At 64.5% G+C, this 40,757-nt stretch carries 37 protein-coding genes and 2 pseudogenes (1 of these 39 only partly in view); 16 read left to right on the top strand and 23 right to left on the bottom strand.

Going from position 1 to position 40,757, the window contains the following annotated elements; translation table 11 throughout:
* The first annotated feature begins 172 nt into the window (after positions 1-172).
* Complete coding sequence (locus ACKLLE_RS09285) at positions 173-580, top strand: RidA family protein (protein ID WP_420057704.1); 408 nt, start codon at positions 173-175, stop codon at positions 578-580.
* 122 nt (positions 581-702) lie between these two features.
* Here the strand turns inward: ACKLLE_RS09285 and ACKLLE_RS09280 are convergent, their stop codons facing one another.
* From ACKLLE_RS09280 to ACKLLE_RS09265, 4 genes are read right to left on the bottom strand one after another with little or no spacing between them, the layout of a single operon-like run.
* Positions 703-1,560 (bottom strand): efflux RND transporter periplasmic adaptor subunit, encoded by an 858-nt coding sequence (locus ACKLLE_RS09280; protein WP_420057703.1) that lies wholly within the window; start codon positions 1,558-1,560, stop codon positions 703-705.
* Between the two features lie 10 nt (positions 1,561-1,570).
* Positions 1,571-1,771, bottom strand: coding sequence for a DUF1656 domain-containing protein (locus ACKLLE_RS09275; RefSeq protein ID WP_064302741.1), 201 nt, complete (start codon positions 1,769-1,771; stop codon positions 1,571-1,573).
* Entirely contained in the window at positions 1,761-3,947 is a 2,187-nt protein-coding gene (locus tag ACKLLE_RS09270; RefSeq protein ID WP_420057702.1) for an FUSC family protein, read from the bottom strand. The genes ACKLLE_RS09275 and ACKLLE_RS09270 overlap by 11 nt, the downstream gene beginning before the upstream one ends.
* On the bottom strand, positions 3,944-5,470 hold the full coding sequence (locus ACKLLE_RS09265) for an efflux transporter outer membrane subunit (protein ID WP_420057701.1): 1,527 nt from the start codon (positions 5,468-5,470) through the stop codon (positions 3,944-3,946). Before ACKLLE_RS09265 ends, ACKLLE_RS09270 begins: the two co-directional genes overlap by 4 nt.
* A gap of 185 nt (positions 5,471-5,655) precedes the next feature.
* Between ACKLLE_RS09265 and ACKLLE_RS09260 the strand changes: the two genes are divergently transcribed.
* Both ACKLLE_RS09260 and ACKLLE_RS09255 read left to right on the top strand, forming a co-directional pair.
* Complete coding sequence (locus ACKLLE_RS09260) at positions 5,656-6,603, top strand: LysR family transcriptional regulator (RefSeq protein ID WP_009404366.1); 948 nt, start codon at positions 5,656-5,658, stop codon at positions 6,601-6,603.
* A gap of 73 nt (positions 6,604-6,676) precedes the next feature.
* The gene (locus ACKLLE_RS09255) at positions 6,677-7,648 is read left to right on the top strand and encodes a 2-hydroxyacid dehydrogenase (protein ID WP_009404368.1); all 972 of its coding nucleotides are present in this window, start codon (positions 6,677-6,679) and stop codon (positions 7,646-7,648) included.
* Between the two features lie 90 nt (positions 7,649-7,738).
* On the opposite strand, the gene ACKLLE_RS09250 is transcribed toward ACKLLE_RS09255, so the two are convergent.
* Positions 7,739-8,641 carry a DMT family transporter gene (locus ACKLLE_RS09250; RefSeq protein WP_064302738.1) on the bottom strand — a complete coding sequence of 301 codons (903 nt, stop codon included), beginning with the start codon at positions 8,639-8,641 and terminating at the stop codon, positions 7,739-7,741.
* 134 nt (positions 8,642-8,775) lie between these two features.
* Between ACKLLE_RS09250 and ACKLLE_RS09245 the strand changes: the two genes are divergently transcribed.
* Positions 8,776-9,651: a helix-turn-helix transcriptional regulator gene (locus ACKLLE_RS09245; RefSeq protein WP_420057699.1), complete on the top strand. Its 876-nt coding sequence runs from the start codon at positions 8,776-8,778 to the stop codon at positions 9,649-9,651.
* A gap of 93 nt (positions 9,652-9,744) precedes the next feature.
* Here ACKLLE_RS09245 and ACKLLE_RS09240 read toward each other — a convergent pair whose 3' ends face one another.
* The 5 genes from ACKLLE_RS09240 to ACKLLE_RS09220 form a co-directional block, all read right to left on the bottom strand.
* Positions 9,745-12,132, bottom strand: coding sequence for a TonB-dependent siderophore receptor (locus ACKLLE_RS09240; RefSeq protein WP_420057698.1), 2,388 nt, complete (start codon positions 12,130-12,132; stop codon positions 9,745-9,747).
* A 105-nt stretch (positions 12,133-12,237) separates the two neighbouring features.
* Entirely contained in the window at positions 12,238-13,491 is a 1,254-nt protein-coding gene (locus ACKLLE_RS09235; RefSeq protein ID WP_420057697.1) for a sigma-70 family RNA polymerase sigma factor, read from the bottom strand.
* Positions 13,492-13,495: 4 nt separating this feature from the next.
* Positions 13,496-13,822 (bottom strand): DUF3325 domain-containing protein, encoded by a 327-nt coding sequence (locus ACKLLE_RS09230; protein WP_009404377.1) that lies wholly within the window; start codon positions 13,820-13,822, stop codon positions 13,496-13,498.
* Positions 13,822-15,390, bottom strand: a complete 1,569-nt coding sequence (locus ACKLLE_RS09225; RefSeq protein WP_420057696.1) for a PepSY-associated TM helix domain-containing protein — start codon at positions 15,388-15,390, stop codon at positions 13,822-13,824. The genes ACKLLE_RS09230 and ACKLLE_RS09225 overlap by 1 nt, the downstream gene beginning before the upstream one ends.
* Positions 15,387-15,692: a DUF3649 domain-containing protein gene (locus ACKLLE_RS09220; RefSeq protein ID WP_420057695.1), complete on the bottom strand. Its 306-nt coding sequence runs from the start codon at positions 15,690-15,692 to the stop codon at positions 15,387-15,389. Before ACKLLE_RS09220 ends, ACKLLE_RS09225 begins: the two co-directional genes overlap by 4 nt.
* 313 nt (positions 15,693-16,005) lie before the next feature.
* Here ACKLLE_RS09220 and ACKLLE_RS09215 point away from each other — a divergent pair, with 313 nt between their 5' ends.
* Positions 16,006-16,392: an HPF/RaiA family ribosome-associated protein gene (locus ACKLLE_RS09215; protein WP_009404383.1), complete on the top strand. Its 387-nt coding sequence runs from the start codon at positions 16,006-16,008 to the stop codon at positions 16,390-16,392.
* 187 nt (positions 16,393-16,579) lie between these two features.
* On the opposite strand, the gene ACKLLE_RS09210 is transcribed toward ACKLLE_RS09215, so the two are convergent.
* Both ACKLLE_RS09210 and ACKLLE_RS09205 read right to left on the bottom strand, forming a co-directional pair.
* Positions 16,580-16,945 (bottom strand): lysozyme inhibitor LprI family protein, encoded by a 366-nt coding sequence (locus ACKLLE_RS09210; RefSeq protein WP_081263150.1) that lies wholly within the window; start codon positions 16,943-16,945, stop codon positions 16,580-16,582.
* A gap of 14 nt (positions 16,946-16,959) precedes the next feature.
* Positions 16,960-17,880, bottom strand: a complete 921-nt coding sequence (locus tag ACKLLE_RS09205) for a LysR family transcriptional regulator (protein ID WP_420057694.1) — start codon at positions 17,878-17,880, stop codon at positions 16,960-16,962.
* A 95-nt stretch (positions 17,881-17,975) separates the two neighbouring features.
* On the opposite strand from ACKLLE_RS09205, the gene ACKLLE_RS09200 reads away from it, so the two are divergent.
* On the top strand, positions 17,976-18,455 hold the full coding sequence (locus ACKLLE_RS09200; RefSeq protein ID WP_064302782.1) for a DMT family transporter: 480 nt from the start codon (positions 17,976-17,978) through the stop codon (positions 18,453-18,455).
* 3 nt (positions 18,456-18,458) lie between these two features.
* Here the strand turns inward: ACKLLE_RS09200 and ACKLLE_RS09195 are convergent, their stop codons facing one another.
* From ACKLLE_RS09195 to hmpA, 9 genes are all read right to left on the bottom strand, one after another.
* Entirely contained in the window at positions 18,459-18,824 is a 366-nt protein-coding gene (locus ACKLLE_RS09195) for a YkgJ family cysteine cluster protein (RefSeq protein WP_420057692.1), read from the bottom strand.
* A gap of 174 nt (positions 18,825-18,998) precedes the next feature.
* Positions 18,999-20,231 carry an alanine transaminase gene (alaC, locus tag ACKLLE_RS09190; protein WP_420057691.1) on the bottom strand — a complete coding sequence of 411 codons (1,233 nt, stop codon included), beginning with the start codon at positions 20,229-20,231 and terminating at the stop codon, positions 18,999-19,001.
* 282 nt (positions 20,232-20,513) lie between these two features.
* Positions 20,514-21,401, bottom strand: a complete 888-nt coding sequence (gene cyoE, locus ACKLLE_RS09185) for a heme o synthase (RefSeq protein WP_009404394.1) — start codon at positions 21,399-21,401, stop codon at positions 20,514-20,516.
* An 11-nt stretch (positions 21,402-21,412) separates the two neighbouring features.
* The gene (gene cyoD, locus ACKLLE_RS09180) at positions 21,413-21,751 is read right to left on the bottom strand and encodes a cytochrome o ubiquinol oxidase subunit IV (RefSeq protein WP_009404395.1); all 339 of its coding nucleotides are present in this window, start codon (positions 21,749-21,751) and stop codon (positions 21,413-21,415) included.
* Positions 21,752-22,375, bottom strand: a complete 624-nt coding sequence (gene cyoC, locus ACKLLE_RS09175) for a cytochrome o ubiquinol oxidase subunit III (protein WP_037061693.1) — start codon at positions 22,373-22,375, stop codon at positions 21,752-21,754.
* A 3-nt stretch (positions 22,376-22,378) separates the two neighbouring features.
* Positions 22,379-24,397: a cytochrome o ubiquinol oxidase subunit I gene (gene cyoB, locus ACKLLE_RS09170; protein ID WP_009404397.1), complete on the bottom strand. Its 2,019-nt coding sequence runs from the start codon at positions 24,395-24,397 to the stop codon at positions 22,379-22,381.
* Positions 24,398-24,400: 3 nt separating this feature from the next.
* On the bottom strand, positions 24,401-25,357 hold the full coding sequence (gene cyoA / locus ACKLLE_RS09165) for a ubiquinol oxidase subunit II (protein ID WP_009404398.1): 957 nt from the start codon (positions 25,355-25,357) through the stop codon (positions 24,401-24,403).
* Between the two features lie 559 nt (positions 25,358-25,916).
* On the bottom strand, positions 25,917-26,423 hold the full coding sequence (locus tag ACKLLE_RS09160) for a disulfide bond formation protein B (RefSeq protein WP_009404399.1): 507 nt from the start codon (positions 26,421-26,423) through the stop codon (positions 25,917-25,919).
* Between the two features lie 260 nt (positions 26,424-26,683).
* Positions 26,684-27,865 (bottom strand): NO-inducible flavohemoprotein, encoded by a 1,182-nt coding sequence (gene hmpA / locus ACKLLE_RS09155; protein WP_420057689.1) that lies wholly within the window; start codon positions 27,863-27,865, stop codon positions 26,684-26,686.
* 159 nt (positions 27,866-28,024) lie between these two features.
* Here hmpA and norR point away from each other — a divergent pair, with 159 nt between their 5' ends.
* The 4 genes from norR to ACKLLE_RS09135 all read left to right on the top strand — a co-directional run bounded on the left by norR (position 28,025) and on the right by ACKLLE_RS09135 (position 31,766).
* A complete protein-coding gene (norR, locus tag ACKLLE_RS09150; RefSeq protein ID WP_420057688.1) occupies positions 28,025-29,551 on the top strand; it encodes a nitric oxide reductase transcriptional regulator NorR in 1,527 nt (508 codons plus the stop codon).
* 85 nt (positions 29,552-29,636) lie between these two features.
* Positions 29,637-30,536, top strand: a complete 900-nt coding sequence (locus tag ACKLLE_RS09145) for a chemotaxis protein (RefSeq protein WP_064302725.1) — start codon at positions 29,637-29,639, stop codon at positions 30,534-30,536.
* Between the two features lie 178 nt (positions 30,537-30,714).
* Entirely contained in the window at positions 30,715-31,017 is a 303-nt protein-coding gene (locus ACKLLE_RS09140; RefSeq protein WP_009404403.1) for a hypothetical protein, read from the top strand.
* Positions 30,996-31,766 carry a YkgJ family cysteine cluster protein gene (locus tag ACKLLE_RS09135; protein WP_420057686.1) on the top strand — a complete coding sequence of 257 codons (771 nt, stop codon included), beginning with the start codon at positions 30,996-30,998 and terminating at the stop codon, positions 31,764-31,766. The genes ACKLLE_RS09140 and ACKLLE_RS09135 overlap by 22 nt, the downstream gene beginning before the upstream one ends.
* A 7-nt stretch (positions 31,767-31,773) precedes the next feature.
* On the opposite strand, the pseudogene ACKLLE_RS09130 reads toward ACKLLE_RS09135, so the two are convergent.
* Positions 31,774-32,796 (bottom strand): annotated as a pseudogene (locus tag ACKLLE_RS09130) (methyl-accepting chemotaxis protein); the annotation flags it as partial.
* Positions 32,797-33,075: 279 nt separating this feature from the next.
* Positions 33,076-33,357, bottom strand: a pseudogene (locus tag ACKLLE_RS09125) (PAS domain-containing protein); the annotation flags it as partial.
* 232 nt (positions 33,358-33,589) lie between these two features.
* Here ACKLLE_RS09125 and ACKLLE_RS09120 point away from each other — a divergent pair.
* The 6 genes from ACKLLE_RS09120 to ACKLLE_RS09095 form a co-directional block, all read left to right on the top strand.
* Positions 33,590-34,765: an efflux RND transporter periplasmic adaptor subunit gene (locus ACKLLE_RS09120; protein WP_420057684.1), complete on the top strand. Its 1,176-nt coding sequence runs from the start codon at positions 33,590-33,592 to the stop codon at positions 34,763-34,765.
* On the top strand, positions 34,762-37,878 hold the full coding sequence (locus ACKLLE_RS09115; protein ID WP_420057682.1) for a multidrug efflux RND transporter permease subunit: 3,117 nt from the start codon (positions 34,762-34,764) through the stop codon (positions 37,876-37,878). The genes ACKLLE_RS09120 and ACKLLE_RS09115 overlap by 4 nt, the downstream gene beginning before the upstream one ends.
* A 9-nt stretch (positions 37,879-37,887) precedes the next feature.
* Positions 37,888-38,562, top strand: coding sequence for a heavy metal response regulator transcription factor (locus tag ACKLLE_RS09110; protein WP_009404408.1), 675 nt, complete (start codon positions 37,888-37,890; stop codon positions 38,560-38,562).
* The gene (locus ACKLLE_RS09105) at positions 38,537-39,919 is read left to right on the top strand and encodes a heavy metal sensor histidine kinase (protein ID WP_420057681.1); all 1,383 of its coding nucleotides are present in this window, start codon (positions 38,537-38,539) and stop codon (positions 39,917-39,919) included. The genes ACKLLE_RS09110 and ACKLLE_RS09105 overlap by 26 nt, the downstream gene beginning before the upstream one ends.
* A gap of 246 nt (positions 39,920-40,165) precedes the next feature.
* Positions 40,166-40,390 (top strand): hypothetical protein, encoded by a 225-nt coding sequence (locus tag ACKLLE_RS09100; protein WP_420057680.1) that lies wholly within the window; start codon positions 40,166-40,168, stop codon positions 40,388-40,390.
* A gap of 254 nt (positions 40,391-40,644) precedes the next feature.
* Positions 40,645-40,757 carry the start of an OprD family porin gene (locus tag ACKLLE_RS09095; protein WP_420057711.1) on the top strand. It continues 1,174 nt past the right edge of the window, so only the first 113 of its 1,287 coding nucleotides appear in the window; its start codon is at positions 40,645-40,647; its stop codon lies beyond the right edge, outside the window.

The raw sequence follows: 40,757 nt of genomic DNA, 5'->3' as shown, positions 1-40,757 counted from the left end.
GTATCCTGTGGGAGCGGGTTCACCCGCGATAGCTATAGTGACTTCACTACAGCAATCGCGGGTAAACACGCTCCCACAGGGGCCGCGGCGTTCTCTGGATTTTCCTGCTTGACCTCAACCTAACTAGAGGTCTGAAACTCCTCCGCTCTCTTTCTTCCTGTGGAGTTTCGCCATGACCACCCCTTTCCAGCTGTTCAACCCCGAAGGCCTCTACGACCCCAGCGCCAATGCCTATTCCCATGTCGCCGAGGTCAAGGCCGGGACGCGCTTGCTGTTTCTTGCCGGGCAAGGTGGCGAGGACCTGAGCGGCGCCCTGTCGCCGGTGTTCGCCGAGCAGGCGCGGCAGGCGCTGGAGAATGTGCGCACGGCACTGGCGGCCCGGGGGGCCGGGCTCGGGGATGTGTTCAAGCTGACGTTGTTGATCGTCGATCATTCGGCAGAGCGGCTGCGGGATTGGGTGCAGGTGGCGGATGAGGTGTGGGGGGAGAGGATGAAACCGGCTTGTACCTTGATTCCGGTGCCGAGGTTGGCGCTGGAGGGAATGCTGGTCGAGGTGGAGGCTGTGGCGGTCGGGCAGTAACACAGCTTCCGAGAGCACCACAATACTTGTGGGAGCGGGTTCACCCGCGATTACGGTGGTGAGCTCACTATCGCAATCGCGGGTGAACCCGCTCCCACAGGGGATTTGTAGTGTCTGTCAGATCACTTCCCAGGCCGCACGATCACCGTGCAGGTCGTCCCCGCCGCCAGCAGGAAGCCTTCCGGCACTTCATCGATATGAATCCGCACCGGCACGCGCTGGGCCAGCCGTACCCAGTTGAAGGTCGGGTTTACGTCGGCGATCAGCTCGCGGCTTTCGGGGTTGTCGCGGTCGTAGATGCCGCGTGAAATGCTCTCTACATGGCCCTGCAGCACTTCGCCGCTCATCATTTGCAATTCGGCGTGATCACCCACCCGCACATGGGGCAGCTTGGTTTCTTCGAAGAAGCCGTAGACCCAGAACGAGTCCTTGTCCACGACGGCCATCTTCGCTTCGCCGGTACGCGCGTAGTCGCCACGGTGGACGTTGAGGTTGGTCACGTAGCCATCCACCGTGGCGAGAATGGTGGTGCGCTTCAGGTCCAGTTGCGCGGCGGCCAGCTGTGCCTGCGCCTGCTGGTAATCGGCCAGCGCCGAGTTGGCGATATTGCTGGCGTCGTCGCGGTTCTCCTTGGAGATCACCAGGTTGTCCATGTCCGCCCGGCGGCTGGCGTTGACCTTGCGCATTTCCCAGGTGGCCTTGCGCGAGGCCACCAGCGCTTCGGCCTGGCGCACCGCTACCTCGTAGTGCTCGGGGTCGATGCGCATCAGCACGTCGCCCTTCTTCACCAGTTGGTTGTCCTTGACCGGCACGTCCACCACATACCCCGGCACGTCGGCGGCAACGTTGATGATGTCGGCGCGTACCCGGCCGTCACGGGTCCAGGGCGTGGTCATGTAGTTGATCCACAGCTGCCGGCCGATCGCCACGGCGGCGGCCAGCACGAGCAAGGTGGCGATCAGGCTGAAAAACTTCTTCATCGACGGGCTCTCAACGGTAGACGGTCAGCGCCATCGCGCCGAACAGGCAAAGGAACAGGCACAGGCGCAGCAAGGCCGGGTGCCAGAAAAAACGGTAGCCATCGACGCTGGCGATAAAGCGGTCCAGCCCCCAGGCCAGGCCCGCAGCGAACAGGAACATCAGGGTCACGGTGGGCATGTACAGGCCATGGAAGGCGATTTCACGAAGCATGCGGCGGTCCTTGCAGCGGGCCGAGTTCGGCCAGCGGCGATCGAGGGTCGAGCAGGGAAGTACGGATGAAGTGCAGGTAGCTTTGCACCCGGCGCAGCGCCGAGGTGTCGAAGTGGCGGGCGAAGGGCTCGTCGGTGGCCTGTACGCGGCTGATCGCATGTTCCACCGCCACCAGGGTGCGCTCGTGGTTGCTCGCCGACGGCTGCAGGAACAGCCGCGCCAGGGCCCGGCCCATGACCCGGATGGCCTGGCGCCACGGCTGGGATTCGGCATAGGACGGATGCACCGGGAGAATCGCCTGTTCCTTGCGCAACTCGATGATCGCGTGGCCGACTTCCAGCACCACGAACATCCAGCGCAGCAGGTGGCTTTGCACCAGCGGCTGGCCGACCGCCAGGCCGTAGGCCTGGTGCAGCAGGTCGCGGGTGCGGCTTTCGAAGCCCGAACCCAGCCCGCGCAGGCGCCCGCTGATGGCGAACAGCACCTGCTCGCGCAGGTCCTGCTCCAGCCGGCTCCACAGCCAGCGGCTGTTGGGCGGCAGGATGATCGCACCGGCGGCGGCACACACCAGCATGCCGATGACCATGCCGATGTAGTCGTTGATGTAGGTGTAGGGGTTGTAGACGGTCAGGTTGTTCGGCACCGAACCGATGGCGAAGAACACCAGCAGGCCCAGGCCATAGCCGGCATACGCCGGGCGCGAGGCGAGGAAGGCGCCGAGCACGAATACCGGCGCCAGCACCAGGCACAGCAGGGGGAAACCGTCGATCCAGGGGAACACGAAGAAGGTCTCGAAGAAACCGACGAAAGCGCCGAACAGCGTGCCGCAGGCCATCTGGAACGACATGCGCTTGGGGTTGGGCGAGGCCGCCGACAGGCCCACGGTGACCGTGGCGATCAAGGTCATCATGCCGCCGCTGGGCCAGTCGCTGAGCAGCCAGTAGCTGCCGAGCAACAGCAGCACCGCCGCCGCGCGCACGCCGGCTGCGGCCGACACCACCCAACTGGTCTGCGCCACATAGGGTTCGTCCCACTGCTCGCGCTCGTGGTTGTGCGCGGCGAGGGAGGCGTGGGTCTCGGCGTAGTTGTGCATGTCGTCGACGAAGCGGTACAGCAGTTCGTAGGCAGTGTGGAAATCCAGCAGGTCGGATTCGCTCGGCGCGGTTTCTTCGTAGGCCGAGCGCAGGGCACGGACCTGTGCCGGCAAGCCTGCCTTGTAGGCGGCCAGCTCCAGGGTCAGGCGCAGGGCGTCGGCATCGACCAGGGCCCGTCCGACATAAGGGTCGAGCAGTTCGGCCAGGGTCCTGAGGCCCGGCTCGATGGCGCTGACGATCTGCAACGGCCCGCGCGAACGCAGGCGCTCGAGCAACTGATGCAGGGCGTTGTAGCGCGTGGTGATGGCCATGAACTCGCTGTTCATGCGCATCAGCCGGCCGCTGCGCCGACGCATGTGCGGGTCTTCGAAGGTGGTGACGCTGCGCAGGCTCTCCAGCCCCACGGCCTCGGCGATAAAGCGTACGTTGCTGCTTTCCAGGCGGTCGCGCTGGCTGTCGCCACGCAGCCCTTCCACCACCACTCCGGCGAACACGCCAAAGCGCTGGTACAGGGCGTTGCGCATCGCCGCACTGGCCGACTGCGGAAGGATCGCGGCGCTGACCAGGGTCGAGACGAAGATCCCCAGGCCGATCTCCAGCACCCGCCATACCGCCGCCATGAAGGCCTCCTGCGGCTGATCGAGCACCGGCAGGCCGATCATCGCCGCCGTATAGCCGGCCAGAACGAAGCCATAGGCGCGGAAGGTGCGATAGCGCATCGCACCGGCTGAACACAGGCCGACCCACAGCGCCAGGCTGGGCAGGAACAGCTCGGTGTTCTGCGGAAAAATCGCGATCAGCGCCACCATCATCGCCGAGCCCGCCAGGGTGCCGAGCACCCGGTAGAAGCTTTTGGCGAACACATGTCCGCTTTGCGGTTGCATGACGATGAACACCGTGATCATCGCCGTGCGCGGTTGCGGCAGCTCCAGGCGCATGGCCAGCCACAGGGTGACGAAGGCGGCGGTAAGGACCTTGAAGATATAGACCCAGGTCACCCCGTCGGTGCGCGCCCACTCAAGGAAGCCGCGGCGCCACTCCAGGGAAGCGAGCCAGCGCAGCGGCAAGGCCAGTGCGTTCATTGGTGGTGGCCGGATTGGTCGAGGATCGCCAGGGTTTTCGGGGTGGGCGGTGCGGCCTCGCGCCCGGCGTCGGGCACATCGGCACCGGCGCCCAGGCCACCACCCAGCGCCGTGACCAGCCCGGCATGGGCGCTCAGGCGCGCGGCCTGGACCTGCTGCTCGATCATCTGCTGCTTGAACAACAGGGTCTGGGCGTTGAGCACGTTGAGGTAATCGGTAAGGCCACGCTGGAAGGCGATCATGGCGATGTCATAGGTCTTGCGTGCCGAAGCGACGGACTCGGCGGCGAAGTGCGCCTGCTCGTTCATCGACTCGCGGCGGATCAACTGGTCGGAAATGCCCTTGAGCGCCTCGACCACGGTCTGGTTGTAGCGCGCCACGGCGATGTCATAGCCGGCCGCAGCAACGCCCAGCTGCGAACGCAGGCGACCGCCATCGAAGATCGGCAGGCTGATGGCCGGGCCGACGTTGTAGTTGAATTTGCGCCCGGTGAGGAATTCCAGCGGGCCACCGCCGGTGGCCATGAAACCGAGGCCACCGACCAGATCGACGTTGGGGAAGAAACCGGCGTGGGCAACATCGATGCCCCGCGCCTGCGCCGCGACCTGCCAGCGACTGGCGACCACGTCCGGACGCTGGCCGACCAGATCCGCCGGGAGTGCCGACGGCAGCTTCAAGGGCGCCCCCAGGGCCAGCCGCGGACGCTGGATCTGCGCGCCCTCTCCCGGGCCCTTGCCGGCGAGCGCCGCCAACTGGTTACGGGCCAGGGCGATTTCCTCGTTGAGGGCGTCGAGCTGGCGGTGGGTTTCCGGCAGCGGGGTCTGCGCCTGGCTGACTTCGAAATGGGTGCCGATGCCGCCGGCCAGGCGCCGTTCGGCCAGGGCGAGGATCTGCTCCTGCTGGGCCAGCTCGGCCTTCACCACATCACGCTGGGCGAAGTGCAGCGACAACTGGATATACACGCGCACCAGGTTGTTCTGCAGTTCGAGCTGGGCCTGGCGGGCCTGGGCCGCGCTCATATGGGCCAGGTCCACGGCCTGTTCGCTGGCATTTTCTTCCCGTCCCCAGAGGTCGAGGGCGTAACGAAAGCCCAGGGCGGCGTTGTTGTCCCAGGTGTTGGCGCCAGACAGCGCACCCGGGCCATAGAACTGGTCTTCCGGCCAGTTGTGGCGTTTGAGGGTGGCGTCACCATTGACCTGGAGCTTCTCCGCCGACTCGACCACCCCGGCCATCGCCCGGGCCTCGCGTACCCGCGCCGCGGCCATGGCCAGGGTCGGGCTGCCGGCCAGGGCCAGCGCCATCCAGTGGTCCAGCTGCGGATCGCCATAGGCCCGCCACCACTGCTGCTCGGGCCAGTGCGCATCGCGGGCGGCTTCGGCGATCGCCGCGTCGGTCGTCAGGGTATTGGCTTGCAGCGTCTTGCTTTGCGGGGCAATGCCCCAGGTTCCGATACAGCCGCTCAAGGTGAAGCAAAAGGCACAGACACTGAGCGCATTCAGCGCTCTGATGATGCGACGCGGCACTGCTGCAAATTCCCGACGTAGGTGGATGAAGCCAAGAGCGGGCAATTCTATGAGGCGGCCGTGGCGGCGATAAGCGCGCATTCCTGTGAATCTTTATTACCGATTCGGCGATAATCCGGCTTTAGTCTGAAGACCAGCCAAGTTACTTCATGTCACAATTCTGTCGTCTTCCTTGAGAGCGCCCCATGGACACCCTGCAAAACATGCGTGCTTTCAGCTGCGTCGCCCAGGTTGGCAGCTTCACCGCCGCCGCCGTGCAGCTGGATACGACCACCGCGAACGTCTCGCGGGCGGTTTCCAATCTTGAAGCACACCTGCAAACCCGCCTGCTCAACCGCACCACCCGGCGCATCGCGCTGACCGAAGCCGGCAAGCGCTACCTGATGCGCTGCGAGCAGATCCTCACCTACGTCGAGGAAGCCGAGGCCGAGGCCAGCGACGCCCACGCCCGCCCCGCCGGGCAACTGAAGGTGCATTCGATGACCGGCGTCGGCCAGCACTTCGTCATCGACGCCATCGCCCGTTATCGCCAGACCCACCCGGACGTGACCTTCGACCTGACCATGGCCAACCGCGTGCCGGACCTGCTGGACGAGGGCTACGACGTGTCCATCGTCCTCGCCAGCGAACTGCCGGACTCGGGTTTCGTCTCGCAGCGCCTGGGCATCACCTACAGCATCGTCTGCGCCTCGCCGGAATACGTGGCCGAGCATGGCGTGGCGCAGAAACCGTCGGACCTGCTCAAGCATTCCTGCCTGCGCATGGTCAGCCCGGTGATCCCGCTGGAGAAATGGCTGTTCGACGGCCCGGAAGGCCAGGAGGTGGTCAACATCACCCAGGCGCCGTTCCAGGTGAACTCCGCCGACGCGATGAAGGCGGCGATCCGCAGCGGCATGGGGGTCGGCGTGCTGCCGATCTACTCGGCCATCGAGGGCCTGCGCGACGGCACCCTGGTGCGAGTGATGCCGGAATATCGCCTGCAGGAGCTGAACCTCTACGCGATCTACCCGTCGCGGCAGTACCTCGACGCCAAGATCAAGACCTGGGTCGAATACCTGCGCAACTCGCTGCCGGAGATCCTTGCGGCCCACGAAGCCGACCTGAAGACCCACGAGCTGCGCGTGGCCAACTGAAATCTTGCTGCACAGCGGCGGCGGGGAATGATAGGTTGCTACCCATTCCTCCCCGCCAGCAGAGATTTCCCCGATGAAAAAGACGGTACTGGCCTTCAGCCGCATCACCCCGCCCATGGCCGAACGCCTGGCGCAAGACTTCAATGTCATCGTGCCCAACCCGAAGAACGGCGACATCGCCGCCCAGTTCGACGAGGCCCTGCCCGAGGCCCACGGCCTGATCGGAGCCGGTCGCAAGCTGGGCGCGGCGCAGCTCGATGGCGCGCTGAAGCTGGAAGTGGTGTCCAGCGTCTCGGTGGGCTACGACAACTATGACGTGGCCTACCTGACCGAACGCGGCATCGCCCTCACCAACACCCCGGACGTCCTCACCGAAAGCACCGCCGACCTGGGTTTCAGCCTGATCATGAGCAGCGCCCGGCGCGTCGCCGAGCTGGATGCCTGGACCAAGGCCGGCAACTGGAAGGCCACGGTGGCGCCGTCGCATTTCGGTGCCGATGTACATGGCAAGACCCTGGGTATCGTCGGCCTCGGCAATATCGGAGCGGCGGTGGCGCGGCGCGGGCGCTTCGGTTTCAACATGCCGATCCTGTACAGCGGCAACAGCCGCAAGCCGGAGCTGGAGCAGGAACTGGGGGCGCGCTTCGTCAGCCTTGAGCAGTTGCTGGCCGAAGCGGACTTCGTTTGCCTGGTGGTGCCGCTCAGCGCCAGTACCAAGCACCTGATCGGCGCCGAGCAACTGCAGCGGATGAAGCGCAGTGCCTTCCTGATCAATATTTCCCGCGGGCCGGTGGTGGACGAAGCGGCGCTGGTGGAAGCGCTGCAAAACGGCACCATTCGCGGTGCGGGGCTGGATGTGTACGAGAAGGAGCCGCTGAGCGAATCGCCGTTGTTCTCGCTGAGCAATGCGGTGACCTTGCCCCATGTGGGCTCCGCTACGGCCGAAACCCGCGAGGCCATGGCCAACCGGGCCATCGATAACCTGCGGGCCGCCCTGCTGGGCGAGCGGCCGCGGGACCTGGTGAATCCGCAGGTCTGGAAGTAGTCCCTGAGGGCCCTATCGCGGGTGAACCCGCTCCCACAAGTTCACCATCGTCTGTGGGAGCGGGTTCACCCGCGATGAGGCCAGACCTGCCTACCTCAAGACCGCCCCGCCCACCGCAGCCTTCGGCTTCGGCTTCCTGAACACCAGCACATTACCCACCATCACCAGCACCAGCCCGACCAGGGCCGGCGCCGTCCACTGGTACCCTTCCATCACCGCCGACACGTTCAGCGCCACCAACGGGAACAGCACGGTGCAATAGGCCGCCCTCTCCGGCCCCATCCGGCCCACCAGCGTCAGGTAGGCGGTAAAGGCGATCACCGACCCCGGCACTGCCAGGTACAGCAGCGACCCCACGTACTGCCCGCTCCAGTCCATGCCGAACGGCACGCCGCTGACCAGGCAATACAACCCGAGCATGCTGGCGCCATACAGCATGCCCCAGGCATTGGTGGTCATCGGCCGCAGGCCAGCCTTCTGCTGCACGCTGGACAACATGTTGCCGGCCGAGAAGCACAAGGTCCCCAGCAGCCCCAGGCCCAGCCCCATCAAGGTTTCATGGCTGGCGCCCTGCCCGGCCAGTTCCGGCCAGAACAGCAAGCCCAACCCGGCCAGCCCCAGCGCCCCGCCAATCAACACATTGGGCGCGATTTTCTGCCCGAACAACACCCGGGCATTCAGCGCGTTCCACAGGGTCGCGGTGGAAAACACCACGGCGATCAACCCGGTGGTCACCCACTGGCTGGCGGTAAGGAAACACATGAAGTTCAGGCAGAACAGGCACAGGCCCTGGGCGACGCAGACCAGGTGCCCACGCCGGTTCATCGGTTGCAGCTTGCGGCTCAGCAGCAGGAACGCGAACAGCACCAGCGCCGCCAGGGCGAAGCGATAGACGATGGACACCGGGATGGCGACCACCCCGAGTTGCAGTTTCAAGGCGATCCAGGTGGTGCCCCAGATCAGGACGGTGAGCAGATACAGCGACAGGTTCATGGCGAAGGCTCCTACGATGGCCTTCAGTCTCTGGCCTGCCCGGCCTGCTGCGCTTGCATAAACTTGCGCTTTTATCGGCTAACCGGCTGTCAGACCAATGCCTACGGCGTAGGATGACCGCGGAGGTAGCCACCATGACCGCGCTCGACCAATTGCAGGTATTCAAGTCGATGAATGCTTCGCCCCATGCCCGCCTGGAAACCAGCGCGCTGCTGGGCGAGGGCATGGCAGCGGCGTTGTGGAGCAACCGGCATGACGCGCGGGACTACGAGGCGCCCAGCCATCACACCCTGTCGTGCTACATCGCCGACGGCACCGGCACCTTCCGCCGTGGCCAGCCGGACCGCAAGGGCGCGCCCGACAAGTTGTGCGTGATGCCGGCGGGCTGCGTGTCGAACTGGATCGTCAACGGCAGCATTCGCCTCGCCCACCTGTATATCAGCGAGGAACAGTTCGCCCTGGGTTGCGTCACCCTGCTCGACCGTGACCCACGGGAACTGCAATTGCGCGAAGCGGATTTCATCGAGGATGCGCAGCAGGCCCGGCGCTTTCGACAGTTGATCGCGATGAACTGGGAAGAGCCGGGGGAGCGTTTGCTGACCAGCAGCCTGGCACACGAGATCCTCAGCCATGCGCTGCTCAGCCAGGTCGGGTTGCGTGAAGGCTTGCGCCTGAAGGGCGGCCTGGCAGCGCATCAGCGCCGGCATCTGGCGGACTACATCGAGGTGCACCTGGACGAATCGATCGGGCTCGGCGAACTGGCGGCGCTGTGCAGCCTGTCGGAGTACCACTTTGCGCGGATGTTCCGCGAGAGCTTCGGGCTGCCGCCGCACCAGTACCTGCTGGCGCGAAGGCTGGCCAAGGCCCGCGAGCTGCTGGCCGCAGGGGACCTGCCGCTGGGCGAAGTGGCATTGCGCTGCGGGTTTGCCAGTGCCAGTCATTTCAGCAACCGGTTCCGCCAGGCGGTGGGGGCGACGCCGGGGGCTTATCGGCTGGCGCTGGGCAGCTAGGGCCTCATCGCGGGTGAACCCGCTCCCACAGACGGTGGTGAACCTGTGGGAGCGGGTTCACCCGCGATGAGGCCCGAGAGAACAACAAAGAGATCAGAACTCCAGCGTGCTCGAAAGGCTGACCTGCCGCGAATCCCCGATCGCCACGAAGTAGCGGTTCACCGCCGAGGTGTAGTAGGTCTTGTCGAACAGGTTCTTCACGTTCAACTGGAAACGCACCTTGTGCTCGTCGAGCTTCGTTTCGTAGCTGGCAAAGGCATCCGCCACGGTGTACGACGGCAGATCGAAGTCATTGACCGGGTTGCCCGCCCGTTCGCCCACATAACGCGCCCCGGCGCCTATGCGCAGGCGATCGCCGCCCAGCACGCTGCCGAAGTCATACACCGCCGAAAGCGACCCACTGTGCCTGGCCACGTTCTGCAGGCGATTGCCCTTGTAGTCCGGGTCCTTGGTCACTTCCGCGTCGGTGAAGGCGTAGCTGCCGATCAGGCTCCAGCGCTCGCTCAACTGGCCGCTGACGTCCACTTCCAGACCGCGGGATCGCACCTCGCCCGCCGCGCTGTAGACCGTATCGCCAGTGCTGGTATCGAAGTTGGACACCAGCACATTGCGCTTGGTGATGTCGAAGAGCGCGACCGTGGCACTAAGCGAGTCCGGCAGATCCAGCTTGGCGCCGATCTCCCAGGCCTTGCCCTCTTCCGGCGCGATCGCCGAGTCCAGCACCAGGCCGCCGGTCAGCGGAGCGATGCTGGAGTTGGGCTTGAACGACTCGCTGTAGCTGCCGTACAGCGACAGCGTGTCGTCGACCTTGTAGACCACCCCGGCATGCGGCACCCAGGCCTGGTCCTTGTTGTCGGTATTGGCCTTGAACGGTCGCCCGCGCCCGGCGTACTGGTCGTAGGTCTGCCAGCGTGCGCCGGCCACCAGGATCCAGTGCTCGTCGAGGTGCAGCGAGTCCTGGAAGAACAGAGCGTCGTTGCGCAGCTTGTCGGTCTGCGCACTGTCGCTGGCGCGTACCGTGGTGCCCTCGACTTCGCGGCCATACACCGGGTTGATGTAGCTGAAGGTACTGCGGCTGGCCTGGCGGATCAGGTCGGAGCGATAGATCTTGCGGTACTCGCTGTCGATGCCGAACAGCAAATCGTTCTGCAATCCGGCGACCTGCACCTTGCCGTCGAAGCTCAGGGTGGCGAAACGGTCGCTGCTCAACGCACCACGGGTGCCGTCGATGCTGCGGGTCAGGGTGCCGCGGGCGGCATTCACGCCGGTCACCCGCACCTGGCTGGCGTCATAGGTCTCGCGGTTGAAGCTGTAGCCGAAGTGAGCCTTCCAGTCATCGGAAAACTGGTGATCGACTTCCAGGCGATACAGGTCCGAGCGCCCTTCCATGTCGTTGAACGGTTCGTCGAGGCGGCGCTCGGCAGGAATGTTCAACGGACGATTGGTGTTCGGGTCGATGGCGGTGCCGCGGTCGAACGGGTAGAGGAACTCACGATGCTCGTAGGCCAGCTGCACCTGGGTGTTTTCGCCGTACCAGGCCAGCGACGGGGCCACCAGCGATTCGCGGTGCACGCCGTAGTTGCGCCAGTAGTCCTCGTCCTCATGGTCCAGCACCAGGCGATAGGCCAGGCCGCTGTCGCCCAGGGCGCCAGTGCTGTCGAGGCCGCCGCCGCTGCCGTTCTTGCCTTCGCCGTAGGTCGAGCCGCGCAGGTTGAGGGCGTTGTAGCTCTGCAATTGCGGGCGCTTGCTGACCACGTTGATCACCCCGCCCGGATCCTGGATGCCGTACAGCAGCGAGGCCGGGCCCTTGAGCACTTCGACGCGCTCGGTGGTGGCGTTGAGGCTGCGGCCCTGCACGATGGGCATGCCGTCGCGCATGATCGAGCCGTCGCGGTTGTCGCCGAAACCGCGCTTCATCACGGTGTCGGAGGTGCCGCCGAAGTTGTTGCCCTGGGTGATGCCGCTGACGTTGTACAGGGCATCGTCGAGGTTGCGCGGGGTCTGGTCCTTGAGCACCTGTTCCGGCACCACGTTGATGGCTTGCGGAATCTCCATGCTCGACGCCGAACCACGCATGATCGAGGTGGTTTCCGGCTGGGCGTAGCTGCCGATGCCATCAGCCTGGGACACGATGCTGGTGGCCTGCAGGTTGAGGGTGCCGTCCTGCGGCAAGGGTTCCAGGGTCAGGGTGCGGGCATTGACCCGGCGGTAGCCGAAGCCGGAACCCTGCAACAGCCGCAGCAACGCCGCTTCGGCACCCAGCCGGCCGTTCAGCGCCGGCGCCTGCTGGCTGGAGAGATCGACGGTGTAGACCACGCTGAGCCCGGTGATACGACTGAAATCGGCCAGGGCCTGGGGCAGCGGCTTGCCCGGCACATCGAACTGATACACCTGCTCGACCTGCTCCGCCGCATATGCCGGCAGCACCATCAGCCCCGCCAAACCCAATGAAACGCTGTAAACCGCCGACCTTGCCTGCATGCCGATGAACCTGTGAGAGAACAGTCTTGTATGCGAATAAATCGCACTTCCATTCACTACACGGATGTCGTCGCGAAGTACCTCACATGTTTTTCAAAATAATTTTCAACGCAGCAAGGTGACCCGGCCGAACAGCGTGTGGCGCTGGAACCCGGTCACCGCGCCGAGGGCATCGAGGGCTGCCAGCGGGTCGTTGCCGGGGAAGCTGCCGCTGACCTTGCGCGCGCCGAGCTGGCGGTCGAGCAGGATGATGCGTCCGGGATAGTAGCGAGCCAGATCATCCACCACCTGGCTCAGCGGAACCTCGTAGTAGTTCAGCCAGCCCTGGCGCCAGGCCAGGCTGTTCTGGCTATCGACGCCGTGCACCCGGCCGGCCTGACCGTCGTGGTATTCGACCTGCTGGTTGGCCGTAAGCACTTGCTGCGCCTGCCCTGCGCCGGCAGTGACCCCGACCCGCCCGGACAGCACCGTGACCTGCGCCCCGCCCGCTTGCTGGCGGACCTCGAACTGCGTGCCCAGCACCTCGGTGCGGCCGCCTTCGGTCTCGACGACAAAGGGCTGGCCCGTGTGGCTGACATGGAAGAACACAGCGCCACGCTGCACCTCGATACGACGCTGGCCGTGGCTGAAATCGACGCGGATGGCGGTATCGGCGTCCAGCACCAGGTGCGAGTTGTCGGCCAGGGTCACTTCGCGTATCTGCCCGACCGGCGCCACATAGTCCGCGCCAAGGTCGCGCAGCCAGTCCGCCGGATGCCAGCCGGCACCGCTGCCGAGCATCAGCAGCAGGAAAGCCGCAGCTGCAAGACCGCCGAGCTTGCGCGCCCTGCGTACCGGCACGGGCTCGTTGGCGATGCTCGCCTTGCAGGCTTCGAGGGCGCGCATCATGTGTTTTTCCACCGCGCTTTGGGAAAGCGCCATGACCTTGGCGATCTCGCCATAGGTGCGCCCGTGAATGCGGTTGAGCAGAAAGATCTGCCGGGTGCGCTCGGGCAGCTCGCGCAGGGCCGCCTCGATCCGGCGCAGGTCGCTGCTGGCCTCGAATGCCGCCTCGGGCTGGCTTTCCTGCGGCAGTTCAAGGGGCTCGGGGAGGCTTTCGTTGACTCGCTCGCGGGCGCCCTCGCTGCGCAGATGGTCGATGGCGATATTGCCGGCACAACGCATCAGGTAGCTTTCCAGGGCCTCGATCCCGATCTGCGGGCGCCGCCAGAAGCGCAGGAACAGCTCCTGCACCAGGTCTGCCGCAGTCGCCCGGCAACCGACCCGCCGCCTCACCAGGTTTTCCATGCGCCCGCGCTGGGCCAGGAATACCTGGAGGAAACGGGCCCGGGCCAGGGCGTCATCGAGAGGTTCGGCCATCGCGTCAGATCAGCCCGAGCGCAGAAAACGGCGCCAGCACCAGGCTCAGCGCTGCCAACCCGAGCAGCCAGCGTGGCCGGTAGGGCAAGGCGAAAACCCACAGGCACAGGCTGGCCATCAGCAGGCCGAACAGTTCGGCCAGGCCGATCGCCCAGCCGGCGTGCCTGACTGCCGCGGCGAGGGCCAGGGCCAGGAGCAGCCAGCCGGCCAGGCGCAAGACGAGGGTTTGCCCGGGGCGGGGTTTGCGCCCGAGCAGTTCGCTGAAGTGCTTGTCCATGGCCAGACACAACGCCGCGCAGCCGGCGAAGGCAAACAACGCGATCGCCAGCATCAGTTCGTCTCCGCTTCGAGGTACGGCGTCCGGGCCGCTTTCGGCGTGCGCCTGGCCGCCGGTAGCGGTTCGCGCAGCATTTTCGCGGCGGTCCAGGCGAACAGCAGGCCACAGCCGAACACGGTGAGGTCGAAACCGGCCATCGCCCAGTCGCCACCCGGAATCGAATGGTTCAGGCCCTGGCCGGTGGTCAGCCCGTTGAGCAGCGGCAAGGCTGTCCAGGCCAGCGCCGCCAGCGCCAGTTGCTCGCCCCAGGCGCGGCGCCCCGGACGCAGCAGCGCATGCAGCAGGCTTGCGAGCCAGACGCCGAAGAACAGGTTCACTTCCCACTGAGCCCGCCCTTCCAGGCCGACCGGCAACAGGCGGTTGGCCCAGAAGAATCCGGCCACGGCGAGGATCAGCCCGCTCATGCTGACGATGTTCAGCACTTCCACCAGGCGCAGTTCGAACGGCTGGGTGCCGCTCCTGGCGTGCTTGAGCTGGCGCTTGCCAAGCCACATCACCAGCCCGGTGCCGATCACCGCCGTGCCGGCCAGGCCGAAGAAGAAATACAACCAGCGCAGCAGCGGGCCGGCGAAAGAGGCCATGTGCAGGCCATAGAAGCCGCCGCTGACGATCCCGGCGACGCTCTCGGGACGGGCACTCCAGGCCAGGCTGCCGTCGGCGCCGTTGAAACGCCAGCCGGCACCGCGCTGCACCGATACCCGCTCGCGGCCATCGGGGACGAACAGCACCTGGGCATTGCGGTCGCCCGGGCGCTGGATTTCGACCCAACTGATCTTCGCTTCCGGGGCCTGCGCCAGCAGCCGCGCATAAAGCTGCGGCAGCGCCTGCATGGGGGCCTTCTCGCCGGAGGCGGCAACCAGGTCGCGGCCGCCGAAGACCTCATTGAAATAGCTGTCCTGGTTGTCATAACCGGCAAGGATCGGCGCGGGCATGACCATGTACATGAAGATCACCAGGCTGCTGTAGCTGATCATCAGGTGGAACGGCAACACCAGCACGCCGATCGCGTTATGCCCGTCGAGCCACGAGCGCTGGCCCTTGCCGGGACGGAAGGTGAAGAACTCCTTGAAGATCTTCTTGTGGGTGATGATCCCGGTGACCAGCCCGACCAGCATCATCAGCGCAGCGAAGGTCGCCAGCCAGCGGCCCCACGGATAAGGCATTTCCAGCTGGAAGTGGAAGCGGTAGAAGAAATCGCCACCGCGGGTTTCGCGGGTCGGCACTTCCTCGCCGGTGGCGGCGTCCAGGGTCTTGCGGGTAAAGCCGCGCTGGCCATCGCCGCCGCGCCAGCCGACGGTGATGCCCGGGGTGCGCTCGTCCGGGAGCTGGATGAACCAGTTCGGCGCGTCGCTGGCGTTGCGTTGCAGGTAATCCTGGGCCTTGCCTAGCGCCAGCGGGATATCCAGAGCCCGCACCGGCACTTCCGGCTGGCTCCAGCGGGTGATCTCGGGCTTGAAGTAGGACATGGTCCCGGTGAGGAAGATGGCGAACAGCAGCCAGCCGAAAATCAGCCCGGCCCAGGTGTGCAGCCAGGCCATCGCCTGGCGGAAGCCCTCTTTCATGGCCGCGCCACCCAGTACGTCAAGCCATTGATCGTGCCCAGCACCAGGCTCGGCAACAGGATGCCCAGCCAGGCCCGCCAGGCGCTGTGGCTGGCGAACGCCCAGATGAACGCACCGAGGTAGAACAGGAACGAGCTCATCATGCCCACCTGCACCGCATCGGCCCTGGGCAGCGGCAGCCATTGGCTGAGCAGCACACCGGCCATCGCCGCCAGGGCATAGCCGCCGAACAGCGCGGCGAGGCAACGCGAGGTCACGGCGAGGCGATAATTCAGGGGCAAGCCGACGGCAGTGCTCTTCATGACGGGGCGTCCGGGACGGAAAGACGCCTAATATAAATGATAAGGATTCTCAGAATCAAAGCTATCTGACAGGTCGCCACTCACCGTCCGACTGCCGGAGCACAGGTTTCCTTTTCAACGAGAGAAACGCGCTATGCACTTATCTCCCTGATCCTACCCCTGTTTCCCAACCCGATTGAAACAAAATATTTTTATTTTTTAGGGGGTTGAAATCCGCTTCGATCTGCCCGAAGTTGTAAGCAAGAGGCAACGAATTCCAAGGCAACCCGGCCTCCGGTGCCTCTTGCGAGCTAGCTGAATAAGGATTGGAATCATGCAAATCCAGGTCAACAGCGACAACCATATTCAAGGCAACATCCGGCTGGAACAGTGGGTACGCAGCACGGTTGAAAGTACGCTCGAACGCTTTGACGACGGGGTCACCCGGGTCGAGGTCCACCTGAGGGACGAGAACGGCGACAAGCCCGGTCCCCACGACAAACGTTGCCAGATGGAGGCACGCCCAAAAGGCCATCACCCGATTTCCGTAACCCACAAGGCCGCCACACTGGAGCAGGCCATCGAGGGTGCAGCATCGAAACTGAACAACGCCCTGGAGCATTTCTACGGCAAGCTGCGCAGCAAACGCGCCGTCACCCAGCAAGAGATCAGCGCCAATGACGCGCTGCTGCAAGAGGAATTCCTCGAACGGCTGGGTTGAACGTAAGAACAGCAACGCGAGACGGTAAATGAAAAAGCCCCTGGCCTTGTGGCCAGGGGCTTTTTCTTTGGTGTACGCGTACCCTGTGGGAGCGGGTTCATCGGAGCGCCGAACCGCCGCGATTGCGGTAGTGAATTCACCATTGCGATCGCGGGTGAACCCGCTCCCACAGGGTACGCGATTGCCCTCAATGCTCCGGCAAGTTCTCCAGCTCCCCGGCCCGCTGTTTGGTCATGTCCACCTCGCAGCCAATCCCGTTGAGCCGATCGATGGTGCCACCGGTCATGCTGTAGTACATCCCGCAATTGGCATCCCGGTACGCCACCCATTTGCGCTGGGCATCCCTGAGCTTGCCCTTCTGTTCTTCCCCGAGGCTGCCCATGGCTGCCTTGTAGTTCTGGTTCAGACGATCATCCTGGCGCTTCAGCTCGGCGCCGGAGCATTCGCTCATGGCCGCCGTGGTGCTGGCGCCCTTCATGCACTGGCTGTAACTGTCGGCTTGGGCCAGCGGGCTGGCCGCGAGCAGGGCCAGGGCGAGGATTCCAAGGTTCATCGGCACACTCCGTGTCAGGTAATTGAGGATTCAACAGGTTCCAGCAGGCAGGCGCGGGTCACTTGAGCCCGCAGCCAGCGATGGGCCGCATCACCCTCACGGCGCTCGTGCCAGGCCTGCTGGAAGCCAAAGGCACGGATCGGCAGGGGTGGTGCGAAACAGCGTAGCCCACGGGGCGGGCGCAACAGGTTGCGGCGGGCGACGGTGAGCACCAGATCGGTCCCGGCCAGCACTTCGGTGGCAGCGATCCAGTGCGGCATCGCCAGCGCAACACGCCGTTGCTCTCCCAAGGCGGCCAAGGCAAGGTCGATCTCGTTGTCGGTACCGGGTCGCATCGCCACCAGCACATGAGGACGGGCCAGCCACTGCGCCAAGGTCAGCCCGCCACGGGCCGGCAGGGTGTCGCGGTCGGCCAGGCAGGCGAAGCTTTCCTCGAACAGGGTCTGCGCACGCAACGGCGCGGCCAGGGTCGGAAAGACCCCAAGCGCCAGATCGATTTCGCCATCGAACAACTGGCTGAGCATCGCTTCGCGACTGCCCTGGGTCACCACCAGATCCACCTCCGGCGCCTCGACGCGCAACGCACGAACCAGACGGGGCAGGACAACCCTCGCGCCATAGTCCGACATCGCCAGGCGAAAACTGCGCCGCGCCCGCAGCGGATCGAAGCCGGGACTGCTGAGCAAGGCATCGAGTTGCTGCAATGCCTCCCTGAGCGGCTGGGCCAACTCCAGGGCACGGGCCGTGGGCTGCAAGCGCCCTCCCCGGCGTACCAGCAACGGATCGGCAAAGATATCGCGCAACTGCGCCAGCGCATGGCTCACCGCCGGCTGGCTGCGATGCAGGCGCAAGGCGGCACGGGAAACATGCTGCTCGGCCAGAAGGGCATGCAGGGTCAGCAACAGATTGAGGTCGATACGGCGCAGATCATCCATATGACGAATAGTCCCCGTGCAAAATTCGAATTTCCATCCAGCCTGTGGATAACCAAGACTGCCTTATGCCCATCGTGCGTATCAAGGAGTCCGCCATGAATCTCAACATCGCCCCCGCTGTCGTAGCGCTGCCGCTGATCGCCCTGCTCGCCGGAGCTGCCGTGCCGTTCCAGGCCGGAAGCAACGCTGCGCTAGGTCGCCTGCTTGGTCATCCGCTATGGGCCACGCTGGTTTCGCTCGCAGTCAGTGTGCTGATGGTATTGCCCGCGCTCTGGCTGATGCGCGCACCGATGCCGCAAGTGGCGGCACTGGGCCAGGCCCCCTGGTGGGCATGGTTCGGTGGGGTGGCAGGCGTGGTCTATATCACTGCTGCGCTGATCCTGACGCCCAAGCTCGGCGCAGCGGGTTTCATCGTCTGCGTGATTGCCGGCCAGGTGCTGTCATCGCTGGCCATCGACCAGTGGGGCCTGATGGGCCTGCCCGAGCGCCCGGTCAACCTGGCTCGGCTGCTGGGGGTCGGGCTGATCGTGGTGGGCATGCTGGTGGTGCAGTGGGGCACCCGCTCCAGCCAATAGCGGTCAGGCCGCGGTCGAGCCCATCTCGAAATCGAATGGCTGCAACGGCGGCAGGCCATGGGCGGCGCGGGCGTCGTCGCAACGCGGATTGTGTTCGCCGTTTTCCCAGGACGCCTCGAATTCCCGGCATGGGCTGGAACGCTGTTCGTACATGGTGCAGGCGACCGCCTTGCCCACCTCGCCCGACAGGGAAATGCAACGCGTCGGCTTGGCATCGGTGCCGATCATCGCGACCCGGCTCGGGGTGATCTGCACCACCAGGTCATCCGGCACGCAACCGCCGGCCGAGGTGCATTCGCCCCAGAAGAAGGACACACGGAAATGCGCGCAGCAGGCGCCACAGCTCAAGCAAGGATGGGTATCGGACATGATGTCGGGAGGGGGGGAGCAAGAATTGTTATGGGGAGAATCCCGTCGCCAATTCTATGCGATGCCACGCCGTTGAGAAGGGGGTGACGAAAAGAAATCCGGGCGCCCGACCGGCGGAAGGAAAAAGGCCCGAAGCGCCCGTATCACGGGGGCTTCGGGCCTCTCGGGCGTACCTCAGACCTTGGCCGGTTTGGCGGTTTTCGGCGCCTCGATGCCGTCGGCCCGGAACATCTGGCGGATGCCACGCACAGCCTGGCGGATCCGGTCCTGGTTCTCGATCAGGGCGAAGCGCACGTGATCGTCGCCGTAGTCACCGAAGCCGATGCCCGGCGACACGCAGACCTTGGCTTCGGCCAGCAGCTTCTTGGAAAACTCCAGGGAGCCGAGATGCTTGTATTGCTCGGGAATCTTGGCCCAGACGTACATCGATGCCTTGGGGTTCTCGACCATCCAGCCGATCTCGTGCAGGCCCTTGACCAGCACGTTGCGGCGCTGGCGATACTGCTCGGCGATGTCGCGCACGCACTGCTGGTCGCCTTCAAGGGCGGCGATGGCCGCGACCTGCAGCGGAGTGAAGGTGCCGTAGTCGTGGTAGCTCTTGATCCGCGCCAGGGCGCTGACCAGCTCCGGATTGCCGACCATGAAGCCGATCCGCCAGCCAGCCATGTTGTAGCTCTTGGACAGGGTGAAGAACTCCACCGCGATATCCTTGGCTCCCGGCACCTGCATGATCGACGGGGCTTTCCAGCCGTCGTAGACGATGTCGGCATAGGCCAGGTCGTGGATCACCAGCACGCCATACTGCTTGGCCAGTTCAACCACCCGCTCGAAGAAGTCCAGCTCCACGCACTGCGACGTAGGGTTCGAGGGGAAGCCGAGGATCATCATCTTCGGTTTCGGAATGGACTCGCGGATGGCCCGCTCCAGCTCGGCGAAGAAGTCCACGCCCGGGACCAGCGGCACCGAACGCACCTGGGCGCCGGCGATTACCGCACCGTAGATGTGGATCGGGTAGCTGGGGTTGGGCACCAGCACCGTGTCGCCGTGGTCCAGGGTAGCCAGCATCAGGTGTGCCAGGCCTTCCTTGGAGCCGATGGTAACGATGGCTTCGCTCTCGGGGTCGATCTCGACCTTGTAGCGCTCCTCGTACCAGCGCGAAATCGCGCGGCGCAGACGGGGGATGCCTCGGGAAGTGGAATAGCCGTGGGTGTCTTCACGCTGGGCGACCTGCACCAGCTTCTCGACGATATGCGGCGGCGTGGCCCCGTCGGGGTTGCCCATGCTCAGGTCGATGATGTCCTCGCCACGACGGCGCGCGGCCATCTTGAGTTCGGCGGTGATGTTGAAGACGTAGGGGGGGAGACGATCGATGCGCGCAAAACGGCGCGGCGAACCTTGTTCGGCCATGATTTCCTCGAAGACGTAAGCGCCCGGAACCGTCCGAGCGACGTTGGCCACTCCTGTGGCCGAGGCTGAAAGATAGGGCCGGGGGTGGATTCTTGTAAAGCGTTATTTCATAGACCCTGTGGTGACCCCACTGGCCTCATCGCCGGCAACGCCGGCTCCCACAGGTATCGTGTGCACCGCTGAACCAGTGGGAGCCGGCGTTGCCGGCGATGAGGCCCTCAAGACAAACAAAAACGCCCCGGAACCTCTCGGCGCCGGGGCGTTTTCGTCAACCGTCGGTGCTTATTGCACGTAGGTCATCAGCACTTCCGCCGGGGTGCGGGTATCCACCGACATCATCACGCTCAGGGCAGTGATGGTGAAGATGGAGAAGGCGAATACCTTGCGCGCCCATAGGCGGTCATCGGCCACCTTGTTGCCGCCCCAGGCCATGTACAACCAGTACAGGCCCATGGCCGCCGCGACGGCCAGGTAGCTCAGGCCGGCGTAGCCGCCAATGGTGAGCATCAGGGTGGCGACCAGGAAGGCCACGATGTACCAGATGATCTGCTTCTTCGCCGCCGCCACGCCACGGGCGACCGGCAGGACCGGAATCGACGCGGCGCGGTAGTCGTTGAAGCGGAAGATCGCGATCGCGTACGAGTGCGGCATCTGCCACAGGCTGAACATCACCAGCAGGGTCAGCGCAGCCAGGTCGAAGGTGCCGCTCACGGCGCAGTAGCCGATCACCGGAGGCATGGCACCGGACAGGCTGCCAACCAGGGTGCCGTGCACCGACTTGCGCTTGAGGTACAGGCTGTAGAAACCGACGTAGATGATGAAGCCGATCAGGCCGAACAAGGCCGCCAGGGCGTTGGCCTTGAACAACAGCAGGCCCAGGCCGGCAACCCCGAGCAGGGTGCCGTAGGCCAGGGCTACCGGCGACGAGATCGCACCTTGAACCATTGCGCGGTTCTTGGTGCGCTCCATCTTGATGTCGATGTCGCGGTCGATCCAGTTGTTGAAGACGCAACCGGACGCTACGACCAGCGAGGTACCAATCACCGTGGCGAGGAACAGCATGAAATCGACATGCCCTGCCGCAGCGAGGAAGAAACCGCCCGCCACGGACAACACGTTACCGAAGATGATTCCCGGTTTGGTGATCTGGATAAAGTGTTTCAGGGACATGCCGGATTACCTCACTTCGCCATCATGCTGGTGTGGATGCTGAACATGATCCACAGCGACAGGCCGACCAGCAGGGCGATGACCAGGCCGGTGAACAGGAACGACGTCACGTTGGAACGTGCTGCCTTCGAGCTGTCCAGGTGCAGGAAGTAGTACAGGTGCACCACGATCTGGATCACTGCGAAGGCAACGATGATCAGCAGGGTCATGTCCTTCGGCAGGGTCGGGTACATCACCAGGCCGAACGGAATGACGGTGAGGATCACCGACAGGATGAAGCCGATGGCGTACGACTTGACGCTGCCGTGGTTGGCTTCGTCGTGGCCGTGGCTGTTGTGTGCGTTAGCCATTTACAGAACCCCCATCAGGTACACGACGGTGAACACGCAGATCCAGACCACGTCCAGGAAGTGCCAGAACAGGCTCAGGCAGCTCATGCGGGTCTTGTGGGTGTTGGTGATACCGTCCTTGTTGATCTGGTACATCATGATCGCCATCCAGATCAGGCCCGCGGTCACGTGCAGACCGTGGGTGCCGACCAGGGCGAAGAAGCCAGACAGGAAGCCGCTGCGGCTAGGGCCGAAGCCTTCGCTGATCAGCAGGTGGAACTCGTTGACTTCCATGCCGATGAAGCCTGCACCCAGCAGCCAGGTGATTGCCAGCCAGGCCAGCACGCCACCCTTGTTGCCTTTGTACATCTGCAGCATGGCGAAACCGAAGGTGATACTGGAGAACAGCAGCAGCGCGGTTTCGACCAGTACGTAGTTCAGTTCGAAAATGTCATGACCCGACGGGCCGCCGGCGAAGTTGCCGGACAGCACCGCGTAGGTGGCGAAGATCGACGCAAACAGGATGCAGTCGGTCATCAGGTACAGCCAGAAACCGAATACGGTCATCTGGCTCGAGTCGTGGTGGTGATCGTCATGCCCATGGTCGTGACCATGAGCATCTGCGTTGATTACATGACTGGACATTGATTAAACCCGCTCAAACGATTCGACACGTGCACCGGCAGGCGCACCAGTGGCCAGACCCAGGGCTTTCATGCGCTCACCTTCGATGCGCGCCACTTCCTCGGCCGGAACCATGTAGCCCTGGTCGTCACGCGCAGCGTGGCGAACGAAGACTGCGACGGTGGCGAACAGGCTGACGCCGACCAGCCACCAGATGTGCCAGATGAAGGCAAAGCCGAAGATGGTCAGGAACAGGCCCATGAACACACCGGTGGAGGTGTTGTTCGGCATGTGGATCGCTTCGTACTTGGCCGGAACCTTGTACGCAACGCCGGCTTCCTTGGCTTCGTGCCAGGCATCCAGGCCGACTTTCTCAGGCATGGTGGCGAAGTTGTAGAACGCTGGTGGCGACGAAGTCGACCATTCCAGGGTACGGCCGCCCCATGGGTCGCCGGTGACGTCCAGGTTGTCCTTGCGATCGCGGATCGACACGTACAGTTGGATCAGCTGGCAAGCGATACCGAACAGGATCAGCACGGCGCCGACCACGGCAACGTACAGGTACGGTTCCCAGGCAGGGTTGTCCGAGTGGTTCAGACGACGGGTCATACCCATGAAGCCCAGGGCGTACAGCGGCATGAAGGCCACGTAGAAGCCGGAGATCCAGAACCAGAAGGCAGCCTTGCCCCACTTCTCGTTCAGGGTGAAACCGAAGGCTTTCGGGAACCAGAAGGCGAAGCCCGCCACGTAGCCGAAGACCGCACCGCCGATGATCACGTTGTGGAAGTGGGCGATCACGAACAGGCTGTTGTGCAGCACGAAGTCAGCACCTGGAACGGCCAGCAGAACGCCGGTCATGCCACCGATGGAGAAGGTGACCATGAAGCCCAGGGTCCAGAGTACTGGCGCGGTGAAGCGCAGGCGGCCCTGGTAGATGGTGAACAGCCAGTTGAACAGTTTCACGCCGGTCGGGATCGAGATCAGCATCGTCGCCAGACCGAAGAAGGTGTTGACGCTGGCGCCCGAACCCATGGTGAAGAAGTGGTGCAGCCAGACCGCAAAGCCCAGTACCGCGATCGCGCCCGATGCGTAGATCATCGAGTGGTGACCGAACAGGCGCTTGCCGGTGAAGGTCGAGGTCACTTCCGAGAACACGCCGAAGGCCGGCAGGATCAGGATGTACACCTCAGGGTGACCCCACGCCCAGAACAGGTTGACGTACATCATCGGGTTCCCACCAAGCTCGTTGGTGAAGATGTGGAAGTCCAGATAACGGTCAACGGTCAGCAGGGCCAGGGCAGCGGTCAGGATCGGGAACGAAGCCACGATCAGGACGTTGGCCCAGGTGCAGGTCCAGGTGAAGATCGGCATGTCCATCAGTTTCATGCCAGGGGCGCGCATTTTCAGCACGGTCACCAGGAAGTTCACACCGGTCAGCGTCGTACCCAGACCCGACAACTGGAGTGCCCAGATGTAGTAGTCAACCCCGACACCCGGGCTGTACTGGATACCCGACAGCGGCGGATAGGCCACCCAGCCGGTCTTGGCGAACTCGCCCACGCCCAGGGAGATGTTGACCAGCGCAACGCCGGACACCAGCAGCCAGAAGCTCAGGGAGTTGAGGAACGGGAAGGCCACGTCGCGGGCGCCGATCTGCAGCGGCAGCGCCAGGTTCATCAGGCCGGTGAAGAATGGCATCGCCATGAAGATGATCATGATCACACCGTGGGCGGTGAAGATCTGGTCATAGTGTTCAGGCGGCAGGTAGCCCTCGGCGCCACCGGTGGCAGCCGCGAGCTGGGTACGCATCATGATCGCGTCGGCGAAGCCGCGGATCAGCATCAGCATGGCGACGATGATGTACATCACGCCGATCTTCTTGTGGTCGACCGAGGTCAGCCACTCGGACCAGAGGTAGGTCCACTTCTTGAAATAGGTGATTGCCGCGAACAACGCGATACCGCCGAGCGCGATCATGGCGAGGGTCACCATGACGATCGGCTCGTGATACGGGATCGCGTCCAGACTTAATTTACCGAACATCTCTTACTCCTCTGCCCCGGCAGCTGAATGCATACTCACGTCCATCCCTTCGGTACCGGTAGTGGCCGCTGCTTCTTTGTGCTCGGCCTTCTCGTGTACCACCGGCTTGCCGCGGTTCATGCCTTCGTACTTGTCGACGATGGTCTGGAACTGGTCGGCCGGCGCCACGCTGTACAGCGCGACTGGATTGTTTTCGCTCGGTTTGGCCAAGGCCTCGTACTCAGCTTTGTCCAGCTGCTTAGGCGACTGCTTGACTTCGTTCACCCACGCCTCGAAATCGGCCTGGGAGGTGGCGACTGCCTTGAATTTCATGCCGGTGAAGCCTGCACCGCTGTAGTTCGCCGAGATACCGTCGAACTCGCCGTTCTCGTTGGCGATCAGGTGCAGCTTGGTGGTCATGCCGGCCATCGCGTAGATCTGGCCACCCAGCGCAGGGATGAAGAACGAGTTCATCACGGCGTCGGAGGTCACGCGGAAGTTGACCGGGGTATTGGCCGGGAAGACGATCTTGTTGACGGTGGCGATGCCTTGTTCCGGGTAGATGAACAGCCACTTCCAGTCCAGGGCGACCACGTCGATCTGCACCGGCTTCACGTCGGAAACCAGCGGACGATACGGGTCCAGCTCATGGGTGGTTTTGTAGGTGACGATACCCAGGGCGATGATGATCAGGACCGGGATGGTCCAGACCGCCACTTCGATCTTGGTCGAGTGCGACCAGTCCGGGGTGTACTTGGCAGCCTTGTTGGATGCGCGGTACTTCCAGGCGAACGCCAGGGTCATGCAGATGACCGGGACGACCACCAGCAGCATCAGGCCGAAGGCGATCAGGATCAGGTTCTTTTGCTCAATGCCGACCTGACCTTTCGGGTCGAGCAGGGTCCAGTTGCACCCACTGAGTAAAAGCATGCCTAAAAAGGGCAGAATGCCAAACAGTCTGGGGTAACGCTTTTTACTCATCTCACGACCTCTAGATCAGCTTGCTTCAATGCAATTTGTGTTTTGGTCGCCAACACTTCTTCCTGCCTGGTGTCAGCATTTACGGGCGAATAAGGTCATACCTTGAGGAGCGTCGCTGCTCGGCATAAACCTTGGGTGGTGCGTGGTTATTGTTCTGACTTCGTAGGCAACAGGCCTGTATTTCAGACCAAGTCCATTTGGTGCGGAAAATCACGGAGGGGAGTCAGCCCGGCATCGCCGCAGGCGATGCTCGTCGAAGTCAGCAAGAAAGGCTGCGGAGCCTTTGAAACTGCGACTTGCAAGCAGTGCCGAACGGAAATTGGGGGCGATTGTAGATAGGTCGCCCCCCCTTGACTATGACTTATTGAGCAACAGTCTTTTACAGGAAGTGTAATAATCCAGCCCGAAAAATCAGTTTCGCGACAGTTTGTCGCACCCGCTCCATTAGCGCTGGAACGCCCGTCCTACAAGGGTTTCGGGTTGACGCAAGTCAATCGCCCTGTGCGCACTGTGGGAAATTTCATGGCACAAGGGACTTGCGTCAAAACATGACTTTTGTCTAACCCTGGCGACGGTTGCGCCAGATGCCCAGCGGCACCAGGACGGCAGTCAGGACGAATGCTACAAGTGCCCATTGTGCAAGGGAAAGTCCCAATACAGGCGGGTATGGTGTGGTGCAGAAACCGTCGACCTGGAACACCAGCGGCAGCACCGAGGCCAGGGGCAGGCCGTCGACGATCGGTTGCAGGGTATCGATGCCGCAACTGACGGACGGATTGGCGAGGATATAGACATGGTTGCCGGCAGCGGCGACTCCGCCCAGGGCGCTGAGCACCACCAGGCCCTCGAAGATCGTCAGGCTGCGCCGGCCGGGCATGGCGGCGCCGATGAAGGCGAACAGGGCGATCAGCAGCAATGCATAGCGCTGCAGGATGCACAACGGGCACGGCGCCTCGCCCAGGACGATCTGCATATAGAGTGCGCCGCCGATCAATGCCAGACAGATCACGCCCAGCAGGACCAGGAAGCGCCGTTCCCGATTCAGGCGCTGCGTTTGCTCGTTCATTGCCATTCCCTTCACGTTTAAATGGATCGACTCGCGGCCACGCGAAAGCCGCGGGGCGCACAAGATGACGGTGCGCCGGCGGAAAGTCTACAGGCAGACGGAAGATCGAAGGTGAAGTCGGCGTGAAAAACGCAGGCGCAGGGTGGCAGTGAAGAGGAAGGGGATTAAAACAGGATTAATGGGCGTTGAAGACACCACCGAATCCTGTGGGAGCGGGTTCACCCGCTCCCACACATCCGCGGAGATCCTGCTACTAATGGTTACTCCAAGGCAGCAGCCGGCCCGAAGAACTCATGGCGGCTCTGCCCTTCCGGCACCCGCAGCGCTTTCAGGTGGCGCTTGACCGCGGCCATGAAGCCCTTGGGCCCGAGGAAGTAGGCATCCAGGTCACGCTCGGCCGGCAGCCACCGATCCAACTGGTCCTGGCTCAACGGCCCCAGCGCATCCCCCGGCAAACTCACGCCATCATCCACGTCATAGCAATAGAAGCGCTTGAGCTGCGGATGACGTGCCGCCAGGGCATCGACATGCTCACGGAACGCATGCACCCCGCCGTTGCGCGCGCAATGGATGAAATGGATCTGCCGTCCGCTTTCCAGCGCCTTGTCGAGCATGGCCAGGGTCGGGGTTATTCCAACGCCGCCGCTGATCAGCACCAGCGGCTTGTCGCTGGCGGCCAGGGTGAAGTCCCCCGCCGGCGGGAACAGGTTGATCCGGTCGCCGACCTTGAAATGGTCATGCAGGTAATTGGACACCTTGCCGTCCGCCTCGCGCTTGACGCTGATGCGGTACAGGCGACCGTCGCCCAGGCTCGACAGCGAATAGTTGCGGCGCTGCTCGACGCCATCGATCAGCAGTTGCAGGCCGATGTACTGGCCCGGCTCGGCCACCAGCACCGGCTGGCCATCGACCGGAGCGAAGTAGAAGGAAACGATTTCGGCGCTCTCCTCGACGCGCTCGACCAGCGTGAAAGCCCGCGCGCCGCGCCAGCCGCCCTTGGCCTGCTCCTTCTGTTGGTACAGGCCTTCTTCGGCACCGATCAGGATATCCGCCAGTTGCTGATAAGCCGCGCCCCAGGCCTTCAGCACCTGCGGCGTGGCGATCTCGCGGCCGAGCACTTCCTCGATGGCGCGCAGCAGGCAGGCCCCGACGATCGGGTAATGCTCCGGAAGTATCTGCAAGGCCACATGCTTGTTGACAATCTGCCCGACCAGCCCGCCCAGTTGCTCCAGCTGGTCGATGTGCCGGGCGTACATCAGCACGCCGTTGGCCAGCGCCCGGGGCTGATCGCCGCTGGCCTGGTGGGCCTGGTTGAACAGCGGGCGTACCTCGGGGTACTCGCTGAGCATCATCTTGTAGAAATGGGTGGTCAGGGCTTCCCCACCGCTTTCCAGCAGCGGAACGGTGGCCTTGATGATTGCACGGTCTTCGGCGGTCAGCATGAAACGACTCCTGAGCCTGATGGGCTTCTGTGTAAATACTGGCAAGTGCGTTTCAGAATCCATGCCAACGACAAAGGCCAATGAAATCGGGCATTTGCGCCCCAATAAAGTCAAAATGACGCAAGTCTGCTAGAGTCATTACGACTACATGGAGTCATTATGACCTCAACCCCTCTGCTTACCGCCCTCCTCCCCCTGGTCAGCGATCTGTCCCGCGACCTGCCCGAACGCGAGCGCTACCGCCGCCTGCTGCAGGCCATGCGCGCCTTGCTGCCCTGCGATGCCGCCGCGCTGCTGCGCCTGGACGGCGAGTGGCTGGTGCCCCTGGCCGTGGACGGTCTCAGCGCCGACACCCTGGGTCGGCGCTTTCGGGTCAGCGAGCACCCGCGCTTCGCCGCCTTGCTCAGCCGCAACGGGCCGACCCGCTTTGCCAGCGACAGCGAACTGCCCGACCCCTACGACGGCCTGGTCGAGGGCCTGCACCAGCAACTGGAGGTCCATGACTGCATGGGCTGCCCGCTGTTCGTCGATGAGCGGCCCTGGGGCTTGCTGACCCTCGATGCGCTGCAGCCGGACAGCTTCCGGCAAGCCGAGCTGGACTCCCTGCAAGCCTTCGCCAGCCTGGCGGCGGCCACGGTCAACGTGGCCCAGCGTATCGAAGGCCTGGCCCTGCGCGCCGAGGTCTATCGCCAGGCCAGCGACCAGCAGGCCAAGGAACTGATCGGCCAGAGCAAGGCGCATAAGCGCCTGCTGGAAGAGATCCGCCTGGTCGGCGGCAGCGACCTGACCGTGCTGGTCACCGGCGAGACCGGGGTCGGCAAGGAACTGGTGGCCCAGGCCATCCACCAGGCCTCGTCGCGTGCCGACAAGCCGCTGATCAGCCTCAACTGCGCGGCATTGCCCGACACCCTGGTGGAAAGCGAATTGTTCGGTCATGTGCGCGGCGCCTTTACCGGTGCCGTGGGCGAGCGGCGCGGCAAGTTCGAGCTGGCCAACGGCGGCACGCTGTTCCTCGATGAAGTGGGCGAACTGTCGCTGATGGTCCAGGCGAAACTGTTGCGGGTCCTGCAGAGCGGCCAGTTGCAGCGCCTCGGCTCGGACCAGGAGCACCGCGTCGATGTGCGCCTGATCGCTGCCACCAACCGCGACCTGGCCGAGGAAGTCCGTGCCGGTCGTTATCGCGCCGATTTCTATCATCGCCTGAGCGTCTATCCCTTGCCGGTGCCAGCCCTGCGCGAACGCGGTCGCGATGTGTTGCTGCTGGCCGGCTACTTCCTCGAACAGAACCGTTCGCGCATGGGCCTCAACAGCCTGCGCCTGAGCGCAGAGGCCCAGGCCGCGTTGCTGGCCTACGACTGGCCGGGCAATGTGCGCGAACTGGAACACCTGATCGGGCGCTCGGCGCTCAAGGCGCTGGGGCAGCATCGGGACCGGCCGCGCATCCTGACCCTCGACGCCGCCGACCTGGACCTGCCTGGCGTCACCACGCCATCCGCGACACCGCCGCCGGTCAGCCGCGACGGGGAACGCGGCGGCGACCTGCGCCTGGCCCTGGACAACTACCAGCGCCAGTTGATCGGCCAATGCCTGGAACGCCACCAGCACAACTGGGCCAGCGCGGCACGCGAACTGGGCCTGGACCGTGCCAACCTCGCGCGCCTGGCGCGCCGGCTTGGCCTGCGCTGATTTACGAATATGCTAAAGGGCGGCGCGCTCGGGTCGATAACCCGGCACAAGCCCCCGAATCCATCCTCTACGCACGAAGGTTTCTATGTTCTCGCAAAAAACCCGCGCGGACTCGCTGTCGCTGCTGCTCTTCACCTTGCGCAGCGGCAAGCTGATGGCGATCAACCTGCTCAAGGTCAGCGAGATCATTCCCTGCCCGCCCTTGACCCGCCTGCCCGAGGCCCATCCCCACGTCAAGGGCGTGGCGACCCTGCGCGGCAACTCGCTGCCGGTGATCGACCTGTCCCGCGCCATCGGTGAGCGGCCACTGGCCGATCCTGACGGTGGCTGCCTGATCGTCACCGATATCAGCCGCTCCAAACAGGGCCTGCATGTACAGGCGGTGGCGCGCATCGTCCACTGCAAGAGCACCGACATCCGCCCGCCGCCCTATGGCTCGGGGGAGAAGTCGTTCATTACCGGCGTGACCCGGATCGACGACACCCTGGTGCAGGTGCTGGACATCGAGAAAGTCATCCACACCATCACCCCGGCCCAGCACCAGGAAGCGCCTGCGCAGATCAGCGAAGAGGACGCCGCCATCCTCAAGGCCACCAACATCCTGGTGGTGGATGACAGCCAGGTGGCGCTGCAGCAGTCGGTCTACACCCTTCGCGGGCTCGGGCTGGAGTGCCACACGGCGCGCAGTGCCAAGGACGCCATTGCGGTATTGCTGGACCTGCAGGGCACCGAGCAGGAAATCGACGTGGTGGTCTCGGATATCGAGATGTCGGAAATGGATGGCTACTCGTTCACCCGCACCTTGCGCGAAACACCGGATTTCCAGCATCTCTATGTGCTGCTGCACACCTCGCTGGACAGTGCGATGAACAGTGAAAAAGCCAAGGCAGCCGGGGCTAATGCGGTGTTGACCAAATTCTCCTCGCCGGAGCTGACCGACTGCCTGATCGTTGCGGCGCGGACCGTGGCCTTTACCGAAAGATAAAAAGCTCAGCGGACCCTGTGGGAGCGGGTTCATCGGAGCGCCGAACCGCCGCGATTGCGACAGTGAGTCCACTACCGTAATCGCGGGTGAACCCGCTCCCATAGGGTCCGTGTAACGCCATCCATCAGTTCCCTCTGGCATACTCCGGCACTCAGCCCCCAGAGGAGCCACTTCCCTCATGAAAGCCGCCATCCTCAGCCTGCTTCTGCTTGCCCCTCTCGCCCACGCTTCCAGCGACCAGGCCTGGGCCGAGCACGACAAGCAACTGCTGCGCGCCTGCACCGCGGCCAGCCAGCTCAAGGACGTCCGCGCCCTGGGCAAGAGCGCCGAATTCGATGACCGCAGCGGCTATTCTGCGCTGCTTCTGCAGGGCCGCTACCCGCAAAAGCACATGAACAACCGCAAGGGCACCGAACTGTGCCTCTACGACCGGCGCCAGAAGAGCGCCTACGTCACTGAATGGACCCCAGGGAAACCGTGAACAGCGCCTCCGATACCACCCGCTTCCACTGCACCGGCTGCGGCCGTTGTTGCACAGGCCACCATGTCCCCCTGACCCTGGGCGAAGCGCAACAGTGGATCGATGACGGCGGCCAGGTCATCGTGCTGGTCGAGGCCTTCCTCGCCAACGGCATCGGGCTGCCCGCCGAACAACAGGACCACGCCCGCCGTCGCTCCTGCGCCGTGCCCTGCGGCGACACCGAGGCGTATGTCGCCATCACCTTCGCTGCCTTCAATCCGGGCCCGTGCCGCAACCTCGACGCCGAGCTGCGCTGCATGATCTACGAGCGACGCCCGCTGGTCTGCCGCATCTACCCGATGGAGATCAATCCGCATATCCCGCTGCGCCCGCAGGCCAAGGACTGCCCGCCGGAAGCCTGGGAAGACGGCGAGGTGCTGATTCACCGCGAGCGCGTGCTGGATCCGACGCTGATGGAACTGATCGAACGCTCGCGCCAGGCCGACCGCGACGATATTCGCAACAAGGCCTTGATCTGCCAGCGCCTGGGCATCGACACCAGCGCACTGAAAGGCAACGGTTTTACCGCCTACCTGCCGGACACCGGCGCGCTGCGCCAGGCCATGCGCGATACCGCCGCCGACACCGAGGCGGCTCTCGCCGAGTGGATCCTGCACGTGGAAGATGGCGACCTTGCCGGAAAACTCGGCTCGGCAGGGGCCAGGGTCACCGGCACCAGCGCCGGACACTACAGCTTCATCGGGTTCTGATCCGGCATTACTGGCGCCGGCACCAGAACTCTTCGGCCAGGCGGCGCAGGTCTTCGGCGAGCCCGGCCACGTCGCTGGCCGTGGAATGACCGCGCTGGCCCGCCGTGACGCTTTGCTCGCTGGCCTGGCGGATGCTGATGATATTGCGGTTGATGTCTTCGCTGACCAGGCTCTGCTGCTCCACCGCAGAGGCGATCTGCAGGCTCATCTCGCTGATCTGGTTGACCCGCTGGCTGATGCCGTGCAGCGCCTGGGTGGCGTGCTGGGCCTGCTCGACGCTCTGGCCGGCATGGTCGCTGCTCTGCTGCATCGCCTGCACTGCATCCCGGGCGCCGTTCTGCAGCATGGTGATCATGCGCTGGATCTCACCGGTCGATTGCGCGGTGCGCTGGGCCAGGCCGCGGACTTCATCGGCCACCACTGCAAAGCCACGCCCGTGATCCCCGGCCCGCGCCGCCTCTATCGCTGCGTTCAGGGCCAGCAGGTTGGTTTGCTCGGCAATGCTGTGGATAACCTCCAGCACGCCGGAAATCTCTTCGCTGTGGTTTTCCAGGGTGTGGACAACGTCGGTCGCCTCGGCCAGGACACCCGCCAGTTGCAGGATGGTGCTACGGCTCTGGTCTACCAGTTGATGCCCGACCTGGGTCTCGCCTTCGGCCTGGTCCGCCGCCTTCGAGGCCTGTTGGGCACTGTTGGCGACCTCGGCGACTCGCGCCGCCATGCGGTTGATCGCTTCGGCGACCTGGTCGGCATCGCCCTGCTGGCCGAGGGTGGTGGTATGGCTGTGTTGCAGATGGCTGGCCAGCTCGGCGGTATGCCCGGCCAGGCGCCTGGAGGTGTCGCCGATGCGCCCGACCACCGCGCCGATCTGCGCTTCGAGCATCTGCAGGGCGAACTCGACCTGCCCCACGGTATCGCGACGGCCGGTGTACAGGCGCTGGCTCAGCGGGTTGTCGGCGATGTCACGGGCGCGTGCGCCAAGGCGCTCCAGCGGGCTCAGGGTCCGTTTGATCATCAGCGCGGCAAGTCCGGCGAACACTCCCCACTGCGCTACGGCCCGCCCGGGAAACTCCGGCAGCAGAAGCTCGCTGCCGCCCATCACCACGGCCAGCAATGCGCCCAGGCCCAGGGACAGGCGCGTGCCCATGCCCAATGCCGGCAGGCGCTCCGCCAGGCTGCGCTGGCCACTGCGCAAGCGCGCGTAATACCGCTCGGCCGCGTCGATCTGCGCCGCGCTCGGCTTGGTCCGCACCGACTGGTACTCGACGGTCTGGCCATGGCTGGTGATCGGCGAAACGAAGGCGCTGACCCAATAGTGATCGCCGTTCTTGCAGCGGTTCTTGACCAACCCCATCCACGAGCGTCCCTTCTTCAGGGTCTGCCACATATGTTCGAAGGCCGCCGGTGGCATGTCCGGGTGGCGCACGATATGGTGCGCGCTGCCGATCAGCTCCTCGCGGGAAAACCCGCTGATGCGGATGAACTCGTCGTTGGCGTAGGTGATGGCACTCGTCAGATCCGTGGTGGACAGGATGTTCGCATCCACGGGGTAATCCACATTTCGACCGGTCACAGGCAGATTGCTCTTCATCGAGAGGCGCTCGTCGTTCGGATGGGGGTATGAAAGCAGGGCGCAGATACTACGTTTGGCCCCTTGACGGAAACTTGACCCAGAGCAGCATTAAGGCCTATCGCCATCACCGTCCATCCGTAACGATCCGTAGCTGACATTCGTGACAGCCAGCCGTCACGGTGGCGACCCGTTCTGTCCTATATAAGGGTATGCAGCCCTTACTCTTCACTCCTGTCGGCGCCTTTGACGCATGCGAATCTCCAGCCCTCGAACGCTGCTTGTCCTCCTGGCCATCGTCCTCCTGGCCGGCGCCGCATGGTTCGTCAACAAGCGCCCGCAGGCGGCACGCCCCATGGCCTCCAGCGCCATCCCGGTCAGCGTGATCGCCGTGCAGCGCGAGGATGTCCCGCGTTTGCTCAGCGCCATCGGCACCGTGCAATCGCTGCACAGCGTGGTGATCCGCCCCCAGGTGGAGGGCGTGCTGACGCGGATCGCGGTGCAGGAAGGCCAGGAAGTGCACAAGGGCGACCTGCTGGCGACCCTCGATGACCGCGCCATCCGCGCCAGCCTCGACCAGGCCCGCGCCCAGCTTGGCCAGAGCCAGGCGCAGTTGCAGGTGGCGCAGACCGACCTGAAGCGTTATCGCCTGCTCAGCGAAGACAACGGTATCTCGCGCCAGACCCTCGACCAGCAGCAAGCGCTGGTCAACCAGCTCCAGGCCACGCTGCTCGGCAACCAGGCGAATATCGCCGCGGCCGAGGTACAACTGTCCTATACCCGGATCCTGTCGCCGGTCAGCGGCCGGGTCGGCATCCGCAACGTCGATGAAGGCAACCTGGTGCGCAGCACCGACACCCAGGGCCTGTTCAGCGTGACCCGCCTCGACCCGATCAACGTGGAGTTCTCCGTCCCACAGAACTGGCTGCCGACCCTGCAACAGCTCACCGCCAGCCGCGAGGCCGCGCCGATCAAGGCCTATCTGGAAGGCGACGGCGACACCGGCGGGCAACTGCTCGGCGAAGGCCGCCTGAGCCTGATCGACAACCAGATCGCCGCCGGCACCGGCACCTTGCGCGCCAAGGCCACCTTCGCCAACCCCGATGCACGCCTGTGGCCCGGCCAACTGGTGACCCTGCGGGTGCAGACCGGCATCGAGCGCGATGCCCTGGTGGTTCCGCCGGGCGTGGTGCGCCAGGGCGTGGACAAGCACTTCGTCTACCGCATCGCCGGGGACAAGGCCGAGGCGGTACCGGTCAAGGTGACTTACCAGGACAGCAAGCTCAGCGTCATCACCGGCGTCGAGGCCAACGACCGCCTGGTCGCCGACGGCCAGTCGCGGCTCAAGCCCGGCGCCACCGTGGAAATCCTCGAGGCCAGGCCGGCCAGCGAGGATGTCGCCCGTAGCGAAGCGAGCGTGCAACCATGAACGCGGCCCTGCCCGGCGGTCGCGGCGGTATCTTCGCCTGGTGCATCGAGCGTCCGGTCGCCACCCTGCTGCTGACCTTCGCCCTGGTCCTGCTCGGGGCCATCGCCTTTCCGCGCCTGCCGGTGGCGCCGCTGCCGGAGGCCGACTTTCCGACCATCCAGGTCACTGCCAACCTGCCCGGGGCCAGCCCGGAAACCATGGCCTCGTCGGTCGCCACGCCGCTGGAGGTGCAGTTCAGCGCCATCCCCGGCATGACCCAGATGACCTCCAGCAGCGCCCTCGGCTCCACCAGCCTGATCCTGCAATTCACCCTCGACAAGAACATCGACACCGCCGCCCAGGAAGTCCAGGCGGCAATCAACACCGCCACCGCGCGCCTGCCCCAGGACATGCCGAGCCCACCGACGTGGCGCAAGGTCAACCCGGCCGACAGCCCGGTGCTGATCCTCACGGTCAGTTCCGAGCACATGCCGGCCAACGAACTCAGCGATTACGCCGAAACCCTCCTGGCCCGGCAATTGAGCCAGATCGACGGGGTCGGCCTGGTCAACATCACCGGCCAGCAACGCCCGGCGATCCGCGTCCAGGCCCAGCCGGACAGGCTCGCCGCCCTCGGCCTGACCCTGGCCGACCTGCGCCTGGCCATCCAGCAGACCAGCCTCAACCTGGCCAAGGGCGCACTCTATGGCGAAAACAGCGTGTCCACCCTGGCGACCAACGACCAGCTGTTCCACCCCGAGCAATACGCGCAACTGATCGTCTCCTACCGCAACGGCGCGCCGGTCCAGCTCAAGGATGTGGCCAAGGTCATCAGCGGTGCGGAGAACGCCTACGTCAAGGCCTGGTCCGGCGATCAGCAGGGCCTGAACCTGGTGATCTTCCGTCAGCCCGGGGCGAACATCGTCGACACCGTGGACCGGGTCAACGACGCGCTGCCGCGCCTGGAAGAAATGCTCCCGGCCACGGTCAACGTCTCGGTGCTGCAGGACCGCACCCAGACCATCCGCGCCTCGCTGCACGAGGTGGAACTGACCCTGGCCATCGCCGTGCTGCTGGTGATCGCGGTGATGGCGCTGTTCCTGCGGCAGTGGTCGGCAACCCTGATCGTCTCGGCGGTGCTCGGGGTCTCGCTGGTCGCCAGCTTTGCCTTCATGTACGTGATGGGCTTCAGCCTGAACAACCTGACCCTGGTGGCGATCGTCATCGCCGTGGGCTTCGTGGTGGACGACGCGATCGTCGTGGTGGAGAACATCCACCGGCACCTGGAAGCAGGTGACAGCCGTCGCGAGGCGGCGATGAAGGGCGCGCGGGAGATCGGCTTCACCGTGGTGTCGATCAGTTTTTCCCTGGTGGCGGCCTTCATTCCGCTGCTGTTCATGGGCGGGGTGGTCGGCCGGCTGTTCAAGGAATTCGCCCTGACCGCCACCTCGACCATCCTGATCTCGGTGCTGGTGTCCCTGACCCTGGCGCCGACCCTGTGCGCCCTGTTCATGAATGCTCCGGGCCACGACAAGGAGAAGCAGCCGGGCTTCGGCGAACGTCTGGTCGCCGCCTATGAACGCCTGCTGGACAAGGCCCTGGCCCATCAACGCTTGATGCTCGGCGTGTTCTTCCTCAGCACCGCGCTGGCAGTGGTGGGCTATGTGCTGATTCCCAAGGGTTTCTTCCCGGTGCAGGACACCGGTTTCGTGCTCGGCACCAGCGAGGCGGCAGCGGACGTTTCCTACCCGGACATGATCGCCAAGCACCAGGCCCTGGCCGACATCATTGGCGCCGACCCGGCGGTACGCGCCTTCTCCCACTCGGTGGGCGTCACCGGCAGCAACCAGACCATCGCCAACGGACGTTTCTGGATTTCCCTCAAGGACCGCGGCGAGCGCGACGTGTCCGCCAGCGAGTTCATCGACCGCCTGCGGCCGAAGCTGGCGAAGGTCCCCGGCGTAGTCCTTTACCTGCGCGCCGGCCAGGACATCAACCTGAGTTCCGGCCCCAGCCGCAGCCAGTACCAGTACGTGCTCAAGAGCAACGACGGCCCGGCCCTGAACCTGTGGACCGAACGCCTGACCGAACGGCTGAAGGCCAACCCGGCGTTCCGCGACCTGTCCAACGACCTGCAATTGGGCGCCAGCGTCACCCGCATCGAGATCGACCGCAAGGCCGCCGCGCGCTTCGGCCTGACCACTGCGGATGTCGACCAGGCCCTCTACGACGCCTTCGGCCAGCGGCAGATCAGCGAATTCCAGACCGAGACCAACCAGTACAAGGTCATCCTCGAACTGGATGCGCGCCAGCGCGGCCGCGCGGAAAGCCTGAATTACTTTTACCTGCGCTCGCCGCTGAGCGGTGAAATGGTCCCGCTGGCGGCGCTGGCGAACGTCCAGGCGCCGAGCACCGGCCCGCTATCGATCGCCCACGACGGCCTGTTCCCGGCGGCCAACCTGTCGTTTAACCTGGCGCCCGGCGTCGCGCTTGGCGATGCCGTGAGCATCCTCGAACGGACCCAGCGCGAACTGGGCATGCCGGCCTCGATCAGCGGCACCTTCCAGGGCGCGGCCCAGGCCTTCCAGAGTTCGCTGTCGAGCCAGCCATGGCTGATCCTCGCCGCGCTGGTGGCGGTGTACATCATCCTCGGCGTGCTCTACGAGAGCTTCGTGCACCCGCTGACCATCATCTCCACCCTGCCGCCGGCCGGCCTCGGCGCCCTGGCCCTGCTCTGGCTGTGGGGGCAGGACTTCACCATCATGGGCCTGATCGGCGTGGTGCTATTGATCGGCATCGTCAAGAAGAACGGCATCCTGCTGATCGACTTCGCCCTGGACGCCCAGCGCAACCAGGGCATGAGCGCCGAGGAAGCCATTCACAAGGCCTGCCTGACGCGCTTCCGGCCGATCATCATGACCACCCTTGCCGCCCTGCTCGGTGCCGTGCCGCTGATGCTCGGCGCCGGGGCCGGCGCCGAACTGCGCCAGCCGCTGGGGATTGCCGTGGTCGGCGGGCTGCTGGTCAGCCAGGCCCTGACGCTGTTCACCACGCCGGTCATATACTTGGCCCTCGAGCGCCTGTTCCACCGCCGCCAGCGCCCCGCCCCGGCGCCCCGGCCGATTGCCCACTGAGAGCCGACCATGCGCGTGCTGATTATCGAAGACGAAGAAAAAACCGCCGACTACCTGCACCGCGGACTCACCGAGCAGGGCTTTACCGTGGACCTGGCGCGGGACGGCATCGAGGGCCTGCACCTGGCGCTGGAGGGCGATTACTCGGTGATCGTCCTCGACGTGATGCTCCCGGGCCTGGACGGCTACGGCGTGCTCCGTGCCCTGCGCGCGCGCAAGCAGACCCCGGTGATCATGCTCACCGCCCGCGAGCGGGTCGAAGACCGTATCCATGGTCTGCGCGAAGGCGCCGATGATTACCTGGGCAAGCCGTTTTCCTTCCTCGAACTGGTCGCCCGCCTGCAGGCCCTGACCCGGCGCAGTGGCGGCCATGAACCGGTGCAGATCCAGGTCGCCGACCTCTGGGTCGACCTGATCAGCCGCAAGGCCAGCCGCGCCGGGCAGCGCCTGGACCTGACCGCCAAGGAATTCTCCCTGCTCAGTGTCCTGGCCCGGCGCCAGGGCGAGATCCTGTCGAAAACGGCGATCGCCGAGCTGGTCTGGGACATCAATTTCGACAGCGACGCCAATGTCGTCGAAGTGGCGATCAAGCGCCTGCGGGCCAAGCTCGACGGGCCGTTCGAGAGCAAATTGCTGCACACCATCCGGGGAATGGGCTATGTCCTGGAAAACCGTGCGGGCTAACTCCCTGGCGCTGCGCCTCAGCGCCCTGTTCACCGGGGTCGCGGCGCTGGTGTTCGTGCTGATCGGCTGGGCGTTGTACAAACAGGTGGACCGCAGCCTCGACCTGCTGCCCTCGGCCGAACTGGAGGCGCGCTACAGCGTGCTGGAATCCTCGCTGATGCGCTTCGGCAACCAGGAACACTGGGGCAAGGTCACCCGCAAGCTCGACCTGCTAAGCGAGGAAGACCGGCGCATCCGCTTCTGGGTGGTGAGCAGCGACAGCCGCTACGAATATGGCCAGCCGGACGCGGTGATCCGGCATATCGCCGAGGGCCGTCCGGGGATGCGCGACGTCTACCTGGCCGACAGTCCGTACCCGTTCAAGATCATGCTCAGCGAACTGCCGGCACTGGAGCAGCGCCCGCCGCTGCGCTTCCTCATCGGTATCGACACCGACACCTTCTGGAATACCCAGCGCACCCTGCTGATCGCCCTGGTCAGCCTGGCCGTGGTCGGTGTGCTGCTGGCCTCGGCGCTGGGCTACTGGGTAGCACGGATAGGCTTGCGGCCACTGCGCCAGCTTTCCGACGAAGCCCAGCAACTGGCACCGCCGCGGCTTAGCGGGAGGTTGCGGGTCTCGGCGCTGCCGCCGGAGCTGGAGCAATTCGCCCAGGCCTTCAACGCCGCGCTGGAGCGGGTCGACCAGGCCTACTCGCGGCTGGAGGCCTTCAACGCCGATGTTGCCCACGAACTGCGTTCGCCGCTGACCAACCTGATCGGCCAGACCCAGGTCGCCCTCACCCGCGGGCGCAGCGCCGAACATTACTTCGAAGTGCTGCAATCGAACCTCGAGGAGCTGGAGCGGCTACGCAGCATCATCAACGACATGCTCTTCCTCGCCAGCGCCGACCAGGGCAGCAAGGCCACGGCGCTGATCAGCACCTCGCTGGCCGAGGAAGTGGCGACCACCCTCGACTACCTGGACTTCATCCTCGAAGACGCCCAGGTGCGCGTCGAAGTGACCGGGGACGCCCAGGTGCGGATTGAAAAGGCCCATCTGCGCCGGGCGCTGATCAACCTGATCAACAACGCGGTGCAGCACACCGGGGCGCAGCAGGTGATCCACGTGAGCATCGACAGCAGCGAGGGGCAAGTGCGCATTGCCGTGAGCAATCCGGGGCCGGCGATCGGCGACGAGCACCTGGCGCGCCTGTTCGAGCGCTTCTACCGGGTGGATGCGGCGCGCAGCAACGCCGGCGGCGGCAACCACGGGCTGGGGCTGGCGATCGTCAAGGCGATCGCCGTGATGCATGGCGGCAGTGTGTTCGTGCGCAGCCAGGATGGCGCCAATACCTTCGGTATTCTCCTGCCCGCCTAAGCGCCGCGAATCCTGTGGGAGCGGGTTCACCCGCGATTGCGGTAGTGAAGTCACCGCCGCAATCGCGGGTGAACCCGCTCCCACAGGGGCCGCGATTTCCTTTCGAAATGCTCTAGCCTGAGCCTGCCAGAAGACTATTACTTAAACAGCAACAGTCCATCTCCAAAACCCATCTTTTTCGTTCGTTTGCTAACGATTATTTTGAGCACACCAAACAGATACTTGCTCTGCAAGAAGGTTGTTCAAATGTCCAACAGCATGGGTATTGCCAGCGTTTTTGTCCTGTCCTCGGTCCTGCTTTCGCCGCTGGCGATGGCTGAAGAATCCCAGGCCTTCGTGGCCCAGACCGCGCGCCATCAAGCTGCCATGGAGCAGTCTCGCGAGGCCTTCGCCAAGCAACGCCAGGACGCTCCGAAAGATTCGGAACAGACCGCTTCCAAGGCCAGCCTGAATGACGCCAGCGACAGCTGATCGCCAGCAACGCCCTCTCGTTTTTCCCTCGACGTTCGCGCGGGTGACTTTTGTCCTGCTGCGTCTGTCATTGAAAGCCGCTGCCCGTCAGCGGCTTTTTTTTGCCTGGTGAAAAGTACCGGAACACAGCACGCCCCCGCACAAGAACAACACCCTCTCCAGAATAAAAACTGCCGCAAAACCACCTCAAGGAGTTCATCAAGGTGATCAAGACCCCAGGTTTGACCCCATTTTTTCTTGCACTGGCTGCAACTATGCCGCTGCAGGCCCAGGCCGAGGAAGAAAGGCCCGAAGGCTTCGTCGAAGGCGCCAGCCTCGATGTGCTGGCACGCAACTTCTATGTAAACCGCAACCAGTTGCTGCCCGG

It is taken from the genome of Pseudomonas bharatica, from assembly GCF_048586865.1.
In the GTDB taxonomy this organism is placed as follows: Bacteria; Pseudomonadota; Gammaproteobacteria; order Pseudomonadales; family Pseudomonadaceae; genus Aquipseudomonas; species Aquipseudomonas bharatica.
The sequence above is the reverse complement of the archived record's forward strand: the minus strand, read 5'-3'. Positions and strand labels throughout refer to the sequence as shown.

Coding starts and splice junctions, on each gene's coding strand:
- ACKLLE_RS09285 (WP_420057704.1), top strand. CDS start 173: ATGACCACCCCTTTCCAGCTGTTCAACCCCGAAGGCCTCTACGACCCC.
- ACKLLE_RS09280 (WP_420057703.1), bottom strand. CDS start 1,560: ATGAAGAAGTTTTTCAGCCTGATCGCCACCTTGCTCGTGCTGGCCGCC.
- ACKLLE_RS09275 (WP_064302741.1), bottom strand. CDS start 1,771: ATGCTTCGTGAAATCGCCTTCCATGGCCTGTACATGCCCACCGTGACC.
- ACKLLE_RS09270 (WP_420057702.1), bottom strand. CDS start 3,947: ATGAACGCACTGGCCTTGCCGCTGCGCTGGCTCGCTTCCCTGGAGTGG.
- ACKLLE_RS09260 (WP_009404366.1), top strand. CDS start 5,656: ATGGACACCCTGCAAAACATGCGTGCTTTCAGCTGCGTCGCCCAGGTT.
- ACKLLE_RS09255 (WP_009404368.1), top strand. CDS start 6,677: ATGAAAAAGACGGTACTGGCCTTCAGCCGCATCACCCCGCCCATGGCC.
- ACKLLE_RS09250 (WP_064302738.1), bottom strand. CDS start 8,641: ATGAACCTGTCGCTGTATCTGCTCACCGTCCTGATCTGGGGCACCACC.
- ACKLLE_RS09245 (WP_420057699.1), top strand. CDS start 8,776: ATGACCGCGCTCGACCAATTGCAGGTATTCAAGTCGATGAATGCTTCG.
- ACKLLE_RS09240 (WP_420057698.1), bottom strand. CDS start 12,132: ATGCAGGCAAGGTCGGCGGTTTACAGCGTTTCATTGGGTTTGGCGGGG.
- ACKLLE_RS09235 (WP_420057697.1), bottom strand. CDS start 13,491: ATGGCCGAACCTCTCGATGACGCCCTGGCCCGGGCCCGTTTCCTCCAG.
- ACKLLE_RS09230 (WP_009404377.1), bottom strand. CDS start 13,822: ATGCTGGCGATCGCGTTGTTTGCCTTCGCCGGCTGCGCGGCGTTGTGT.
- ACKLLE_RS09225 (WP_420057696.1), bottom strand. CDS start 15,390: ATGAAAGAGGGCTTCCGCCAGGCGATGGCCTGGCTGCACACCTGGGCC.
- ACKLLE_RS09220 (WP_420057695.1), bottom strand. CDS start 15,692: ATGAAGAGCACTGCCGTCGGCTTGCCCCTGAATTATCGCCTCGCCGTG.
- ACKLLE_RS09215 (WP_009404383.1), top strand. CDS start 16,006: ATGCAAATCCAGGTCAACAGCGACAACCATATTCAAGGCAACATCCGG.
- ACKLLE_RS09210 (WP_081263150.1), bottom strand. CDS start 16,945: ATGAACCTTGGAATCCTCGCCCTGGCCCTGCTCGCGGCCAGCCCGCTG.
- ACKLLE_RS09205 (WP_420057694.1), bottom strand. CDS start 17,880: ATGGATGATCTGCGCCGTATCGACCTCAATCTGTTGCTGACCCTGCAT.
- ACKLLE_RS09200 (WP_064302782.1), top strand. CDS start 17,976: ATGAATCTCAACATCGCCCCCGCTGTCGTAGCGCTGCCGCTGATCGCC.
- ACKLLE_RS09195 (WP_420057692.1), bottom strand. CDS start 18,824: ATGTCCGATACCCATCCTTGCTTGAGCTGTGGCGCCTGCTGCGCGCAT.
- alaC (WP_420057691.1), bottom strand. CDS start 20,231: ATGGCCGAACAAGGTTCGCCGCGCCGTTTTGCGCGCATCGATCGTCTC.
- cyoE (WP_009404394.1), bottom strand. CDS start 21,401: ATGTCCCTGAAACACTTTATCCAGATCACCAAACCGGGAATCATCTTC.
- cyoD (WP_009404395.1), bottom strand. CDS start 21,751: ATGGCTAACGCACACAACAGCCACGGCCACGACGAAGCCAACCACGGC.
- cyoC (WP_037061693.1), bottom strand. CDS start 22,375: ATGTCCAGTCATGTAATCAACGCAGATGCTCATGGTCACGACCATGGG.
- cyoB (WP_009404397.1), bottom strand. CDS start 24,397: ATGTTCGGTAAATTAAGTCTGGACGCGATCCCGTATCACGAGCCGATC.
- cyoA (WP_009404398.1), bottom strand. CDS start 25,357: ATGAGTAAAAAGCGTTACCCCAGACTGTTTGGCATTCTGCCCTTTTTA.
- ACKLLE_RS09160 (WP_009404399.1), bottom strand. CDS start 26,423: ATGAACGAGCAAACGCAGCGCCTGAATCGGGAACGGCGCTTCCTGGTC.
- hmpA (WP_420057689.1), bottom strand. CDS start 27,865: ATGCTGACCGCCGAAGACCGTGCAATCATCAAGGCCACCGTTCCGCTG.
- norR (WP_420057688.1), top strand. CDS start 28,025: ATGACCTCAACCCCTCTGCTTACCGCCCTCCTCCCCCTGGTCAGCGAT.
- ACKLLE_RS09145 (WP_064302725.1), top strand. CDS start 29,637: ATGTTCTCGCAAAAAACCCGCGCGGACTCGCTGTCGCTGCTGCTCTTC.
- ACKLLE_RS09140 (WP_009404403.1), top strand. CDS start 30,715: ATGAAAGCCGCCATCCTCAGCCTGCTTCTGCTTGCCCCTCTCGCCCAC.
- ACKLLE_RS09135 (WP_420057686.1), top strand. CDS start 30,996: ATGGACCCCAGGGAAACCGTGAACAGCGCCTCCGATACCACCCGCTTC.
- ACKLLE_RS09120 (WP_420057684.1), top strand. CDS start 33,590: ATGCGAATCTCCAGCCCTCGAACGCTGCTTGTCCTCCTGGCCATCGTC.
- ACKLLE_RS09115 (WP_420057682.1), top strand. CDS start 34,762: ATGAACGCGGCCCTGCCCGGCGGTCGCGGCGGTATCTTCGCCTGGTGC.
- ACKLLE_RS09110 (WP_009404408.1), top strand. CDS start 37,888: ATGCGCGTGCTGATTATCGAAGACGAAGAAAAAACCGCCGACTACCTG.
- ACKLLE_RS09105 (WP_420057681.1), top strand. CDS start 38,537: ATGTCCTGGAAAACCGTGCGGGCTAACTCCCTGGCGCTGCGCCTCAGC.
- ACKLLE_RS09100 (WP_420057680.1), top strand. CDS start 40,166: ATGTCCAACAGCATGGGTATTGCCAGCGTTTTTGTCCTGTCCTCGGTC.